This window comes from Streptomyces sp. NPDC002104 (genome assembly GCF_053593795.1).
Genome location: NZ_JBSFDF010000002.1, coordinates 225,004 through 281,498, shown reverse-complemented (window position 1 = coordinate 281,498; position 56,495 = coordinate 225,004). Strand labels below are relative to the sequence as shown.

Here is a 56,495-nt window from a genome sequence, read left to right as displayed (position 1 = left end):
GGGCGCAGGCGACGCCCTTCTCCGGGGCCGTGATGTCGGGGACCGAGGCGGCGTCCCCGGCGGCCCAGGCGTGCTCGACGCCTTCGACCGTGAGGAAGGAGGTGCAGGCGAGGCGGCCCCGGTCGGTCTTGGGCAGGTCGCTGGCGGCGAGGATCGGGTGCGGTTTGACGCCGGCGGTCCACACGACGGTGCGGGTGGGGAAGCGGGCGCCGTCGCTGAGGACGGCGATCCGGTTCTCGCAGGAGTCGAGGCGGGTCTCCAGGCGCAGGTCGATGCCGCGGCGGCGCAGTTCGCGGATCGTGTACGTGCCCATCTCCGGGCCGACCTCGGGGAGGATCCGGTCGCTGGCCTCGACCAGCACCCACTTCATGTCCTCGGGCTTGATGTTGTGGTAGTAGCGGGCGGCGAAGCGGGCCATGTCCTCCAGCTCGCCGAGTGCCTCGACGCCGGCGTAGCCGCCGCCGACGAAGACGAAGGTGAGGGCGGCGTCGCGCAGGGCGGGATCGCGGGTGGAGGAGGCGATGTCCATCTGCTCGATGACGTGATTGCGCAGGCCGATGGCCTCTTCCACGGTCTTGAATCCGATGGCGTATTCGGCGAGTCCCGGAATGGGGAGGGTGCGGGAGACCGAGCCGGGGGCGAGGACCAGTTCGTCGTACTCGATCTCGACGGGGCCCCCGCCCTCCTCGTCGGTGGCGAGGGTGGTGACGGTCGCGGTCCGGTTGGCGTGGTCGATGTGCCGGGCCTCGCCGATGACGATGCGGCATTTCGGCAGCACGCGGCGCAGCGGGACCACGACGTGGCGCGGGGAAATGGAGCCGGCGGCCGCTTCGGGGAGGAAGGGCTGGTACGTCATGTACGGCTCGGGAGAGACCACCGTGACCTCGGCCTCGTCGGCTCTCAGCTTTCGCTGGAGCCGGAGCGCCGTGTACATGCCTACGTAGCCGCCGCCGACGATGAGGATCCGCGTACGGGGCGGGGTACCGGGGGCCGTGCCCCGGGAGTTAGCAGCCTTCACCGTCCCATGACGCATCGTGGCCGGGAGTTTGTCCACAGCCCCGGCAAATTGTGTGACCGGAGGGGACGGCGGGTCGAGGTTGTCAGGGGGTGCGGATGGAAGGGAAGGTGCGCAGGTCAGACGGCACGGAATGTGCGCTTCCGGGGGCTTCGAACGGAAAATTCAGGGTGAATGCTCCGATCGGGCGGTGGTCCGTCCGGGGCTGCCTCTTCTGAATTGACTCTGGCTCAACTATGTTCGTAACTCGTCGAGGAGTAGGACCAGGGCCCTCATGACCGTGGCCCCCCTCGACATGAAGGCGGGGAGTGTCTCCGGGGGGAGACAAATGATTACCGGGGGATATACATGCACATTTCCGATTTCCATGCTTCTGCCACCGCTCTGTCCTCGGCCGCTTCCGCGACCGACAGTCACGGGCGCCTGATGGCCGGCGGCGCCACCACACACGGCGTGGGTCGCTCCACGCCGCTGCGCGTCGACGCACAGCGCAATCTCGAACACGTACTCCGCGCGGCCCGCGAGGTTTTCGGCGAGCTCGGTTACGGGGCTCCGATGGAGGACGTCGCGCGCCGCGCGCGGGTCGGCGTCGGCACCGTGTACCGGCGGTTCCCCAGCAAGGACGTCCTGGTCCGGCGGATAGCCGAGGAGGAGACCTCGCGGCTGACCGAGCAGGCCCGTACGGCTCTCGGCCAGGAGGAGGAGCCGTGGCAGGCGCTGTCGCGCTTCCTGCGCACCTCCGTGGCCTCGGGTGCCGGCCGGCTGCTGCCTCCGCAGGTCCTGCGGGTCGGCGAGGACGGGGCCGATGGGGTCGACGGCGTTGGCGGCGTTGACGGGGGCGACGCTTCCGGCGAGGGCGCGCGGGTTCCGCACCAGCGTCAGGTCGTCACGGCCGGCGCCGCGCCCGATCTGCGGGTCGTCGGCACGGCGCGGGCCGGCCTGGACGACGAGCCCTCCGAGGACGCGGGCGCGGGCGAGCTGCTGGAGGTCGTCGGACGCCTGGTCGACCGGGCCCGGGAGGCCGGTGCGCTGCGCACCGATGTCACGGTGGCCGATGTCCTGCTGGTCATAGCGACGGCCGCGCCCGCGCTGCCGGACGCCGCGCAGCAGGCGGCGGCTTCCGCGCGGCTGCTCGACATCCTGCTCGAAGGGCTGCGGTCCCGGACGGCTTAGGTCGGGACGGTCGAGGTTAGGACGGTCCAGGTCGGGGCCGTCCAGGTCGGGACGGTCGAGGTCGGGACGGTCCAGGTCGGGGCCGTCCAGGTCGGGACGGTCGAGGTCAGGGCGGTCCAGGTCGGGACGGTCAGGTCGGGGCCCCCGGGACGTGTGGTTCGCGGACCGGGTGGCTCGGCGGGCACGTGGCTCGGCCGGCGGGTGGCGGTGGTAGGCGTCAACCGGTTCCCTTCCGGGGTCGCTCGCTCGAACGGGTGAGGCTCCGTACGGCGATTCGTCGGAGCTTGCCCGGACGGGTGGAAGGTGTGGAGACCGGCCTCGGCGCGCACCCGCCGTGTGCCACGCTGGATCGGTGTACCGGTTGAGTGTGTCGTGCGAGGGCCTCCGCGATGAGCGTTGACGGGCGGGAAGAGCCACACGGTGGTGCCGGCGGCGAGGTCGGTGCGGGCAGCCTGCCCGCGCGACAGGTCCCGGCGCAGCGCGAACCGGGCGGCCGGCACGCCGCCGGACCGAGCGGCGAACTCCCGCCTTCCGACGGGGACTTGATCGCCCGGATGCGCGGGGGCGACGACGGGGCCTACGAGGAACTGTTCCGCCGCCACTCCGATGCCGTGCGCCGCTATGCCCGCACCTGCTGCCGCGACGGGCACACCGCCGACGATCTGACGGCCGAGGTGTTCGCGCGGACCCTCCAGGCCGTACGGGGCGGGGCGGGTCCGGACCAGTCGGTGCGCGCCTACCTTCTGACCACCGTGCGCCGGGTCGCCGCCGCCTGGGCGAAGACGGCGAAGCGGGAGCATCTGGTCGAGGACTTCGCGCTGTTCGCGGAGCAGGCGTCCGGGTCCGGCGACGGCCCGGTCGGACTGCCCGTGCGGGCGGGGGACGACACCCTCGAACTCGGCGCCGATGTGCGGGCCATGCACGAGGCCGAGCAGACCCTCGCGATGCAGGCCTTCCGGAGCCTGCCCGAGCGGTGGCAGGCCGTGCTCTGGCACACCACCGTCGAGGAGGCCTCGCCGAGCGCGATCGCCCCGCTCTTCGGGCTGAGCGCGAACGCCACCGCGGTCCTGGCGAGCCGGGCCCGCGAGGGCCTCAAGCAGGCCTACCTCCAGGCCCATGTCAGCACCGCGCTGAGCTCCGGCGGGGACTGCGCCCGGTACGCCGACCGGCTGGGGGCGTACGCCCGCGGGGGCCTGCGGATGCGGGCCGAGCGGGGGCTGCGCAAGCACCTCGAGGAGTGCGCCCAGTGCCGGCTCGCCGCGGGTGAGCTCAAGGACGTCAACGCGGGCATTCCCGCACTGCTGCCGGTCGCCGTCATCGGGTGGTTCGCCGCCGGGTACGCGGCCAAGGTGGCGGGCGTGGTGGCCGGCGGGGCCGTCGCCGCGGGTGGTGCCGGGGCCGCCGCCGCGGCCGTGGGCGGGTCGACGGCCGGGGCCGGGGCCGGGGCGGGAGCAGGTGCGGGAGCCGGGGCCGCTGGGGCCGGCGCCGCCGGTGGGGCTGCCGGTGGAGGTGGGGCCGGGGCCGGTGGGGCCGGGGGAGCCGCGGTTTCGGAGGGGCTGGGGCTGCCCGCCAAGGCGGCCATCGCCGCCGGGGTCGTGGTGGCCGCGGCCGCCGGGGTGGTGTTCGCGCTGGCCGGTGACGACACCGCTCCGGCCGTGCGGGCGAACCCGGCGCCGGGCGTGGCCGTGCCGGTGCCGCGCAGTCCGGCCCCCGCCGCTCCGCAGCCCGGCCCGTCGCGGGCGGAGCCGCCGGTGGCGCGGGGATCCGTACCGCCTCCGGGGAAGCGGACGCCCGCGCCTCCGGTGGCCGCCGCGCCGGCGCCCTCGCGGAGCCCGGAGCGGTCCTCGCCGGCTCCGAGTCCGAGCCGTGCGCCGGCGCCCCGGCCGAAGCCGAGCCCCACGCCCAGTCCCGTACCGCCCCCCAAGCCGTCGCCGCCCAAGCCTCCGCCGCAGGCCCCCCAGGGGTTCCGGCTCTCCTCACTGGGGCAGTCCGCCTACGGGAACCACGAAGGCCCCGAGATCGAGACCTGGCGGAGCAGCTGGGTGTGGCAGCGGTGGGCGCCGGTGATCGGCGGACAGCGCTATGCGCACGGGATCACCGTCAACTCCCGTTCCTCCGTGGAGATCACCCTCAACCGGAGCTGCTCCGCCTTCACCGCACGGGCCGGCGTGGACGGCATGTCCCTGCTCACGGACGGCACGGTCCGCTTCTCCGTGTACGCGGACGGGCGGCGGCTGTGGCAGTCCAGCGCCCTGGGGTACGAGGACCCGGCGGCGAACGTGTCCGTCTCCCTCGCCGGGCACAGGACGCTGCGCCTGGTCGTGGAACGCGCGGAGGGCGGCCGCCTGCCGACGCTGGCGAGCTGGGCCGACTCCGTCATCAGCTGCCGCTGAGGACGCCGGGGGTCAGGACAGGGCCGGGCGGCGGAGGGGGACTCCGGTGGGAACGGCTCTGCGGCGGGGGGTGGAGGTGCCCGTCCAGCAGGTGCCGCGGCGGGCCAGGAGGCGGGTCAGCCACAGTTCCATCGAGACGAGTTCGGCGATGCCGTCGAGCGGGACCGGACGGCCGTCGGCGGCGTCCAGGAGGGCCTGGCGGACGACCCGGGCTTCGATCAGGCCCGCGTCCGCCAGGAGCGGGGACTCGAAGAGGGCCAGCAGGCGCGGGAGGGCCGCGCGCAGTCCCAGGCGGGTCGCCGATTCGTTCGGGGCGTGGGCCGTCGCGCCCCACCCCGCGGGGAGGTCCCGTACCCCGGCCGAGGACAGGACCCCGCGCAGGACCGCCGCCCGGGCGCCGGGCTGCACGCGCAGGGATTCGGGCAGGGCCCGGGCGGCCCGTACGACCTGGTTGTCCAGGAACGGGGCGTGCAGGCGCTGGCTGCGGACCTCCACGGCCTGCTCGAAGACCCGGTGGTCGGCGGCGTGCCGGGCCAGGACGGCGCGGGCCCGGGCCTCCCCGGGGCGCAGGGAGAAGGGAGGGCGGCCCGCGGCGGCGCTGAGCCGGATCGACACCTCGGCCAGTGCCTCGCCCGTCAGCCAGGCCGCCGCCGGGCCCGGCCGGGACCAGGTCAGGGCGGCGAGCGAGGCGTCCACGGGGGAGCAGGGACCCGCGGGCGGGACCCCGTCGCGCAGGCGGGCCGCCGCCGCCTCCATGCCGGCGCGGTAGGGCGTACGGGCCAGGCGGCGGGCGGCCGTGTACACGGTGAGGGGGACGAGGAAGGGGACGAGGGCGGAGTCGCCCTCGGAGGGCGCCGAGCGGGCCAGGGCCAGGGTGGGGCGCAGCAGGTGGCGCCGGCGCCGGTCGAGCAGGAGGTCGGCGAGCCGGGCGGGGTGGGCGTCGAGGACCTGCCGGGCCCCGTGTCCGGTGAGGTGGTCCGCGGAGCCGGACGCGAGGCGGCGCCGCTCGCGGGCGGCGGAGACGAGGGAGGGGCCGGGTTCGTCGGTCAGGGGGCCGTCGAGGTCGGCGTACGGGAGGGCTTCCTCGGCGGCGGCCACGACCACGTGGTGCAGGCGGGGGTCGGAGGCGATCGCGTGGGCGCGTTCCAGTTCGGGCTCGCGGCCCCGGGGGGTGGCCAGGTCGTTGAAGGTGACGGCGAGGAGGCGTTCGCCGGTGCGGCCGCGCAGGGCTCCGGGCGCGCCCGGGAGGCCGGCCGCGAGCAGGGCGAGGGTCGCGGAGGCGCTTCCTCCGGAGAGGTCCGCGCCGACTCCGGGGACGGGCGCGGGGGCGCCGCGCGCGGCCCGGCGGTCCGCCGGGCCCATTCCGGGGACGGGCCCGGGGTCGTAGGGCAGCGTCTCGGGAGCATGCCGCGGAGCCGTGAGCCGGGCGCGCACCGCCTCGACCAACGCTTCCCGTACACCCTCCACCGCGAGCTCGGGGTCGGCCGTCGGGGCGGCCACCGCGAGGGAGGCCACCGGCTCGTACCCGGTGATCTCCCGCGAGCCCTCGCGCAGGATCAGCGCGTGCCCGGGCGGGATCCGGCGGACGCCGACGTACGGTGTGCCGTCGCCCAGCGCCTCCGGGCTGTCGGGGCAGGCCAGCAGGGCGGCGAGATGGCCGATGTCGAGCTGCGCCTCGATCAGGTCGGCGAGCGGGAGAGCGGCGGTGGCGTACGCGGTGCCGCTCGCCCAGGGCGTGTAGAAGACGGGCCGGGCTCCGGCCAGATCGCCGACGACCGTGATGCGGCGGCCGGCCTGGACCACGGCGGTGTAGCTGCCGGGCCACTGGGTGAGGTGGCGCAGCGCGCCGCCGCGGGCGGCGTAGAGGGCGCGGCGCAGTTCCTCGTCGGTGGCGCCGCAGCAGCCGAGGACGGCGAGGCGGGTGAAGGGGTCGGCGGGATCGGCGGTGAGGGTGCGGATCTCGTCCGGGCGCCAGTCGCCGACGGCCCACAGGGGGTCGGGATCGCCCCAGAGGAGCTGGGCTCCGACGGGGACCACGGTGCGGTCGGCGTCGGCGGCGCCCGGTTCGTCGGGGTGGCCGGCGTCGGCGAGGCCGCCGCGGACCGGGCCGTCGGCCCATCCGGTGTCGTGGGCGTTCACGGAGCCGTGGCCGTAGCCGTTCGAGGAGCCGTAGCCGTTCGAGGAGCCATAGGCATTCGCGGAGCCGTAGCCGCTCGCGTTGCCGGATCCGTGGCCCGAGCCGTATGCGCGCTGGTCGGAGCCGTGCGCGGCGCCGTGCCCCGCGACCCGTCCGGCCGTGCCGAAGCTCGCGGCGATACTGCTCCAACCCACCAACCAGCGCACCGCCGCCTCCCCAGCCCGTGGGCACCTGACCGGGATGCGAACCGCGCGGCCGGCGCTCTGGGCGCGGGCCGGAGGGACCCCGGGTGGCTCGGGGTCCATGCTGCCACGAGACAGGCGTGCGGGAGTGGGTAAGGGGGGCGCACGTATAAACGAACACGCCCCGGCCATGCGGTATTTGGCGTTCCGTTCCGACCGCCCCATAGGTCGGTTTCGGCCATTCTTCGGCCGTACTGAGAGCCCTGCGCGCGCCCCGCACGCGCAGGGCGCGAGCACAGCACGGGCCCTGCGCGGAGCCCCGCGCGCGGTCCCGCGGGTCCGCCGCACGGCCCGTACGGCGGAGCGCGGTCCGGGGGGCGGCATCCGCCCCCCGGACCGTTCCGCCACCCGCGGGGATTGAGGCAGCGGCATCCCCCGGCCCGCCCGGTCCGCGCGGCGGGCCGACCCACGCACCGCACATCGAATCGCCGGGCCCCCGCGGCGGCCAGAGCGCACGGCCGGGCGCACGGCCACACGGGTGGAGCACGCGCTGACACGTGCGCCCCGGCCCCGGGCCCCGGCCCGACTGTGCATACGGACAACAATCCCGCCATACGGAACAGGAGGCCTTAACGCTTGGGAGGCGGGGAACTACGCTGGGTTTACGAAATGCCGGGCGCCTATGCCCCGGCTGCGTTGGCGTTGTATGCGTTCCGCGTGTGACGAGGGGTGGCGCATGTCCAGGGAGCTCCGCGAGCCCAATGAGAAGCTCGGCGCCGTCCTCGCCCTCGCGGGCATCAGCAACGCAGGGCTGGCCCGGCGGGTCAACGACCTCGGCGCGCAGCGCGGTCTGACCCTCCGCTACGACAAGACCTCGGTGGCCCGGTGGGTGTCGAAGGGCATGGTGCCGCAGGGCGCCGCCCCGCACCTGATCGCGGCGGCCATCGGCGCGAAGCTCGGCCGGCCCGTGCCGCTGCACGAGATCGGGCTCGCGGACGCGGATCCGGCGCCCGAGGTGGGGCTGGCCTTCCCGCGCGACGTCGGTGCCGCCGTGCGCTCGGCCACGGACCTCTACCGGCTCGACCTCGCCGGCCGTCGCGGGGGTGGCGGGATCTGGCAGTCGCTCGCCGGCTCCTTCTCCGTGTCGGCCTACGCGACACCGGCCTCGCGGTGGCTGATATCTCCCGCCGACAGCTCGGTGGCGCGCGAACCGGTGGCACGCGAAGCGGTCCCGGGCGCGGCCCCGCCGGAGGGCCTTCCGGCGCCGCCCGGCGCCCGTGTCGGGGGTGTGCCCGCCCAGCCTTCGCGCGAAACGCCACCGGCCGCGCGCGAGACGCCGACGCAATCGCCGCCCGCTCCGGCCGCGCCCACACCGGCCGCACCCGCTCCGGCCGCCCCCGACCCCGCGGGCCCGCAGCGCGTGGGCCACAGCGATGTGACCAAGCTGCGCGAGGCCGCCGAGGACGCCCGCCGCTGGGACTCCAAGTACGGCGGCGGCGACTGGCGTTCCTCGATGGTGCCCGAGTGCCTGCGGGTGGACGCCGCGCCGCTGCTGCTGGGCTCCTACACCGACGAAGTGGGCCGCGCGCTGTTCGGCGCCACCGCCGAACTGACCCGGCTGGCCGGCTGGATGGCCTTCGACACCGGGCAGCAGGAAGCCGCCCAGCGGTACTACATCCAGGCGCTGCGCCTGGCCCGCGCCGCGGCCGACGTACCGCTCGGCGGGTACGTGCTGGCGTCGATGTCCCTGCAGGCCACCTACCGGGACTTCCCGGACGAGGGCGTGGACCTCGCGCAGGCCGCCGTCGAACGCAACCGGGGCCTGGCCACCGCACGCACGATGAGCTTCTTCCGCCTCGTCGAGGCCCGGGCGCACGCGAAGGCCGGCGATTCGGCGGCCGCCGGGGCCGCCCTGCGGGCCTCCGAGGGCTGGCTGGAACGGGCCCGGGACGGCGACGCCGACCCGACCTGGCTGGGCTTCTACTCGTACGACCGCTTCGCCGCGGACGCGGCCGAGTGCTACCGCGACCTCAAACTCCCGCGTCAGGTACGGCGTTTCACGGAACAGGCACTGTCCCGGCCGACGGAGGAGTACGTACGATCACACGGGCTGCGGCTCGTCGTGAGCGCGGTGGCCGAGCTGGAGTCCGGGAACCTCGACGCGGCGTGCGCGGCGGGAACCCGGGCAGTCGAGGTCGCGGGGCGGATCTCGTCGGCCCGGACGACCGAGTACGTACGGGACCTCCTGCACCGGCTGGAACCGTACGGGCACGAACCGCGCGTCGCCGAACTGCGCGAGCGGGCCAGGCCTCTGCTGGTAACCCCGGCATAGGCCCCGCGTGGCCCCGCTGTCAGTGGCGGGGTGCACTATGCAGGGGTGGGAGGTGTCAGTGTGGGCGGCGGCGTGGGCGGCATGAGCGGGCTGGGCAGGCTGGACTGCGATGTGCTGGTGATCGGCGGCGGCATCGTCGGCTTGTCGACGGCGCACGCCCTCGCGGGGCTCGCTCCGGGGACCCGGGTGGTCGTCCTGGAGAAGGAGGACGGCCCCGCGCGGCACCAGACGGGCCGCAACAGCGGTGTGATCCACAGCGGGATCTACTACAAGCCGGGCTCCCTCAAGGCGCGCTTCGCGGTGCGCGGTGCGGCCGAGATGGTCAAGTTCTGCGCGGAGCACGGCATCCCGCACGAGGTGACGGGCAAGCTCATCGTCGCCACCGGGCGGGACGAGCTGCCGCGGCTGCACGCGCTCGTCCAGCGGGGCCGGGAGAACGGCATCCCGGTGCGGGAGCTGGGGCCGACGCAGATCGCGGAGTACGAGCCCGAAGTGCGCGGGCTCGCGGCGATCCACGTCGGGACCACGGGGATCGTGGACTACGGGCGGGTCGCGCAGCAGCTCGCGGAGGCCTCCGGGGCGGAGATCGTCTACGGCGGGACCGTCGATCTGATCTCGCGGCGGGCGTCGGGCGTGGCGGTGCGGACCAGCAGTGGCGTGGTCGTGCGCGCCCGGGTGCTGGTGAACTGCGCCGGGCTGCAGTGCGACCGGATCGCGCGGCTGGCCGGCGACGACCCGGGGATGCGGATCCTGCCCTTCCGGGGCGAGTACTACGACCTGGCCCGGCCCGAGCTGGTGCGCGGGCTGGTCTATCCGGTGCCGGACCCGGCGTTCCCCTTCCTCGGCGTCCACCTGACCCGGGGCATCGGCGGCGGCGTCCACGTCGGGCCGAACGCCGTGCCGGCGCTGGCGCGCGAGGGGTACGGCTGGGGCGTGGTCCGTCCCCGGGACCTCGCGGACGAGCTGGCCTGGCCGGGATCCTGGCGGATGGCCGCCCGGCACTGGCGGTACGGAGCCGGTGAGGTGCGGCGGTCGCTGTCGAAGACGGCGTTCGTCGAGGCGGTACGGAGACTGCTGCCGGCGGTGCGCGCGGAGGATCTGGTGCCCGCCGCGGCGGGGGTGCGGGCGCAGGCCGTGCTGCGGGACGGGGCGCTGGTGGACGACTTCCTGATCCGGGAGGGGGAGCGGACGGTGCACGTGCTGAATGCGCCGTCGCCTGCGGCCACCGCTTCGCTGCCCATCGGGCGGGAGATCGCCGGGCGGGCGCTCAAGTCTCTGCGCAGCGCGTAGCCCTGCGGGGCTTTGGCCCTGGCCTTGGCCCTGGCCGGCCGGGGCCTTGAGCACCGCTGCGCGGGGGCGTGGCTGCGGGTGTGCCGCTGCGCGGGGCGGAGTTCCCCTACCCGCCCTTCCACCGTTCCCCGGGCTCTGCCCGGACCCCGGTCCTCAAACGCCGGACGGGCTGAAAGCGGCATACCGGGCTACGCCCCGGACCCCCCTGGGGCTTCGCCCCGGACCCGGGCCTCACACGCCGGCGGGCTGGAGGGGTACCGGGCTGCGCCCCGACCCCCTGGGGCTCCGCCCCGGACCCGCGCCTCACACGCCGGCAGGGCCGGACGGGTGCCGGGCTTCGCCCCGGACCCCCCTGGGGCTCCGCCCCGGACCCCGCGCCTCACACGCCGGCAGGGCCGGGCGGGTGCCGGGCGGCTGGATTCGCGGCGCATCGTCGGGGTGGGCGGGCGCGCGTAGAATCCGGGGATTGTGTCTGAGTCTCTGAGTCCCCAGAATCCCGCCGCCTTGCCCGTGCCGGAGGCGGCCTCCACCTACGTGCCTCCGAAGTGGCGCACCGAGCCCCGGTTCCCCGACGGGCCCGCGCCCGACCCGGCGGGATCGCATCACGAGCGGCGGATCCGGAGCTTCCAGCCCCGCCGCAGCCGGGTGACCACCGGGCAGGGCGAAGCCCTGAAGCGGCTCTGGGGGACCTGGGGGCTCGACATCGACGGGCATCACGTGCTCGATCTGAAGGAGATGTTCGACGGGCTCCCCGTCGTGCTCGAGATCGGCTTCGGCATGGGCGAGGCCACCGCGCAGATGGCCGCCGCCGACCCCGGCACCGGGATCCTGGCCGCCGACGTGCACACGCCCGGGCAGGGCAACCTGCTCGCCCTCGCCGAGCGGGGCGGGATGACCAACGTCCGCGTCGCGAACGGCGACGCCATCATCCTGCTCCGCGAGATGCTGCCGCCGGACTCCCTCGCCGGGCTCCGCGTGTACTTCCCGGACCCCTGGCCCAAGGCCCGCCACCACAAGCGGCGCCTGATCCAGCCCGAGTTCCTCGCGCTGGCCGCCACCCGCATGGCGCCCGGGGCGATCCTGCACTGCGCGACCGACTGGGAGCCGTACGCCGAGCAGATGCTCGAAGTGCTGACGGCCCAGCCGGAGTTCGAGAACACGCAGGCCGACGGCGGTTACGCGCCCCGGCCCGACTTCCGGCCGCTCACCCGCTTCGAGGGGCAGGGCCTGGACAAGGGGCACGTCGTACACGATCTGCTGTTCCGGCGTACCGGTTACGCGCAGAACTGAGGACATCACTCCGCGTGTCGGGTCCGCTCGGTAGAGTCATCGTGTGCCCCGAGCGACCCGGCCTCCCCGGCTGCTGCACCGCGTGCCGCGGACTGCCGGCGCCGTGCGCACGTACGTGCTCGTCGTGCTGCTCGGTGCCTGCGGCATCGCGATCCTGGAGCTCGTACGCGAACAGACCGGTACGCCCGGCTTCTTCGTCGGTCTGGGTCTGGCCCTGCTGCCGGTCGCTCCGCTCGTCGCCGCGTTCCGCTGGGTGGGGCGGGCCGCGCCGCATCCGTGGGCGCAGTTGGCGTTCTGCTTCGGCTGGGGGGCGTGCGCGGCGGCGCTGATCGCCATACTGGCCAACAGTTTCGCGACCCAGTGGATAGCCGCGGCCACCGCCGATCCCTCGGACGCCGACCAGCTCGGCTCGGTGGCGATCGCCCCGGTGGTCGAGGAGAGCGCCAAGGCGGCCGCCCTGCTGCTGGTGTTCCTGTTCAGGAGACGGCAGTTCACCGGCCCCGCCGACGGTTTCGTGATGGCCGGTTTCACCGCCACCGGCTTCGCCTTCACCGAGAACATCCTCTACCTCGGCAACGCCTTCGACGAGGACGCCGAGAACGGCACCGGGGTGCTGAACTCCGTCACGGCGGCGACGTTCTTCGTCCGGGGTGTCATGTCCCCCTTCGCCCATCCGCTGTTCACCGTGGCCACCGGACTCGGCTTCGGGGCCGCCGCGCTCGCCGTGCGCCGTACGCGCCGGATCGGCCTGCCGCTGCTCGGCCTGGCCTGCGCCATGGGGTTGCACGCGCTGTGGAACAGCTCCTCGGACCTGGGCGAGTCCGGGTTCTACGTGGTCTACGGCTGCGTGATGGTCCCGGTGTTCGGGCTGCTGGCCTGGCTGGCCGTGTGGATACGGCGCCGCCGGCTGCGGGCCGTCGCCGGCGAGCTCGCCCTGTACGCGGCCGCCGGCTGGCTGAACCCGGCCGAGGTCCCCGCACTGGTGTCGATGCCCGCACGCTCCCTGGCCCGAGCCCTGGCCCGGAGCACCGGGGGCCGGCCCGCGGGACGGGCGGTCGCCCTGTACGAGGCCGATGCCGCGGCCCTGGCCCTGCTACGTCACCGGGCGCGCAGCGGCGGACCGGCCCGGGAGCCGGACTTCGCTTGGCGGGAGCGGGAGTTGCTGCGCCGGCTCTGGCTGCGCCGCGCGACGGCGGGCCCGGCGCTGTCCCGGGCCGCGGTGCTGGAGGACCTGCTGCCGCCCTGGTTCGACCCCCTTGGCCCGCCGGACGGGCCGGGCCGGCCGGGCGGGCCGGTGGTGGGGCGCGTACCGGCGGCTAGACGTTCAGGCCCCGTGCCCTCAGCCATGTCAGCGGGTCCACCGTGACGCCGCCCTGGCGGACTTCGAGGTGGAGGTGGGGGCCGGTGACGTTGCCGGTCGCACCGACCCGGCCGATGGTGTCGCCCCCGGCGACGGAGCCGCCGGTCACCGACATCGAGGACAGGTGGCAGTACCAGATCTCGGTGCCGTCGGGGAGTTCCAGCACGATCCGGTAGCCGTACGCACCCGACCAGCCGGCCGAGACGATCTTGCCGGCGCCGACCGCCTTGACTGGGGTGCCGGTCGGAGCGGCGAAGTCGAGGCCGGTGTGGTGGCCGGAGGACCACATCGAGCCGGAGTCGCCGTAGTGCGAGGTGAGGGTGTAGGCAGAGGTGGGCAGGAAGAAGGAGCCGGCCGACCGGGCGGCGGCCTCCGCCTTGGCCTTGGCCTCGGCGGCCGCCTTGGCCTCCTTCGCCCGGCGCGCCTCCTCGGCCGCCGCCTTCTCGGCGGCTTCCTGGGCCGCCTTCTGCGCCGCTTCCTCGGCCGTCCGGGCATCGCGCGCCTGCCGGGCCGCCGCTTCCTGCGCCGCCCGTTCGGCTTCGGCCCGCTCCTGGGCCGCCGCGGCCTCGTGCTGGGAATCGGCCTGCTGGAGGATCCGGCTGCGCAGCAGCTCGCCCGCGTCGGAGCGGCGGTCGGCCTGCTGCGGGATGATCCCCGACCGCGCCGGCTCAGCGGCGGCGGTGGCGGAGTCCGCGGCGGTCTGATCCACACCGCCCAGGGCCTCCGGAAGGTCGGGCAGGGCCGGCAGCGACGGCAGGGATATGGCGACCTGGGGGCGGTCCTGCGCGGTGGCGATGCCTCCCGCTCCGACCGCGGCGATCACGCCGACGCCGAGGACGGTGGAGGAGCGGGCCAGTCCCCCGCGCTGCTTGAGCACGCGGTGCTTGCCGCGCGGCGGCCGTGCCGAGTCCTCGGTGGGGTTCCACTCGCCCCAGGCTCCGGCGGTGGGCTGCTCCTGGACGTCGGTGCCTTCAGGGGCAGGCGAGTTGGAGGCCACCGGGGCACACTCCTCATGGGCGAGCACGCGCACGGTGCCGTCTCTTGCGACGGCTGGGACGACCGCTCTGCGTTATCGAACGGTAATAGAGAAGGGGGAGTGATTCCAAGCAGTTGCGATTGATCGTTCACGACAATCAGCCACCGCCCGCACGGCTTTGGCCAGGACTTATCGCCATATTCATGGATTAACCCGGGCAAAAATCAAACCTCTCCCTAGTCTCTCCCGCCACATCTTCACATTGATGGTCCGTCAGACTGCTTGCCGAGTGCGTCGATCCGGTCACGCTCCGTCCCCTTTCGGGACCACCGGCACCGTCCGCCGCCGGCTCGGCTGCCCCGCATCCGGTCTGGCCACCGCCAGCAGGGCCATGTCGTCCGTCGCCGCGCCACCCGTGTGGCGGCGGACATCGGTGGCGAGTGCGCTCAGCAATTCCTCGGGCCCGGGGAAGACCCGCCCGCGCAGCCGGGCCGCGGGATCGTAGAACTCCCCGCTCCCGTCCCGGGCCTCGGTCAGCCCGTCCGTGTACAGGAGCAGCGTCGCCCCCTCCGGGAAGGGCCATTCCTGCACCCGGTCCGGCCAGCCGCCCAGCTCCCCCATGCCCAGCGGCAGCGCCGGCTCGGCGGGGGCCAGCTCCGCGAGGCCGCCGTTCGCGTACAGCAGCAGCGGTTCGGGGTGGCCGCGGTTGACGAGCCGCAGCAGGCCCGCACCCGCCGGGATCTCGCCGAGCACGCACGTGGTGAACCCCTCCACCGCGTCCAGGCTGTCGCGCCGGTTCCCCTCCCGCGCCAGCGCCCGCTCCAGCCGCCGCGCCACGCCCTCCAGGGTGGGCTCGCTCTCGGCCGCCTCCCGGAACGCCCCGAGGACCACGGCCACGGCCTCGACCGCACCGAGCCCCTTCCCCCGTACGTCGCCCACCGCGAGGCGCACCCCGTACGGGGTGTCCTGGACGGCGTAGAGGTCGCCGCCGATGAACGCGTCGGCCTGCGCGGCCTCGTAGGAGGCGCAGACCCGCAGACCCGCGATCCGCTCGGCGGGCGTCGGCAGGACGGCGCGCTGGGCCGCCTCGGCGATCCCGCGCGCGGAGGCGAGCTGCTCCGTACCGCGCCGCACGACGATGTTGATGAGCGTGGCCAGCCCGGAGACGGTCAGGACGGTGGCCAGCTCGGTCATGGCCTCCACCTTGAAGGTGGTGCCGTTGTAGAGGTGCAGCACGACCACGGCGAGGGTGGCCAGGATCCCGGTGAGGACGGTGGCCCGGAGGCTGAAGAGCGGGGCCGCGATGAGCGGGGCGGCGGAGAAGAAGGGCGAGCCCGTGAAGCTGGGCGGGGTCAGCACGTCGAAGAGGAACCCGAGGACGATCAGGGTGACCGGAAGCATGGTGACGATCCGCCGGACCACCGCGCTGCCGGCGACCGCGCCGAAGACGCGCTCGCCCCTGCCCTGCCGGCCCAGCCCCACCACGCCGTTCTCCCGCCGCCGGTCCGCCTCGCACCCCAAGGCTGGCGGCTGGAGGGCCCGTACGGCGACCCGGGCGCGACCGTTCGGGTGACGGGGAGGTGCCGGGGAGGCGCACCGCGGAAACGACGAAGACCCGGCCCCCCAAAGGGGACCGGGTCTTCGTACTGAGTAGCGGGGGCAGGATTTGAACCTACGACCTCTGGGTTATGAGCCCAGCGAGCTACCGAGCTGCTCCACCCCGCGTCGGTAAACCCAACTCTACGCCATCCGGGGGGAGGCCCCCGCCAATTACCGCCCACGGCACCCCGGAACAGGGCATCGCCGCAGGTCAGAGCCGTGGAACCGGACTTCCGGGCGGCTCGGCGGCTCGGGCAGCGCGATCAGCGGCGCAGGGCCTCGGCGGGCTCGATGCGGGCGGCGCGCCAGGCCGGGTAGAGGCCGGCCAGGACTCCGGTCACCAGTCCGAGGAGGGGCGCGGTCGCGACGGTGGCCGGGTGGACGACGGGGGTCCAGTCGCGGAGTACGGCGACACCCACCACGGTGAGCGTGCCCAGGGAGGTGCCGACGAGCCCGCCGAGCGCCCCCAAGGCGCCCGACTCGGCGAGGAACTGGGCGGTGATGTGGCGTCCGCGGGCTCCCAGCGCACGGCGCAGACCGATCTCGCCGGTGCGTTCCAGAACGGCGACCAGGGTGGTGTTGGCGATGCCGACGGCGCCGATGACCAGGCAGATCCCGGCAAGGATCAGGAAGAGCTGCTGAAGGTCGGAGGTGACCCCGCTGCGCAGGCTGCGGGGGTCGGGCGGCGGTACGGCCTTGAGGTACTCGGGGTGGTCGGGGCGCAGGGCGGTGGGGGCCAGGTGGGCGACCTGCTGGGCGGCGCCGATGTCGGTCGCGATCAGCATGGTGGTGCCGCTGCTCTCGGGCGGACCCCAGATGTCCTCGGCGGTGGTGCGGGGGATCACGACCGACAGGAGCAGCTCGGACTTGCGCTCGACGTCCTCGATGATCCCGACCACCGCGAAGGGCTCGGAGCCGATGAACACGGCCGGCCGGGTGTCGAGGGTGGTGATGCCGAGCCGGGCGGCGACGGCCGAGCCGAGGACGGCCACGCGCTGCTTGGCACCGGAGTGGTACCCGTCGTAGAGGCGGCCCTGGGCCATCGTGGGGACAGCGGCCTGGAGGGCTCCGGGGGAGGCGGCGACCACGTCGGTGGTGCCCCCGCCCGTGGCGCCACCGACCGGGGCGGAGCGGACGCCGCCGTCGGCGGCGTCGAGGCGGACCTTGTAGAACACGCCCGCGTGCTGCACCCCGCCGAGGCGCTCCACGCGTTCGTCGGCGTCCGCGGGGAATCCGGGTCCGGCGAAGTTGTTCTTCTCCCGGGCGATGTCCTCGACGGTCACCTCGGTGGCGGTGAGCAGGTTGAAGCGGCTGTCGATCTGGGACGAGGTGGTGGCGGTCAGACCGAGCACGGCCACGAAGGTCCCGACACCGAGGACCGTTCCGAGCGCCGTCAGCGCCGAGCGGGCCGGGCGCTGCAGGACGCCCGCGAAGGCCTCGGAGACGGTGTCGCGGGCGGCGAAGCGGGAGGGCTCGATCCGGGCGGCCGTGCGGGAGCGTCCCCGTACGAGCCGGCGGAGCTGGGGCAGTTTCATGCGGGGGCCTGTTCGCGCAGTATGCCGTCGCGGATGGCGACGGTCCGGCCGCCGTGCGCGGCGACCTCCTGGTCGTGGGTGATGACGAGCACGGTCATCCCGTCGGCGTGCAGCTCGTCGAGGAGGGCCAGCACGGTGTCGGCGTTCACGGAGTCGAGGTTTCCCGTGGGTTCGTCGCACAGCAGCAGCGACGGCCGGGCGACCAGGGCCCGGGCAATGGCCACCCGCTGGCGTTCGCCGCCGGACAGCCGGGAGGGCAGAGCGGTGAGGCGGTGGGCGAGCCCTACCCGGCTGAGGGCCTCCCGGGCACGGGCGGGGCGCTCCTTGCGGGGTACGCCGTTGTAGAGCATGGCGAGGGCGACGTTCTCCAGGGCCGAGCGGTGCGGCAGCAGGTGGAAGGACTGGAAGACGAATCCGATGCGGCGGCCGCGCAGCGCCGTCCGGTCGTTGTCGCCGAGTTCCCCGGTGTCGATGCCGTCGATGAGGTAGTGGCCCTCGGTCGGTGCGTCGAGCAGGCCCGCGATGTTGAGGAAGGTGGACTTGCCGGAGCCCGAGGGGCCGACGACCGTGACGAACTCCCCGCGCTGGATGGTGAGATCGCACGGCTTGAAGGCCGCCACCGGTGGCGGGCCGGGGTACGTGAGGCCCACCTGCCGGAACTCGATGACGGGCGGCGCGGCCCCGGCCACGGCCTCGCCCCCGGCCACGGCCTCGGCCTCGGCCTCGGTCATGAGCCGCCGCCGGTCTTGCCGCTGCCGCTCTTGCCGCCGGTCTGCTTGTTGGCGACGCCCGGGTTGACTCCGGTGACCACCGAGTCCCCGTCCGCGAGGGTGCCGTCCGGGGTGGGCCGGACCTCCACGTAGCCGTCGCCGGTGGTGCCGGGCCGGACCTCGACGCGACGCTGGGCCCCCGTACCGTTCACCACGGTGACCGTGGTGCGGCCGTCGGTTCCAGCGGAGACTGCGGACACCGGGACGACCAGCGCGTTGCCGTCGGTCGCGGCGGCCTCCACGGTCAGCCGTACGTCCTGTCCCGCGAGTTTGGCGTCCAGCGCGGCGAGGGGGCGCACGACCATCTCGTAGCCGCTCGGCCCTCCGGGGGCGGGAGCCTGCTGCCCCTGGTCCTGGCCACCGTTCGGCCCGCCGTTCGGTGCGGCGGGCGCCGCGGACCGGGTGTCCGCGACCGTCAGCACCTCGGCGGCCGTCGTGATCCCACTGGTCTCGGACAGGATCTCGACCTTCTGGCCGGCGCGGACCAGGCCCTTCTGATGTTCCTGGAGCTGACCGCGTACGACGAGCGCGCCCGCGGAGAGCGACATCGCGGAGCCGCTGATCTGGGAGCCCGGGCGGACGGCGACGGAGTCGGCTCGGGCGGGGAAGGACTCCAGGAAGACGACCTCGCCGGCCGGGAGCATGGGTCCGGCCGCCGCGCGGGCCTCGGCGAGGCGCTCGCGGGCCTTGGTCAGGTCCTCCTGGGCGCGGGCCACGGCACGGGCGGAGTCCTGGCCCGAGCCCTTGCCGCCGGTGCTCCCGGAACCCGAGGGGCCCTTGGCGCCCCCGGCTCCCTTGGCGCCCCCGGCGCCCTTGGCTCCCTCGGCTCCCTCTGCTCCCTCGGCTCCCGAGGAACCCTTGTTCGCGGCCTTCGCTGCGGCCTTGGCGTCCTCCAGGGAGCGCTCGGCCGAAGTGACCGCGTCATCGGCGGCCTTCACGGCCTCACCGCCGTCGGCGACCGCGGGCAGCGGGTCGTAGCCGATGGACTTGTAGAAGGAGGCCAGCCCGGCCTTCGTACCGGCGCCGAAGGTGCCCGAGCGGTCGGAGCCCGTGCCGTGCCCCAGACCGGCGAGGGCCTTCTGGAGTTGCTTGACGTCTTCGCCGGTGGCCCCCGGCTTCAGGTCCCGGTAAACCGGAAGAGCGCCCGGAAACGCGAAGACCGGGCGGCCGGACACTTCCAGGAGCACCTTTCCCGCCTGGACCGGGTCACCCTGGCGTACGGCGACCTTGGTGACCACCGGGGTCCCCGCGCCCTCCCCGCCCGCGACCACGGGGGTGACCTGGACGGCCTGGGCGGAGGTGACGGTGCCGCGCACGATCACGGTGTCGCGCAGCACGCGCTTCTCGACGCGCGCGACGAGTACGTCCAGCGGCGGCGGGCCGGCTTCGGCGGCGGTCTGTGCCGGGGACTTGATCACCAGCGAGGCGGCGACACCCGCGGCGGAGAGCAGCACCGCTCCCACGGCCACGGCCGCCACCCACTTGCGACGCCCGGCCAGCCCGGCGGACGCCTCGGCACCTTCGGACTCCCCGACGGGCTCTGCGGGGCGCGCCGGCGCCATGGAGCCCGCGTCCCCCGCGTCCCCCGTGTGCCCCGTGTCCCCCGTGTCCCCCGTCACCCCGCACTCTGCCCGCTGGTCACCGACTGGGGCCGGCCACCGCACTTCTTCAAGGCGGCGGCCCCCTGCGGTGAATCCTTCAGGCCGAGCTCTTCCATGCGGTGCTCGGCAGTCCTCGGATCGGGATCGGGGAAGTCCGCCACCCCGCTCGCCCGCATGCAGGCGGTGAACGCCTTCGCCTGGGCGAGCTCCTCGGCGGTCGCCGCCGGAACCGACCGGCGGCTCTCACAGGCGACTTCGGCTTCCTTGACCTTGGCCGGATCCGCCTTGCTCGAATCCACGACCGGAATATTGGAATCCGTTTCCTTCATCGGCAGCCCCTTTTCCTTGAGGCATTGGAAGAAGTCGGCCTGCTTCGGATCGACCGCCCCCTTGGCCGGACCGGATTGCGCCGCAGAACTGGAAGAGGAAGCGGAAGGGGAAGCGGAGGGCGAACCCGAGCAGCCGGACAGCAGTAGAACGGTCGAAAGCAGAGCGGGGGTGGCCACGAATCGGGCTCGTCCGAATAGCACAGCAGACCTCCTGAGGCATCGCGTATCAATGACACCCTAGGCGAGAAATAAGGTCACGTACCTGTCCTCAAGAACAGGTACGGATCAGGCCATGACGTGATCCCCACCTGTGCTTTGGGACAGTTGTGAAGGCCCGCCATGGCGTGATCCACTCGTTGACGTTCAGGACCCGGCCCGTATTGACCCGGAGCCTGACCAACCGGAATTCCAACGACTTGAACGAAAGGGAAAACTGATGAAGCTTCGTAATTCCCTGCGCGCCGTCGCGGCCGCCGGTCTGATTCTCGGCGCCATCGGCGTCAGCGCCGGTTCGGCCTCGGCCGCCGGCAAGGACGGCTGGCTCACGTCCGGCGAGTTCGGCCTGTTCTGCCTCCAGAACCAGAGCAACTCGGTCTTCGACCTCTACGTCTCCGACTCGAACTTCGCGGACGACTACTTCAAGGGTTCGCAGAGCTGCGCCGGCTCCACCACGAACGACAACACCGAGTCCTACTCGAACCAGGACTCCTACCAGTGGAGCGTGCACACCGACTGGAACGGCGGGGGCACCGACGGGTTCCTCCCGGCCGGTTACAAGGGCAACGCCAGCTCGACCTTCAAGAACACGATCTCCTCGGCCTACCTCGCCTGAGTCGATCCGCCGAGATCTCGCACCCCGAGACCTCGTAAGCGACACGGCAGCTCCGCGCGTATGCGCCGCGCGGAGCTGCCGTGCTCCGCATCTTAGCCTTCCCCGCATCGGAGTCCCTATGTTTGCGCCGCGTCCCTTGCCCACCGCCCTGACGGTGTCCGCAGCCGTGCTCACCCTCCTCCTGACCGGGTGCTCGCAGTCCGGCGGCGGCGACTCCGGCGAGGAACCCGCGATCGGCACGGTGCCGGTACTGCTCGAAAGCAAGACCCTCGCCTTCCCGCTGGCCTCCTACGAGCCGAACGCCCAGCAGAGCGGGCTGCTCGCCGAGGCGCAGGACGTACTCATCGACCAGTGCATGCAGCGCTACGGGTTCCGCTACGAGCTGCGGCGGGCGACCGGTTCGACCGCCCCCGGCGACGAAAGCCGGCGCTACGGACTCTCCGACGCCGCCGAAGCGGCCCGGTACGGCTACACGAACCCTGAGGTCGACCGCGTCCAGAAGCCGCCGCAGAAGCCCATGGGCCCCAACGAGAAGCTGGTGCTGGGCGGCCTGGAGGTGGACCCCTCCCTGCCGGTCCCGATGAACCAGGAGGAAGCGGAGAAGTCCGATGTGGCGGCGACGACCGTCGGCGGGCAGAAGGTCCCGGCCGGCGGCTGCCGGCGCGAAAGCTTCCTCAAGCTGTACGCGCCGTCCAAGGACTCGGTGGACATCATGGTCTCGCAGAACTTCCGCTTCGACGGCTACGCCCGCTCCCAGGAGGACAGCCGGGTCCGCAAGGTCATCACGTCGTGGAGCGCGTGCATGGGCAAGGCCGGATACACCGTGGACAGCCCGATGGGCCCGCCGCCCGGGATCGACGACTCCAACTTCGGCAGCCCGCAGGCGATCGCCATCGCCAAGCAGGACGTGCAGTGCAAGAAGGAGACCAACCTGGTGGGCGTCTGGTACACGGTGGAGACCGCCTACCAGAAGCGGCTGGTCGAGCAGAACGCCGAGACCCTGGACCGGGCGAAGAAGCAGCTCGACGAGCGCATCAAGCTCGCCGCGTCGCTGATCGCGGCGTCCTGATCCGTGGGGAAGCGATCAGCGCGGCCGAGCGGTGGCCAGGCGAGGCGCCGTTGGAGGAAGCGCGCCTTGGCGGCCGGCGTCGTGGTGGCCGCGGCCTGCGCCGGGGCGGGCGCGGCCATCGTGCTCCGGCCGGCAGCGTCCGAGCCGCCGGCCCGGCACGCAATGACGGAGCCCAGCGGGAGCCCGGCGCCGGTACCCACACCCTCACCGTCCCCTTCCACCTCACCGCCACCGGCGCCGTCACCTTCTCCATCGCCGTCCCCCAGCACCGCCGTGCCGGCGACCGGCCCGGGCACCTTCAAGGTCGCGCAGGCCCAGGGCAAGGCCCAGGGGCAGGGGCAGATCCGGCGCTACCGGGTGGAGATCGAGGACGGGATCCAGTTGAACGGGCCGCAGACCGCGCGCGCGGTGGCCGACATCCTCGGGCATCCGCGCGGCTGGACGAGGAACAAGGCGTACGGATTCCAGCTGGTCTCCTCGGGGCCGGTGGACTTCACGGTCAAGGTGGCCACGCCCGCGACCACCGACCGGCTGTGCAACGTGACCACGCCGGAGAGCCGCGGCAATGTGAACTGCCGGACCGGACACACGGTCGTGGTCAACCTGAAGCGCTGGGTGCAGGGGTCCCCGGAGTTCGACGGGCCGGTTCAGGAGTACCGGGCGCTCATCATCAACCATGAAGTGGGCCACGAGATCGGCCGCGGGCACGAGAGCTGCGCCGGCCCCGGCGCGCTCGCCCCCGCGATGATGCAGCAGATCAAGGGCCTGCGCGGCTGCCGGTCGAACGCGTGGCCGTACGGCACGAACGGCCGCTACATACAAGGGCCGCCCGTGCCGTGAGCATCTCCGTATCAGTGTCCGGTGGGGCAGGTGGCGATCCGGTGATGCGCGGCGAGTAAACACGTCTGGACGCGGGTTATGCCGCCCAGCTTTCCGCGGATGTTCTCCAGGTGGAATTTCACCGTACGCACGGTCATCTCCAGTCCCTCCGCGAGCTCATCGTTCGTGGGACCGCATGCCATCGCATGGAACACCTGGAGTTCCCTGTCGGAGAGCGCGGATACTCTGGGCAGTTCCCGGCGCACCCAATCCATTCCCTTGTCCCACGGCTCCCGGCCGTCGACTTGGCACAAAGGGCAGTACGGACTCAACTGACTCTCACCCCATCCCCCGTAGCGGTGATCGGACTCGGTGAAATCGAACCACCGCACTCGACCACTCATCCACAACCCTTGGCCTGCCGGTTCCCGGAAGGCCACGCAGCGGGTTCCGGCCCCATAACAAGGAACCCGAGGGCTTCATCTTCAGTTTAACTTCCGACTCAGCCCGACGCATTGGTTCCTTTCAACATTGCTGACGGACTGCCAGCAACGGTTTCTCCGTAGAAAAACCCACCCCGTACTGCGGCCTGCGGCCTCGCTCCCGTCGGTGCCCGGGGCATGGCCGACGCCCTCGCCGGTGCCGGCGAGGCGATCGGGGCCCACGGCACGGCGCGGCGCGAACCGATCCCCCGCCGCGAGCCGGGCCGGGCCGGCGGGCCGGCCGCGCCGGGCGGGTGCTCCTGGCCGTCGAGCGGGCCGAACCCACCCCGTCCGCCCGCGGATCGTTCCCGCACGGGCCCGGAAACGACTGAGCGCCCCACCCGGCCGAAGCCGGGTGGGGCGCTCAGGAGCAGGTCAGGGAACGTGTCCCCCGCCTGCGAGCAGTAGGCCATGTCGGACTCGAACCGACAACCAACGGATTAAAAGTCCGCTGCTCTGCCAATTGAGCTAATGGCCCTCGACGTGCTCACCCCAGAGCATAGCCGCAGAGCGCCGGACAACCGATCGGGAATCGGCTCCCGGGCCAACAGGTCGCCGTGGAGCCGTCCTCGGGCCGCACCCGCGAGGTCGTCCCGGCCGCAGCCGAAAGGGCCCCTGCGACGGCTGTCGCAGGGGCCCTGTCAGGTGTTCAGTTCAGCGGCCGGTTTCAGCCGTTGCGCTTCCAGCGGGGCTTGTCGTCGCGGCGGTCGGTGCCACCGGAGCGGAAGCCACCGGTCGAGCCGGAGCCGGAGGGGCGGTGGTCGTCACGACGGCCGTACGGGCGGTCGCCGCCGGCGGCCGGACGGTCGCCGCCGGAGCGGAAGCCGCCCGAGGGACGGTCGTCGCGGCGGAAGCCGCCACCGGTGGGACGGTCGCCGCCGGAGCGGAAGCCGCCGCCGGCCGGACGGTCGCCACCGGAGCGGAAGCCACCACGGTCGCCACCACGGTCGTCACGGTTGAAGCCACCCGAGGGACGGTCGTCACGACGGAAGCCACCACCGGTCGGACGGTCGCCACCGGAGCGGAAGCCACCACGGTCGCCACCGCGGTCGTCACGGTTGAAGCCGCCCGAGGGACGGTCGTCACGACGGAAGCCACCACCGGTCGGACGGTCGCCACCCGAGCGGAAGCCGCCACGGTCGCCACCGCGGTCGTCACGGTTGAAGCCACCCGAGGGACGGTCGTCACGACGGAAGCCACCACCGGTCGGACGGTCGCCACCGGAGCGGAAGCCACCGCCGGCCGGACGGTCGCCACCGGAGCGGAAGCCACCGGACGGGCGGTCGTCGCGGCGGAAGCCGCCACGGTCGCCACCGCGGTCACCGCGGTCGTCGCGGCGGAAACCGCCACGGTCGCCGCCCCGGTCACCACGGTCGTCGCGACGGTTGTCGCGGCGCTCGTAGTTGCCGCGGTCGTCACGGCTCTGGAACGCGGGGCGCTCCTCGACCACGGGCTCGGCCAGGACGGCCGCGACCTCGGCCTCGGCGGCCTCGACCACCTCGGCGACAGCGGCCTCCGGGTCCTCGCCGCGCTCGCGCGCCGAGCGGGCGACCAGGCGGTCGGCCTCCTCGCGCAGCTCGACGGCACGGCGGGAGAGGCGCTCCAGCTGCTTGGTGAGGTCGGCGACCTCGCGCTCGGCCTGCTTCGCGGCGTTGTTCGCGGAGTCGGCCTGGACCTGCGTCAGCGAACGGGCGCCGGTGATCTCGGCGACCTCGGGGTCGAAGGCGCCGACGCCCTGGACGATGTGGCGCGAGGCGTCGACGCCCGCGTCCTCCATCAGGCGGAAGATCTGGCGGCGCTGGTGCGGAAGCGCCAGCGACACGACGACACCGGACTTGCCGGCGCGGGCGGTACGGCCCGAGCGGTGCAGGTAGTCCTTGTGGTCGCCGGCCGGGTCCACGTTCAGGACCAGGTCGATGCCGTCGACGTGGATGCCGCGGGCGGCGACGTCGGTGGCGACGAGCGCGTTGACGTAGCCGTCCTTGAAGTCGGCGAGGACGCGGGTACGAGCGCCCTGCGTCATGCCGCCGTGCAGCGCGTCGGCCTTCACACCGGACTCGATGAGCTGCTCGGCGATGCGGTCGGCGCCCAGCTGGGTGCGGACGAAGATGATCGTGCGGCCCTTGCGGGCGGCGATGGCGGCCGTGACCGGCGCCTTGTCCTTCGGCTTCACGACGAGGACGTGGTGCGTCATGGTCGTGACGTTGCCCTGCGCGCTGTCGACCTCGTGCGTGACGGGGTTGGTCAGGTAGCGCTTGACCAGGGTGCCGATCTCGTTCTCCATGGTGGCGGAGAAGAGCATGCGCTGGCCGCCGCCGGGGATCTGGTCGAGCAGCTCGGTGACCTCGGGCAGGAAGCCCAGGTCGGCCATCTGGTCGGCCTCGTCGAGGACCGCGACCTGGACGTTCGCCAGGGAGCAGGCGCCGCGGTTGATGATGTCGCGCAGGCGGCCCGGGGTGGCGACGAGGACGTCGACACCGCGCTCCAGAGCGAAGATCTGGTTGCTCATGGAGGTACCGCCGCAGACGACCTTCATCTTGAGGCCGAGGACGTCGCCGTAGGGCTGGAGAGCGTCGGCGACCTGCATCGCGAGCTCACGCGTCGGCGTCAGGATGATCGCGCGGGGCTTCTTCTTCTCGGTGTGCCCGCCGGCCAGCGAGGCCAGGGTCGGCAGACCGAAGGAGAGGGTCTTGCCGGAGCCGGTGCGGCCACGGCCGAGGATGTCCTTGCCGGCCAGGGCGTCCGGGATGGTCGCGGCCTGGATCGGGAAGGGCGCGGTGACGCCGTTCTGGGCGAGCTTGCGCACGATGCCGTCCGGCAGACCGAGGTCGCCGAAGGTCAGGGTGGGCTCGGCGTCGGCGTCGTCGGCCGCGTCGGTGTCGTCGAACTCGTCGGTGGATCCGGTGGAGTCCTCGAAGGAGTCGCTGGACTCGTCGGACTCGTGGTTCGTCACGTCGGCCTCGAGGGCTTCGATGATCTCGTCGGTGACGACGGCCTCAAGGGCCTCGGTGACCGCGAGGGTCTCGGCGTCGACGATCTCGTTGGAGTCGTTCTCGGGCATGACGGAACGGTCAGAACTGGAAATGGACATGCGAAATGCGAAACCTTCCGGAGTCTCGGCACGCGCCCAAACTCCGTGAATCGCAAATCGACCGCCTCAATGCGGTCAGCCACGGTTGGGGAGAGTACGCGCCACGCGGCGCTCTTCGGAGTCGGCGCCGGGCAATGGGATCAAACGATCTATAACCATACGCACCCTCCCCGGGGTCTGGCAAGTCGCTCCCCCGAAGAAGGCTCTGACCTGCGGAAACACCATCCGCCCAGCAGAGCCTGGCGGGCGGATGGCGCTACGGCCGAACCGGTGACGGGCCTACTGCTGCCCGCCCGTCCCCTCCGACGGGTCCGGCTTCGGGGGCTCCGGACTCGGTGTGGGTTCCGTCACGACCGGAGGCGGGGAGACCGGCGGGGCGGGGGACTGCGGCTCCGGGCTCGGGGAGGCGGGCTGGCCGCCCCCGGAGGCGCCGCCGCCGCCGGAGCCCGACCCGGAAACGGAGCCGGAGCCGCCCGGCGGGGGCTGCTGGGGCCCCTGGCCGCCCGCTCCGCCGCCCGGGCCGGCCGACGGCGAGGGAGCCCCGGGCGGGCCGGCCGGCGCGCCCGGGCTGGGGGAGGCCCCGGCCGCGCCGGAGGTGGTCCCGGGGCCGCCGGACTTGCCGTCCTGGTTCCCCGTACCGCCCTTCGAGCCGTGGCCCGCGCCCTGGGATCCGGCGCCCTTGCCGGACGAGGAGCCGCCGCCGGACTTGCCGCCCTGCAGGCCCGTCGACGCGGAGGGCCCGGGCTTGGCGGCGTCCTCGCCGACACTCATGCAGCCCGCGGTCGCCGCCAGCGCGAGGGCGGCGACGCCGAGGCGGAGCGAGCGGGAGGGACGCAGGGAGCGGAGGGAAGCGGACAACTGGCGCACGGGGCACCTCCGGAACGCTGGCAAGGGTCCGCGGTGAGCGGGTCAATGTGCCCAACTCCCCGTACCCCGTATGGGACACGCCCCAGCCCGCCCCGGCACGCCCCGGGTGGAGACCGGCTGGGCGCGGGTGGCGCTCCGTCAGGCGAACAGCTGTCCCGCCACCTGGTGGCCGAGCGTGACCCCGCCCAGCCCGACCAGCACCGAGGCCGCCACGTTCACCGCGGCCAGGAACGTCCGGCCCCGCTCCGCGAGGCGCAGCGTCTCGTAGGAGAAGGTCGAGTAGGTGCTCAGCGCCCCGCACAGGCCCGTACCGAGCAGCAGGTTCAGCCGCGAGGAGGCCGCCCCGTCCAGCACCGCGCCGGTCAGCGCCCCCAGCATCAGGGAGGCGGCCGCGTTCACCACGAAGGTTCCCCAGGGGAAGACCGAGTCGTGGCGCGCCTGCACCGCGCGGTCGGTCAGGTACCGCAGGGGCGCCCCGACGGCCGCGCCCACCATGACGAGCAGCCAGTTCATCCCCGCCCCGCCTCCCGCCGGGCCCGTCGCCCGGGACGCCGACCCGGGCCGCCGTCGCCGGCCGCGCGCCGGGTGATCACGGCCGCCGCCCACACCGCGCCCAGCGCCCCGGCCACCGTGAGCCCGGCGTACGCCAGCGCGGTACCGGCCTCGCCGGCGTCGAGCAGCCGTGCGAAGTCCACGGCGTAGGTGGAGAAGGTGGTGAACCCGCCGAGGACCCCGACCCCGAGGAAGGGCCGTACGAGGGAAGGCCCCGAGCGGCCGCCTTCGCTGATCAGCACCATGAGGACGCCGATGAGCGCGCAGCCCGAGACGTTGATCCAGAAGGTGCCCCACGGGAAGGCCCCGGGCGCGGCCGGCCACAGCAGTCCGACCCCGTACCGCGCCGCGGCGCCCACCGCTCCGCCGGCCGCCACGGCAGCGAGCACCCGGCCCCGCGGTTCGGCGCGCTGCGCCGGCACGTGCAGGTCGACGTCCGGGTCGATGGCCTCGGGCCCGTCGGCCGGCCGGGTCATCCGCACTCCGCTTCGCATGTCACCGCTGTCGCCACCGCGCCATTCTCGCGCGGCGGATCCCGGCCCGCCGGTCACGAGCCGTCGCAATCGGACCGCGGCACGGGAGAATGGCCCCGTGCTGGAGATGACGCGTGACGCGTTCGAAGAGTTGGTGGCCGAGGCGCTGGACACGATCCCCGAGGAGCTGACCCGGGTCATGGACAACGTGGCCGTCTTCGTCGAGGACGAGCCGGCCTCCGACGACCCGGACCTGCTCGGCCTCTACGAGGGGACCCCGCTCACGGAGCGCGGCGAGTGGTACGCCGGGGTCCTGCCCGACCGGATCTCGATCTACATGGGTCCGACCCTGCGGATGTGCGCGAGCACGGACGAGGTGGTCCACGAGGTCGCCGTGACGGTGGTCCACGAGATCGCCCACCACTTCGGCATCGACGACGAACGGCTCCACGCACTCGGCTGGGGCTGACCTGCCGGAGCAGCTCCCGGGGCACGCCAGGAAACCGTTTTGGCGATCGCCGCCGGGATCCCATATGCTTCTCACGTCCCCGACGCGCTGGAAAGTGCCCGGCGGGCCTTTAGCCCTCATCGTCTAGTGGCCCAGGACGCCGCCCTTTCAAGGCGGTAGCACGGGTTCGAATCCCGTTGGGGGTACGCAAAACCGTGTGCGAGACTTGTTCTCGCACATTGCAAGGACCTGTGGAGCAGTTGGTTAGCTCGCCACCCTGTCAAGGTGGAGGTCGCGGGTTCAAGTCCCGTCAGGTTCGCTGAAGCCGGAAACGGTTTCGTGGCTGGGTAGCTCAGTTGGTACGAGCGATCGCCTGAAAAGCGATAGGTCGCCGGTTCGACCCCGGCCCCAGCCACCAGAGAACGAAGAAGGCCCCGTCCATCGGACGGGGCCTTCTTCGTCATTCCCCGCCGGTCTTCGCCGCCCGCGCCCGCCGGCGCCACTGCGCCAGACCCACGCCCGCGGCCGCCAGGGCCACCAGCCCGAGCAGCGCCCAGTCCGGAACCGCGTCCGCCACGGCCTGCACCCGCTGTTCCACCGCGAAGGAATCGTCCACGTCCAGCAGCCCCGGCAGGGCGCTCGCCCCGTCGTAGGCCAGGAACAGCACGCCCAGCAGGACGAAGAACAGGCCCGAGGCGAGCGAGGTCGTGTGCAGTTCGAAGCGGCCGACCGAGAGGGCCCGGCCGCGCAGCCAGCGGCGGCGTCCCAGGTCGAAGCGCTCCCAGAGCAGGGCCAGGACGAACAGCGGCACGGCCATGCCCAGGGCGTACACCGCCAGCAGCAGGCCTCCGTAGACCGGGCTGCCGCTGACCGCCGCCACCGTCAGGACGCTGCCGAGGATGGGCCCGGCGCAGAAGCCGGCCAGCCCGTAGACCGCGCCCAGCGCGTACACCGACAGGGCGGTGGTCGGCCGGATCCTTCCCGAGAGCTCCGAGAGCCGCTTCGGGGCGAAGCCCAGGCCCAGGATCTGGGCGAGGCCGAGACCGATGATCAGCCAGCCGCCGCACAGCACGAGGGCCTCGCGGTTGCCGTGGAAGAACCGTCCGGCGTACGAACCGGCCGCCCCCAGCGGTACGAGGGTGGTCGCGAGGCCCGCGTAGAAGATCCCGGTGCGCGCCAGCAGCCGGGACGCGGAGTCGATGGAGTAGGCGAAGAAGGCGGGCAGGAGCAGCGCGCTGCACGGGCTGAGCAGCGCGAGGAGGCCGCCGAGCAGGGCGGCCAGGTATCCGGCGTCGGTCACTTGGCGGCCGCCTGCGCCTTGGCCCTGGCGATGGCGGCCTCGAAGGCCGCCGGGGGCTGGGCTCCGGCGATGGGCTGCCCGTTGACCAGGAAGGACGGGGTGGAGGTGACACCGATGCGGTACCCCTCCTCCTGGTCCTTCGCGAGTGCGGCGGCGGCCTGCTCGCCGGCCATGTCCTTCGTGAACCGCTCCAGGTCCGGGACCCCGGCCTCGCGCGCCAGCTCGGTCAGCCGCTCGTCGCCGAAGCCCTTTTCCTTGGCGCCCTCGGCGTACGCGGCCGCGTGGAACTGCGCGAAGCGGTCCTGCCGGCCCGCCGCCCAGGCGGCCTTGGCGGCGGCTTCGGAGTCCGCGCCGAAGATCGGGAAGTTGCGCCACTCGATGCGCAGGGTGCCGTCCGCCACGTACTTCTTCACGAGCGCGGGTTCGGTGTCGCGGGCGAACTCTCCGCAGTAGCCGCACTTGAAGTCGGAGTACTCGATCAGGACGACGGGGGCGTCGGCCCGCCCGGCGGCGAGCTTGTCGCCGGGCTCGCGGCGGGCCAGGGCCTTGAGCTGCGCGGCGGGGTCCGTGGCGGATCCGGTCCCCGGGGTTTGCGGGGCCTGCGGGGAGGAAGCCGCGGAGGCCCGGTGACCGCCGTCCTCGGGCTTGGTGGCCTGCCAGGAGACGAGGCCGAGGGTGACCGCCGCGAGGGCGACCCCGGCGGAGATCAGCAGGGGCTTGCGCGAGGAAGAAGAGGAGGAAGAAGAAGACATACGGGTGCTCCAGAGCTGTGCGGGACGGGACGGGACGGACCAGGCGGCCGATACGGCCGATGCGGCCGATGCGGCCGGTCGGCCCTCCTAGACCCGCATCACGGACAGCTCCAGCGGGGACGGCGCCGACTGACCGGGCCCGCGTACGAGGACCCGTACGGGTATCACCCGCGCCGTGCCCGCCACCTCGGGCCCGGCCCCCGCGGCCGGCACCTGCGCGTGATCGGCTCCGCCCCGCACCGGCAGAGCGGGCACACCGTCCCGCCCCGGGTCCCCCGGGACACAACCGGGCCCGGCGGGCCCCCCGAAACCAACCCCGGCCGAGGCCGAGGCCGGTGCCGGTGCCGGGGCCGGGGCCGGGGCCGGGCCTGGGACCTCCGGGGAAGCCAGCCCCGTGGCTGCGGGAGTCTCCGCGCCCCGGACCGCCACGGGAGGCTGGGGTGCCGGGACCGGCGCCGTCGCCGGGACCCCGGCGGGCATCGGGGCCGCGGTCGCCGCCTGGGCGGCCGTCGCCTGCGCGGGCATCACCAGCAGGGCCCAGCCCAGGAGTACCGCGAGCACGCACCGGAGGCGGTGGCTGCGGGACATCGGGGGTGGCCTCTCGCTGGGGACACATCGGGGTAACGCTCGGGGGACTCGTCCCGAAATGGTACGGGTCGGCCCCACAAATGCGTTCGCCACCCGGCACCTACGGGTGAGATCCTCGACCAGGTATGTCTACTTCCTTCGCCGCCCTGCAGACGCTTCTCGGTGAGATCTCCCTCCGTGACGCGCACCGCCTCGGCCGCCGCCTCGAAGGCGCCCGCCGCATCCGCAAGCCCGAGGCCAAGCAGGCCGTACTCGACGAGATCCGCGCGGAGGCCGAAAAGGCCGCCGTGCGACTGGCCGGGCGCGCCTCGCGGAAGCCCGAGGTCACGTATCCCGAGAACCTTCCCGTCAGCCAGAAGAAGGACGAGATCGCCGAGGCGATACGCGACCACCAGGTCGTGATCGTCGCGGGCGAGACCGGCTCCGGCAAGACCACGCAGATCCCCAAGATCTGCATGGAGCTGGGGCGCGGGGTCCGCGGCATGATCGGGCACACCCAGCCCCGCCGGATCGCGGCCCGCACGGTCGCGGAGCGCATCGCGGAGGAGCTGAAGTCCGAGATCGGCCAGACCGTCGGCTGGAAGGTCCGCTTCACCGACCAGGTGGACCAGGACGCGACCTTCGTGAAGCTGATGACGGACGGCATCCTGCTCGCGGAGATCCAGACGGACCGCGAGCTGCGCGCGTACGACACGATCATCATCGACGAGGCCCACGAGCGGTCGCTCAACATCGACTTCCTGCTCGGCTACCTCGCCACGCTCCTGCCCAAGCGCCCCGACCTCAAGGTGATCATCACCTCGGCGACCATCGACCCGGAGCGGTTCTCCCGGCACTTCGGCGAGGCCCCGATCGTCGAGGTCAGCGGCCGGACGTATCCGGTGGAGGTGCGGTATCGCCCGCTCCTGGAGGACGATTCCGAGGACTCCGACCGCGACCAGATCACCGCGATCTGCGAGGCCGTGGACGAGCTCCAGGCGGAGGGGCCGGGCGACATCCTGGTCTTCCTCTCCGGCGAGCGCGAGATCCGTGACACGGCGGACGCGCTGGAGAAGCGCAAGCTCCGCCTGACCGAGGTCCTCCCCCTCTACGCGCGCCTCTCGCACGCCGAGCAGCACCGCGTCTTCCAGCAGCACACCGGCCGGCGGATCGTCCTCGCGACCAACGTCGCCGAGACCTCGCTGACCGTCCCCGGCATCAAGTACGTGATCGACCCGGGCACCGCCCGCATCTCCCGCTACAGCCACCGCACCAAGGTCCAGCGGCTGCCGATCGAGCGGATCTCGCAGGCCAGCGCCAACCAGCGCAAGGGCCGCTGCGGGCGCACGAGCGACGGCATCTGCATCCGGCTGTACTCCGAGGACGACTTCCTGACCCGTCCGGAGTTCACGGACGCGGAGATCCTGCGCACCAACCTCGCCTCCGTCATCCTCCAGATGACCGCGGCCGGCCTCGGCGAGATCGAGAAGTTCCCCTTCATCGACCCGCCGGACCACCGCAACATCCGCGACGGCGTGCAGCTCCTCCAGGAGCTCGGGGCGCTCGACCCGGACGAGAAGGACCACAAGAAGCGGCTCACGCCCATGGGCCGCCAGCTCTCCCAGCTGCCCGTGGACCCGCGGCTGGCCCGCATGGTGGTGGAGGCGGACAAGAACAACTGCGTCCGCGAGGTCATGGTCATCGCGGCGGCCCTGTCCATCCAGGACCCGCGCGAGCGGCCCTCGGACAAGCAGACGCAGGCGGACCAGAACCACGCCCGGTTCAAGGACGAGACGAGCGACTTCCTCTCGTTCCTGAACATGTGGCGCTACGTCCGGGAGCAGCAGAAGGAGCGCGGCTCGTCCTCCTTCCGCCGGATGTGCAAGCAGGAGTACCTGAACTTCCTGCGGATCCGCGAGTGGCAGGACATCTATTCGCAGCTGCGTACGGTCGCCAAGTCCATGGGCATCCACGTCAACGAGGCGGACGCCCCCGAGACGAGCGTGCACATCTCGCTGCTGGCCGGCCTGCTGTCGCACATCGGGCTGAAGGACACGGACAAGAACGAGTACCTGGGGGCGCGGTCCGCCAAGTTCGCGATCTTCCCGGGCTCCTCGCTGTTCAAGAAGCAGCCCAAGTTCCTGATGTCCGCCGAGCTGGTGGAGACCTCGCGGCTGTGGGCGCGGGTGAACGCCAAGGTCGAGCCGGAGTGGGTGGAGCCGCTCGCCCAGCACCTGATCAAGCGCACGTACAGCGAGCCGCACTGGGAGAAGGACCAGGCGGCCGTGATGGCGTACGAGAAGGTCACCCTGTACGGGGTGCCGATCGTCGCCCAGCGGAAGATCAACTACGGCCGGATCGACGCCGAGGTCTCGCGCGACCTGTTCATTCGCAACGCCCTGGTCGAGGGCGACTGGCGGACCCACCACAAGTTCTACGCCGACAACCGCAAGCTCCTCACCGAGGTGGAGGAGCTGGAGAACCGGGCCCGGCGCCGCGACATCGTGGTCGACGACGAGACCCTCTTCGACTTCTACGACCAGCGGATCCCCGAACACGTGGTCTCGGGGGCGCACTTCGACTCCTGGTGGAAGCACAAGAAGCGCGACGAGCCCGAACTGCTCGACTTCGAGCGCGAGATGCTCCTGACGGAGAAGGCGGCCGGGGTCACCAAGGCCGACTATCCGGACTCCTGGATGCAGGGCCGGCTGAAGTTCCGGGTGACCTACCAGTTCGAACCGGGCGCGGACGCGGACGGCGTGACCGTCCACATCCCGCTCCAGGTGCTGAACCAGGTCACCGACGAGGGCTTCGACTGGCAGATCCCGGGCCTGCGCGAGGAAGTGGTCACCGAGCTGATCCGGTCCCTCCCGAAGCCGATCCGCCGGCACTACGTGCCCGCGCCGAACTTCGCGACCCGCTTCCTGGCCACCGCGCACCCGCTGCAGGAGCCCCTGCACGTGACGCTGGCCCGGGAGCTCCAGCGGATGGTCGGGGTCCCGGTCAGCGCCGAGGACTTCGACCTGAGCCGGATTCCCGACCACCTGAAGATCACCTTCCGGATCGTCGACGAGCGCCGCAAGAACCTCGCCGAGGCCAAGGACCTGGAGGCCCTGCGGCTCCAGCTCAAGCCGAAGGCCCGCCAGGCCCTCTCGCAGGCCGCCGCGGCCAGCGCCGAGCGCGAGGGCGGGGAGTCGGTGGAGAAGACCGGGCTGACCGACTGGACGATCGGGACGCTGACCAAGGTCTTCGAGACCCGCCGGGCCGGCCAGCCGGTGAAGGCGTACCCGGCGCTCGTGGACGCCGGTACGAGCGTCTCCGTACACCTCTTCGACACCGAGGCCGAGCAGCAGCAGGCGATGCGGCTCGGCACCCGGCGCCTCATCCTGCTCAACATCACGGTGAACCCGGCGAAGTTCGCCTCGGACCACCTGAGCAACCAGCAGAAGCTGGCGCTGTCGCGCAATCCGCACGGCTCCATCCAGGCGCTGTTCGACGACTGCGCGACCGCGGCCGCCGACCACCTGATCGCGCGGCACGGCGGCCCGGCATGGGACGAGGCGGGCTTCCGCACGCTCTACGAGGCCGTGCGGACCGACCTGGTGGACACGACCGTACGGACGATCACGCAGGTGCAGCAGGTGCTGGCCGCCTGGCAGGCCTGCGAACGCCGCCTGAAGACCACGGCCAGCCTCGCCCTGGTGGCCAACGTCCAGGACGCCAGGACGCAGCTCGCGGCCCTCGTGCCGGCCGGCTTCGTCACGCTGACCGGACTGCGCCGGCTGCCGGACCTGATGCGCTACCTGGTGGCCGTCGACCGGCGGCTCCAGCAGATGCCCACGGGGGTCCAGCGCGACACCACGCGCATGGAGAAGGTCCACGAGATGCGGGACGAGTACCTGTGGCTGCTGGAGCAGTTGCCCCAGGGCAGGCCGGTCCCGGCGGAGGTCACCGAGATCCGCTGGATGATCGAGGAACTGCGGGTCAGCTACTTCGCGCACGCCCTCGGGACGGCCTATCCGATCTCCGACAAGCGCATCGTGAAGGCGGTGGATGCGGCCGCTCCGGGACCCGCTCGGTGATCGAGTTCGACTACACCCCCTGAGCTGCGGTACAGTCTGATTCGCAGCCGCCCAGCGGCCGCAAATCAAGGACCTGTGGAGCAGTTGGTTAGCTCGCCACCCTGTCAAGGTGGAGGTCGCGGGTTCAAGTCCCGTCAGGTTCGCAAGATCGTCAGGGCCCGCATCCTCAGGATGCGGGCCCTGATGCGTTTCCGGCGCCCTCGCGCACCCGCGCCCCCGCACCCTCGCGCCCTCGCGCCGGATCCGCCCACCAGTCCGCCTCACGACCCCGATTGGGCCCCCGGGGGACCTCTTGGGGCACCCAGGACCCCACCCGGCCCTCCAGGGCCCTCCGAAGCCCCCTGGAGGCCCCCGGAGGGCCTGACGCGGCCCCTCCGGGCGAACTCGCCCCTCAACCCCGCCCCGGGGCCGTCCTGAAGCCCGTGCGCGGCGCCTCGCGGCCGACCGGCCCGGCGCCCGGAAAACCGCCCGTCCGGATGATGCGCTCTGCGCGGCACGTCCCTTTACGGGGTGCATTGCCTGATCCACAAGAGTGATCATCTGTGACGGGAGTCACCCCATGTGTTTTTGAGACGCACGCTTTTATGGCGCTCATACGCCCACTCGATTTTATATGTGCCATTGCACCCACCCCGGCCGGCTCCGCACACCAGCTCGATAATCCCCTGACCAGGGCATAAAAAAGATCGCGCTGGACCCGGCGGAGTCCAGCGCGACCGAACGACTGATGAACCTGTTGGGGCAGGTCCGGCCGTTTGAAGCTATGTGGGGCTCATCGGATTGGGGGACCCGATATAGACCCGGCAATAAGTGGTGCTGCGGAACCTCAGGCCTCGCTGCGCTGCTGCGGAATTCCCGCAAGCAGTGCGCGGACCTCAGCCTCGCGGTAGCGGCGGTGTCCACCCAGGGTGCGGATGGACGTGAGCTTGCCAGCCTTGGCCCAACGGGTGACCGTCTTCGGGTCCACGCGGAACATCGTGGCAACCTCAGCCGGGGTCAGCAGCGGCTCGGCATCAGGGGTGCGAGCGGTCATGAGCGGCCTCCTCGGGAGAACCGAACCATCTCGGTTCTTTCCTCTAAATTCTGCACCTTGGCCCACGGTGCCCGAAATGGACATACGCGGGCCGAGTCGGTTATAGGACGAACGGCTTGTCCTCGGCACTACAACTACACCATCCGTCCAGCCTCGACGGCCAAACCGATGGAATTGCCCTCCGAGGTGTTCATCAGCGGCGGAAGCCGATGGACCGTCCCATAACGGACAGTCACCCCACTGTGACGATCAGTCACAGAGCGATCAGGAGTCGTCAGACCCCCCGTAGAGTGCAATACCGAGCATTCCGCCCTTAGTTGGACGGAAGGAACCCTCCCCGGACTCCTTGTCCTATTTTGGCACGAGGGTAGGGGAAGGGCGCAAGGGTGTAGAAAGTGCGGTCCGTCACGCTTGGGCCAATGGCCCGTATCGGGACGAAGGTCCCGGAACAAAGACCCAAAAGAGGGCATCACGGCCTTGAGCTGGCCGTTCTCCTCCGGGCTCGGCCGATCGGCGGATGGACAACCGGGCCCGGAGTCGCTACCCGGGTCGCACAGGTCACTCCGGCACCCCGGGACCCGGTTGCGGAACCCGGCGTCTCAATTGGCGAAGAGTCTCTCCCGGACCGCCCGCCACCGCTCCGCCAGGGCGCCGTACGTCCGCGCCGCCCCCTCCCGGTCCCCGGCCCGCAGGGCGGTGAGGCCGGACGCCAGGTCCGCGGCCGAGTGGTCGGCGTCGAGCCGGTCCGCCGGGAGGGCGTGCAGCAGCCCCCCGTAGTCCAGCTCCACCATCGAGCGGGGGTGGAACTCCTCCAGCCAGCTCCCGACCTCCACCAGCCCCTCGGCGAGCATCTCGTACCCCTCCGCCTCCCGCAGGGTCCGCAGCCCCCGCGCGAGCCGGCGCCGGGCCTGCACCATCGGCGTCCGGTAGCGCAGCCCCTCGCCCGGCACGTACTCCCGCTCCTCGTCGGACACCAGCACGAACCAGCGCAGGGGCACCTGCCAGACCCCCGTACGGATCCACGGCCGCGCGTCGGGATTGCGTCCGCGCCAGGCCTCGTACTCCGCGGCCGCGCGGCGGCGGGCGGCCGCGGGCAGGGCGGCGTCGAGCACCGGCAGCGGGAACTCCGCCACCAGCTCCTCCAGCGCGAGCCAGCCGCGCAGCCGCGTACGCCAGGGGCAGACGAGCAGGACCCCGCCGACCTCGGCGGTGAAGGCGTCCGCGCTCTCGTGCGCCGGGACGCCCACCACGGGCACCCGCACCAAGTCCACCAGCGACCGGCGCAGTTCGTCCTGGGCGGTCGGGGTGGCCCCGCGCCGGGCGTAGTCGGCCCAGTGGGTGCGCTCGGGCTCCGGGAAGGCCGTCAGCGGCTCGTAGACCCGCAGGTAGGAGGCGTACGGGACGACGGGGGCCGAGCGGGCGGACGGCAGCCGGGGATCGGGGGATTCGCTCACGCTCTCGTACTCCCCCGCCCCGCCCGGCGCTACTCCGGCGGACCGCTCCCCGCCCCGCTCCGACCCTTGAGTGTCCCGATCTCCGGACCGGGAGGGGCACGGGGCCCCGGAGGTCTTACGCTGCTCCCAGCGCGCCCTCCCCCACCCGCAGGGCGGGCGTCTTTCCCGCCGCATCTCTTCCATGGGAGTCACCACCGTGACCGAAATGACCGACGGCGTCCTGCACACCCTGTTCCGCAGCGAACAGGGCGGCCACGAGCAAGTCGTGCTGTGCCAGGACCGAGCCTCCGGCCTGAAGGCCGTCATCGCGATCCACTCCACCGCCCTGGGCCCGGCCCTCGGCGGCACGCGGTTCCACGCGTACGCCTCGGACGAGGAGGCCGTCCTCGACGCGCTGAACCTCTCGCGCGGCATGTCGTACAAGAACGCGCTCGCCGGGCTCGACCTCGGCGGCGGCAAGGCCGTGATCATCGGCGACCCGGACGTCCTGAAGTCCGAGGAACTGCTGCTGGCCTACGGCCGCTTCGTGGAGTCCCTCGGCGGCCGTTACGTCACCGCCTGCGACGTCGGCACGTACGTGGCCGACATGGACGTCGTGGCCCGCGAAACCCGCTGGGCGACCGGCCGCTCCCCCGAGAACGGCGGCGCCGGCGACTCCTCGGTCCTCACCGCCTTCGGCGTCTTCCAGGGCATGCGCGCCAGCGCCCAGCACCTGTGGGGCGACCCGACCCTGCGCGGCCGCAAGGTCGCCGTCGCGGGCGTCGGCAAGGTCGGCCACCACCTGGTGGAGCACCTGCTGGAGGACGGCGCCGAGGTCGTCATCACGGACGTCCGCACCGAGTCCGTGCAGCGGATCCTCGACAAGCACCCCGGCAAGGTGACCGCCGTCGCCGACACCGAGGCGCTGATCCGCGTGGAGGGCCTGGACATCTACGCCCCCTGCGCGCTCGGCGGGGCCCTGAACGACGCCTCCGTACCGGTCCTGACCGCGAAGGTGGTGTGCGGCGCGGCGAACAACCAGCTCGCGCACCCGGGTGTGGAGAAGGACCTCGCGGACCGCGGAATCCTCTACGCGCCGGACTACGTGGTCAACGCGGGCGGGGTCATCCAGGTAGCCGACGAGCTGCGCGGCTTCGACTTCGACCGCTGCAAGGCCAAGGCCACGAAGATCTTCGACACCACGCTGGAAATCTTCGCACGTGCGAAGGCGGATGGGATTCCGCCGGCCGCGGCGGCCGACCGCATCGCCGAGCAGCGGATGGCGGACGCCCGCAGCGCGGCACGCACCGTCTGACCCTCCCGGCCCCCTCCCGACCCTCACGAGGGCCTTGCGGGGCTTCTGGGCGGCCCGTCGGGGCGCAGCGAGACGGAACTCACTGCGCTTCGGCGGGTCGCTCGTCAGGAAACGGCTAAAATCGCAGCTGACCAGCGAGGACGGGGCGCCTTGCTGGTACTGCACCGGGGCGCGTCATGCGGGCGGCGTACCGTATGGCCGCGGAAGCAGGTACCGTTAAACCCCTACGGACGGTCTCTCCACGGAGAGCCCGCTCCGAACCATGAACGCGTGTCAGACTCTGGGGCCGTCGAGCCCCGTCACCGAGGGGGTCGAGCCATGGGGCGCGGCCGGGCAAAGGCCAAGCAGACGAAGGTCGCCCGCCAGCTGAAGTACAGCAGCGGCGGGACTGACTTGTCGCGTCTGGCCAATGAGCTGGGCGCATCGCACACGGAACCGCTGCCTGTCAGCGAGCCGGTCGTCGATGACGAGCTTGATGATGATGACGAGGACGACCCGTACGCCAAGTACGCGGAGCGCTACAACAGCGATGACGAGGACGAGGACGAAGAGTCCGGTCCGTCCGTCTACCGTCGCGGTGCTTGACGCGCCCATCGGCGTCGAACTCGCGGTGCGCTGATCCTCAAGCGCGGCACACAGCTTCACATGCACGGAAACCCGGTCCAGGGCATCGCCCCGGGCCGGGTTTCCGTGCTGTTCGCGCAGGTGGGAGCCTCACGGGGCCCCCGTGGGAGCCGGTCGTGGCCGGCTCCCCGGGCGGGTCAGACCGCGTAGTCGCCGGTCAGCGTCGCGCCCTCGGCGTGGTCGCCGCGGTCCAGGATCTCGCCCGCGACCCAGGCCTCGACGCCCCGGTCGGACAGGGCGGTCAGGGCCACGTCCACCGATTCCTGCGGGACCACGGCCATCATGCCGACGCCCATGTTCAGCGTCTTCTCCAGCTCCAGGCGCTCCACCTGACCGGCCTTGCCGACCAGGTCGAAGATCGCGCCCGGGGCCCAGGTCGAGCGGTCGACCGTGGCGTGCAGGTGGTCCGGGATCACCCGGGCGAGGTTGGCCGCGAGGCCGCCGCCCGTGATGTGGGAGTACGCGTGCACCTCGGCCGCGCTGGTGAGGGCCATGCAGTCCAGCGAGTAGATCTTGGTGGGCTCCAGGAGCTCCTCGCCGAGGGTCCGGCCGAGCTCCTCGACATGGCCCTCCAGGGACATTCCGGCCCGGTCGAAGAGGACGTGGCGGACCAGTGAGTACCCGTTCGAGTGAAGACCGGAGGACGCCATCGCGATGACGGCGTCGCCCGTACGGATGCGGTCGGCGCCCAGCAGCCGGTCGTACTCGACGACTCCGGTGCCGGCGCCCGCCACGTCGAAGTCCTCGGGGCCCAGCAGGCCGGGGTGCTCGGCGGTCTCGCCGCCGACCAGGGCGCAGCCGGCCAGGACGCAGCCCTCGGCGATGCCCTTGACGATGGCCGCGACACGCTCGGGGTGCACCTTGCCGACGCAGATGTAGTCGGTCATGAAGAGGGGCTCGGCGCCGCAGACGACGATGTCGTCCATGACCATCGCCACGAGGTCGTGGCCGATGGTGTCGTACACGCCCATGCGGCGGGCGATGTCCACCTTGGTGCCGACCCCGTCGGTGGCCGAGGCGAGCAGGGGGCGCTCGTAGCGCTTGAGGGCGGAGGCGTCGAAGAGGCCGGCGAAACCGCCGAGGCCGCCCAGGACCTCGGGGCGCTGCGTCTTCTTCACCCACTCCTTCATCAGCTCGACGGCGCGGTCTCCCGCGTCGATGTCCACGCCCGCGGCTGCGTAGCTGGCACCGGTGGTCTTCTCTGTCATGACAGGAGAGAGCTTTCGTGTCGTTGCTGCGGTGGTGCGAGGCCCTGGAAAAGCCTGAAAGGAAGGCCCCGCGCAGGTTGAGCAGGAGGTGGGGGGAAGGAGAAGCCCCGGTCCGCGGGCTCGGGCGAGCCCGCGGACCGTCGGCCTCGGGCCCTACGGGCGCCGGAGGGCGTCGGCGGCGTCGGTGCCGCCGGCCAGCTCCGATTCCAGGAGCTGCTTGCCCAGGAGCTGCGGGTCGGGCAGCGCCATGGGGTACTCGCCGTCGAAGCAGGCCCGGCAGAGGTTGGGCTTCTGGATGGTGGTCGCCTCGATCATCGAGTCGAGCGAGATGTACGAGAGCGAGTCCGCGCCCATGGACGTGGCGATCTCGTCGACCGTCATGCCGTTGGCGATCAGCTCGGCCCGGGTGGCGAAGTCGATGCCGAAGAAGCACGGCCACTTCACCGGCGGCGAGGAGATCCGGATGTGGACCTCCGCCGCGCCGGCCTCGCGGAGCATCTTGACCAGGGCGCGCTGGGTGTTGCCGCGGACGATCGAGTCGTCGACGACCACCAGGCGCTTGCCCCGGATGACTTCCTTGAGGGGGTTGAGCTTGAGACGGATGCCGAGCTGGCGGATCGTCTGCGAGGGCTGGATGAAGGTCCGGCCCACGTAGGCGTTCTTGACCAGGCCGACGCCGTACGGGATCCCGCTGGCCTCGGCGTAGCCGACGGCGGCGGGCGTGCCCGATTCCGGTGTCGATATCACCAGGTCGGCCTCGGCCGGGGCTTCCTTGGCCAGGCGCCGGCCCATCTCGACGCGCGAGAGGTAGACGTTCCGGCCGGCGATGTCGGTGTCCGGTCGCGCCAGGTAGACGTACTCGAAGACACAGCCCTTGGGCTTTGCTTCCGCGAAGCGAGAGGTCCGCAGACCGTTCTCGTCGATCGCGATGAGCTCGCCCGGCTCGACCTCGCGGACGAAGCTGGCGCCGCAGATGTCGAGGGCGGCGGTCTCGCTCGCCACCACCCAGCCGCGCTCCAGGCGGCCGAGGACCAGCGGGCGGATGCCCTGCGGGTCGCGGGCGGTGTAGAGCGTTCCCTCGTCCATGAAGACGAGGGAGAAGGCGCCCTTCACCTTCGGGAGGACCTTGGTGGCCGACTCCTCGATGGTCAGGGGCTTGCCGTCGTCGTCCGTCTGGCCGGCCAGCAGGGCGGTGACCAGGTCGGTGTCGTTGGTGGCCGCCACCTGGGTGGCGCGGCCGTCCTGACGGGGGAGGTCGGCGACCATCTCGGCCAACTCGGCGGTGTTCACCAGGTTGCCGTTGTGACCCAGGGCAATGGAGCCGTGGGCGGTCGCGCGGAAGGTCGGCTGAGCGTTCTCCCAGACGGAGGCACCAGTGGTCGAGTAGCGGGCGTGACCGACCGCGATATGACCCTGGAGCGAGCCGAGAGAGGTTTCGTCGAAGACCTGGGAAACGAGTCCCATGTCTTTGAAGACGAGGATCTGGGAACCGTTGCTCACAGCGATACCCGCGGACTCTTGTCCACGGTGCTGCAGTGCATACAGTCCGAAGTAGGTGAGCTTGGCGACCTCTTCACCCGGAGCCCAGACACCGAAGACGCCGCAAGCGTCCTGGGGGCCCTTTTCGCCGGGGAGCAGGTCGTGGTTGAGTCGTCCATCACCACGAGGCACGCCCCCGAGTGTAGGCGAGATCGACCACTGGTCCGAATTGGGGATGCCCGGGAAATGTCACAGCACGCAGGGTGACGGGACCTGTTCGGAGCCCGGCCGTCTCAATATCCGGATTGCCCTGGTTGACAGTCGCCTGTCGTTTCGTACAAGCTCCGGCCCATGCAGCCTCTCGGTGACCGCACCGTCACCCTCGTCGCGCGCCGACACGTGGACCTCGTCCGTGTCGCCAGCGCCATCTGTTGCTGTTCTGCGTAGTCACTCCGCTTTTCCTTTTCTTTTTCTCCTTTCCCCGCCGCTTTCCGTCCGTGCCTGCTCCGCCGTGCCCTGCGCCGTCCCGCGCTGCCCGGAGCCCGCCCGTGCCGGCAGGCCGGCGGGCCCTGCTCTGGAGCACCCGTGACCTCGAACGAATCCAACCTGTCCCGGCGCGCCTTCGGCGGCGCGGTCGGCGCGACCGCGGCCGCCGCAGCGGTGGGCCTGGGCGCCGCCCCGGCCCAGGCGGCGTCCTCGGCGCCCGTGGCCGAAGCGCAGCACGCGGGCCCGCAGGAACGGGAGTTCCGGGCCGAGCGGGGTCGCCGCTCCCGCCGCCCGAACATCCTGTTCATCCTCGGGGACGACCTCGGCTGGGCCGACCTGTCCTCCTACGGCTCCCCGAACATCAAGACCCCGAACCTGGACCGGCTCGCCCGCCAGGGCGTGCGCTTCACCGACGCCTACTCGGGCTCCGCGACCTGCTCCCCGACGCGCTTCAGCCTGTACACCGGCCGCTACCCGGGCCGCGCCAAGGGCGGCCTCGCCGAGCCCATCGCCGACAAGACGGCCGGCCTGGAGCCGACCCACCCGACGCTGGCCTCGCTGCTGCGCGGCGCCGGGTACTCGACGGCGCTGATAGGCAAGTGGCACTGCGGCTACCTGCCCGACTACAGCCCGACCAAGTCCGGTTGGGACGAGTTCTTCGGCAACTTCGGCGGGGCCCTGGAGTACTACTCCAAGCTCGGCCTGGGCGGGGAGTACGACCTCTACGAGGGCGACGCCGAGTACAAGGACCTGCGCTACTACACCCGGATCCTGACCGAACGGGCCGGCGAGTACGTCTCCCGCGACCACGGCGACAAGCCCTGGCTGCTGAACCTCAACTTCACCACCCCGCACTGGCCGTGGATCGCCGACGGGGACACCGAGGAGAGCGCCGAGGTCACCCGCCGGATCAAGGCCGGCGACGGACGGGCCCTGTGGCACCAGGACGGCGGGTCCGTCGAGAAGTACAAGCAGATGGTGGAGGACCTCGACCGCTCGGTCGGCGAGGTGCTGAAGGCGCTCAAGCGCTCCGGGCAGGAGGAGAACACCCTGGTCTTCTTCTCCAGCGACAACGGCGGCGAGCGGTTCTCCTACAACTGGCCGCTCTCCGGCAACAAGGCCTCCCTCCAGGAGGGCGGCATCCGCGTCCCGAACATCGTGCGCTGGCCCGCCCGGCTCGACGGCGGCCAGGTCAGCCACGTGCCGGTCTTCACCCCGGACTGGACGGCCACCCTGCTGGAACTGGCCGGCGCCCGCGCGAACCCGGCGTACCCGCTGGACGGGGTCAGCCTGGCCGGGTACCTGCTGCGCGGCGAGAAGGTGGCCGAGCGGAACCTCTTCTGGCGGGTGCGCGGGGAGCGGGCGCTGCGCCGCGGCGACTGGAAGTACTACCGCGGCAAGGCGGGCCGCGACCAGCTCTTCAACCTCGCCGGGGACATCCGCGAGCAGGCCGACAAGGCGGCCCTGGAGCCGGCCCGGCTGGCCGAACTGCGGGCGGCCTGGGAGAAGACGGACGCGGGGCTGCTGCCGTACCCGGGCTGATCACCCTTCCCGGGCCGGTGACGTGATCCACAGCCTGTGGAAAGCTGCGGATCATGAGCGATGCGATACCCGGACCCAGTGCGTACGTACGTGGTTTGCCGATCGGCGAGCGGATCCCCTTCCCCGCCGACGGCATCCCGTTCTGGGAGATCTTCCCGTACGAGGGCGACCTGCGGATCAAGGTGCTGGAGGAGCCGGTCCTGCCCGAACCGCCCCGCGACGGCGAGGCCGGGCCCGACGCCTGCCGCTCCTGCGCCCGGCCGGACTCGAGCTACCTCTGGACGGACGAGAACTGGCGGCTGCACGGCGAGCACGGCGCGCTGCCGGCGGCGGTGATGCTGGTGCCGCGCGGCCACCACGACCTGCTGGACCTGCCGGCCGAGCGGGCGGCCGAGCTCGGCGCGATGCTCCAGCGGGTGGAGCGGGCGGTCCGCACGCTGGACGGGATCGCCCGCGTCCACGTCAACAAGTGGGGGGACGGCGGCGCCCACCTGCACCTCTTCCTGACGGCCCGACCCGAGGGAATGCTGCAGCTGCGCGGCTCCTGTCTGCCGCTGTGGGACGACGTGCTGCCCAAGCTCCCGGACGAGGTGTGGGCCGAGTCCGCGCGCCTGATCGCCGGGGCGATGGCGAAGGACGGCGGGACCGCGCACGTCTGAGCCCGGCGGTCACTCGACGGCCGAGGCCGCCTTCGCGGTGAGGGCGGTGCCCGGGCCGGCCGGGGTCAGGGTGAGGGTGTCGCCCTGGACCTTCCAGGTGAGGGGGCCGCTGCCGAACAGCTCGGTGAGGGTCCGCTCCAGCTCGCCCGGTGCGCCCTCGCAGGCCATCCGGGTGGTGGTGAGGGGGCCGACGGTGAGCCGGTTGCCCTCGACGGCGGCCGGGGCGTTGAAGCGGTTGCAGCCGAGGCTGCCGCTCACGTTCCCGTCCGCGGCCACGGTGAAGCGGGCCCGGCCCTCGGCGCCGGCCGGGACGGAGGAGGCCGTCGCCCCCTTGATCAGGGAGTCGACCGTCCACTGCGTGGCGACGAGCGGGGCGTCGGGGGCCGGGGGCTTGGAGTTCAGGGCGATCGTGTTCCCGTCCGGGCCCTTCAGCGTGATCTTCTCCTGGCTCTGTTCCACGGTCAGCCTGCCCTGGAACAGCTTGGCGAAGGCCGTCTCGAACGGCAGGTCGGGGCAGGCCATTTCGGTGTGGACACCGGGCGACACGGTCATGGTGGACGCCGAGTCGAAGACCACCGCGGCGGTGAAGCCGTTGCAGCCGTAGTTGCCGGAGGCCTCGGCCTCGTGGCCCTTGCCCGGCTCCACGGCCAGCCGGGCGGAGGCGGGAGCCTTCAGCACCGTGCCGTCGACGGTCAGGCTCTCGACCGACCAGGATCCGGAGAACCCGCGGCCGGGGTGCGTCCCCGGTGTCCCGCCACCGTCGCCGTCACCACAGGCGGTGGCGGTGGCGGACAGGACGAGTACGGCGACCAGGGCGGCGGGGAGGAGCGGCAGCGTACGCATGCCGGTGGGACGCGGCCGGCCGCGAACCGGTTCCCGGATCAGCCCATCAGGGGGAGCAGCCCCGAGAGGTCGGCGCGCTCGCCGCTGGCCCTGACCTGCGCCCCGTCCAGCGCCTCGGCCCAGCCCGTACGGCCGGTGGCGAGCCGGATCCAGGTCAGCGGGTCGGTCTCCACCACGTTCGGCGGGGTGCCGCGGGTGTGCCGGGGCCCCTCGACGCACTGCACCACCGCGAACGGCGGGACGCGGAACTCCACCGCCCCGCCGGGGGCCTTCAGCGCGAGGGCGTCGGCGAGCAGCCGGGTGCAGGCGGCCAGGGCCTGGCGGTCCAGGGGGACGTCCCGTCCGGTGGCGCGGCGCAGGTCGTCGGTGTGCACGACGAGCTCCACGGTGCGGGTGACCAGGAAGTCGGCCAGGGTCATGGCCCCGATCCACAGGTCCAGGACCCGGCTGCCCGGGTTCGCGTCGAGCGCCTCGGCCAGCCGGGCGCCCGCCCGGTCGTAGAGCTCGGCGAGCGGGGCGCCCTCCAGGGTCTCCTTGGCGGCTTCGGCGATCTTCCCGGCGAGCGAGGCCGTCGCGAAGGGCCATTCGGCGGCGGAGAGTTCCGCGACGGCGGCGGGCGGCCGGGCGAGTCCGCCGGCCAGCGAGTCGGCGATCCACGCGATGTGCGCGGCCAGCTCGGCGACGGACCAGTGCCCGACCCCGCTGGACCGGGCGAGCTGCTCGGCGTCCAACTCCCGTACGGCGTCCCGTACATGCCCGAACTGCGCGAGGACGGCCGCGCGGGTCCTGGCGTGGTCGTAGGTGCGCGGCTTCTTCTTCGCGGGAGGCATGGGGCCGACCTTACTGGCCCTGCCGCGCGCGGGACCGCCTCGCGGGCCGTCGGCACGAACCGCGCGGCCCCCGCCCGGAGCGATACCGGACGGGGGCCGCGGTTCGTGCGGAACGGCCGCTCAGGCGAGCAGCGCCGGGATGGTCGCCTCGTGGGCGGTCCGGAGCTCCGCCAGGGGGAGGGTGAACTCGCCCTGGACCTCGATCTCCTCGCCGTCCACGACACCGATCCGGGTCGCCGGCAGGCCCCGCGCACCGCACATGTCGGTGAAGCGGAGCTCCTCGCTGCGCGGGACGGCCACGATGGCGCGGCCCGCGGACTCGGAGAACAGGAAGGTGAAGGCGTCCAGTGCCTCGGGCACCACGATCCGCGCACCGTTGCCGCCCTTGAGGCAGGACTCGGTGAGCGCCTGGACCAGGCCGCCGTCGGACAGGTCGTGCGCGGCGTCGATCATGCCGTCGCGCGAGGCCGAGATGAGGATCTCCGCGAGGAGCTTCTCGCGGCCCAGGTCCACCTTGGGCGGCATGCCGCCGAGGTGCTGGTGGACGACCTCGGACCAGGCCGAGCCGCCGAACTCCTCGGTGGTGTCGCCGAGCAGGTAGAGCAGCTGGCCGGGCTCCGCGAACGCCATCGGCGTACGGCGGTTGACGTCGTCGATCACACCGAGGACCGCCACGACCGGGGTCGGGTGGATCGCGATGTCACCGGTCTGGTTGTAGAGCGAGACGTTGCCGCCGGTCACCGGGGTGCCCAGCTCCAGGCAGCCGTCCGCGAGACCGCGGGTGGCCTCGGCGAACTGCCACATGACGTCCGGGTCCTCGGGGGAGCCGAAGTTCAGGCAGTCGGAGATCGCGAGCGGCTTGGCGCCGGTCGCGGCCACGTTGCGGTAGGACTCGGCCAGTGCGAGCTGCGCGCCCGTGTACGGGTCGAGCTTCGCGTAGCGGCCGTTGCCGTCCGTGGACATGGCCACGCCGAGGTTGGTCTCCTCGTCGATGCGGACCATGCCGGCGTCCTCGGGCTGCGAGAGCACCGTGTTGCCCTGGACGAAGCGGTCGTACTGGTCGGTGATCCAGGACTTCGAGGCCTGGTTCGGCGACGAGACCAGGGCCAGGACCTGCGCGCGGAGCTCCTCGGAGGTCTGCGGGCGGGGCAGCTTGCCCGCGTCGTCGGCCTGCAGCGCGTCCTGCCAGGAGGGGCGCGCGTACGGGCGGTGGTAGGTCGGGCCCTCGTGGGCGACGGTGCCCGGGGGCACGTCCACGATGAGCTCGCCGTGCCAGAAGATCTCCAGGTGGTCGCCCTCGGTCACCTCACCGATGACGGTGGCGATGACGTCCCACTTCTCGCAGATCTCCATGAAGCGGTCCACGTACTGCGGTTCGACGATCGCGCACATGCGCTCCTGCGACTCGCTCATGAGGATTTCCTCGGGCGAGAGCGTCGCGTCGCGCAGCGGGACGGTGTCGAGGTCGACGCGCATGCCGCCGGTGCCGGCGGAGGCCAGCTCGCTCGTGGCGCAGGAGAGCCCGGCGCCGCCGAGGTCCTGGATGCCCGCGACCAGCTTCTCCTTGAAGATCTCCAGGGTGCACTCGATGAGGAGCTTCTCCTGGAAGGGGTCGCCGACCTGCACCGCGGGGCGCTTGGTGGGCTTGGTGTCGTCGAAGGTCTCCGAGGCCAGCACGGAGACGCCGCCGATGCCGTCGCCGCCGGTGCGGGCGCCGTAGAGGATGACCTTGTTGCCCGGGCCGGAGGCCTTGGCGAGGTGGATGTCCTCGTGCTTCATGACGCCGATGCAGCCGGCGTTGACGAGGGGGTTGCCCTGGTAGCAGGCGTCGAAGACGACCTCGCCGCCGATGTTCGGCAGGCCGAGGCAGTTCCCGTAGCCGCCGATGCCCGCGACGACGCCCGGCAGGACGCGCTTGGTGTCGGGGTGGTCGGCCGCGCCGAAGCGCAGCGGGTCGACGACCGCGATCGGGCGGGCGCCCATGGCGAGGATGTCGCGGACGATGCCGCCGATGCCGGTGGCCGCGCCCTGGTAGGGCTCGATGTACGACGGGTGGTTGTGCGACTCGACCTTGAAGGTGACCGCGTACCCCTGGCCGACGTCGACGACTCCGGCGTTCTCACCGATGCCGACGAGCATGGCGTCGTTCTGCGGGACCTTCTCGCCGAACTGCTTCAGGTGGACCTTGCTGCTCTTGTACGAGCAGTGCTCGGACCACATGACGGAGTACATGGCGAGCTCGGCGCCGGTGGGACGGCGCTCCAGGATCTCGCGGATCCGGGCGTACTCGTCCTCCTTGAGGCCGAGTTCCTTCCAGGGCTGGGAGGCGTCCGGGGTCTCGGTGGCGTTCTTGACGGTGTCGAGGCTCATGCGCTGACCAGCTTCTTCAGGACCGAGGTGAAGAACGGGAGGCCGTCGGTGCGGCCCGTCCCGATCAGCGGCTCGACCGCGTGCTCGGGGTGCGGCATGAGGCCGACGACGTTGCCCGCGGCGTTGGTGATGCCGGCGATGTCGCGCAGCGAGCCGTTGGGGTTGACGTCGAGGTACCGGAAGGCCACGCGGCCTTCGGCCTCCAGTTCGTCCAGCACCCGCTCGTCGGCCACGTAGCGGCCGTCCATGTTCTTGAGCGGTACGGAGATCTCCTCTCCGGCGGTGTAGTCGCCGGTCCAGGCGGTCTCCGCGTTCTCCACCCGCAGCTTCTGGTCGCGGCAGATGAAGTGCAGGTGGTTGTTGCGGAGCATCGCCCCCGGCAGCAGGTGGGCCTCGGTGAGGATCTGGAAGCCGTTGCAGATGCCGAGGACGGGCATGCCGCCCTTGGCCTGCTCGATGATGCTCTCCATCACCGGCGAGAAGCGGGAGATGGCTCCGGCGCGCAGGTAGTCCCCGTAGGAGAAGCCGCCCGCGAGGACGACCGCGTCGACCTGGTGGAGGTCCTTGTCGCGGTGCCAGAGCGATACGGGCTCGGCTCCCGCGAGGCGCACGGCGCGCAGCGAGTCACGGTCGTCGAGCGTTCCGGGGAACGTGACGACTCCGATGCGAGTGGTCACCGTCAGGCCTCGACCTTCACGGTGAAGTCTTCGATGACGGTGTTGGCGAGGAAGGTTTCGGCCATCGTGTGGATGCGGTCGAGGGCGGCCTGGTCGACCGGTCCCTCCACCTCCAGTTCGAAGCGCTTCCCCTGGCGGACGTCGGCGATTCCTTCGAATCCCAGGCGCGGCAGTGCACGCTGCACCGCCTGGCCCTGGGGGTCGAGGATCTCCGGCTTGAGCATGACGTCGACTACGACGCGTGCCACTGGCACTCCCGATGAGGTGGTTGGTGCGAAGGCGGTTCCCTCAGCGTACCTGGAGGAAATTTCTACGCGGGTAGATTTCTCTCTTGTATGATCCTCCACGCCGTTTCGGCTTCACCAACGCTTCGCAAAATCCGCCGGAAAACCACGTGCCCGGGATTGCGGCGGGACACGCGGAGATAATTAACTGGGCTTCGCAATGCAATGAGAATCGGGGTACAAAGGAATCCTCCGTCGCGCCGGAATTTTCCGGCGCGCGGCGACGCCAGAAAGATGCATTCTTCCGATACATCCACACAGGCGACATCACCGCTCCGTCCGCGCACGTCAGCGGGGAGCGGCGTCGCGCGAAGGGACCGATATCCGTGGCGCAGCGCGTAGTAGTCACGATCTCCGACGACATCGATGGCGGAGATGCATCGGAAACGGTCGTCTTCGGGCTGGACGGTAAGTCGTACGAGATCGACCTCAATGTGGCCAACGCAAAGAAACTGCGGAAGAGCCTCGCCCCCTTCGTGGCCGCCGGCCGCCGGCAGGCACGCTCCGGCAAGACCTTCAAGCACACCTCCATCGCCCCCGACCCCGCGGTCGTCCGGGCCTGGGCCCGCTCCAACCAGCTCGACGTCCCGCCGCGCGGGCGGATCCCCAAGAAGGTCTACGAGGAGTACAACGCGGCTCACTGAGAGCCGATTTGCCATCCACCCCCAACGATCCGCTAGTGTGTGGATCACGCCAAGGGGCGAGGCCGCAGGTCAGACCCCGAAGTCGTGCGGGTGTAGTTCAGTAGCAGAACACCCCCCTTCCAGGGGGGAGGCGCAGTGTGCGATCCCTGTCACCCGCTCTGCTCGCTTTACCGACCACGGTTGTGGATCAGGTAGAGTGATGCACGCATCGCACGACAGCTTTGTCGTGAGAAGCATGCGGACGTAGCTCAGTTGGTAGAGCACCACCTTGCCAAGGTGGATGTCGCGCGTTCGAGTCGCGTCGTCCGCTCAGCGAATGAAGGCCCCGGTCATTGACCGGGGCCTTTGTCGTATGCCCGGCCGGTCCCGGATTATCGGGGATCCATGACAGGTGTCATGGCCCGACCGGTCCGGGGGCCGCGAGACTGGGGCCATGAAACTCAGCGGCTGGTGGAAGAACCGCAGCAGCGCGGGGAAGGTCGAGCTGTACACGCGCTGGTCGTTCCACTTCTTCGTGGTCCTGGAGATCGTGTCGGTCGGGCTGGCCGCACTGGGATCGATGACCGGGAAGACCGCCCCGGCGCTCGCGCTCGCCCTCTTCCTGACGGTGTGCGCGCAGTCCGTGCTCGTCGGCTTCCTCTCCTCCCGCTCGATCGACTGGATCGTGGGCCGGCGCGAGCAACCGGTGCGGCTCGCCGTCCTCACCGTCGCCCTGACCGCCGCCGCCGCCCTGGGCGTCCTCGCCGTACGCGCGGCGGGCCTCGTCCACAGCCCTTCCGCGGCCCCGGGCCTGGTCGTCGGCATGGCCTCCTTCGCCGGCGGCACGCTCGTCCTGTGCCTGCGCGAGGTCCGGCAGATGCGCTACGTGGCTCCGGCGACGGCCGCCTTCGTCGGCCTGGCCTCCCTCGCCTTCGGCATCTCGGCGGGCGAGTCCGCCGGCCTGGCCGTCGCGGTGCTGCTGACCAGCGGTTTCCTCTGCTTCGCCTGCGGATTCTCCGGCTGGCTGCTGGACACGGTGTACGAGCTGGACCGGGCCCGCGAGGTCCAGGCGCAGCTCGCGGTGGCCGAGGAGCGGCTGCGGTTCGGCCGGGACCTGCACGACGTGATGGGCCGCAACCTCGCGGTGATCGCGCTCAAGAGCGAGCTGGCCGTGCAGCTCGCGCGGCGCGAACGCCCCGAGGCCGTCGACCAGATGATCGAGGTGCAGCGGATCGCCCGGGAGTCCCAGAAGGAGGTCCGCGACGTGGTCCGCGGCTACCGCGAGGCGAACCTCGCGGTGGAGCTGGAGGGCGCGCGCGGGGTCCTGCACGCGGCCGGGATGGACTGCCGGGTCGAGTACGAACAGGGCCACGAGCTGCTGCCCGCCGAGGCCCAGTCGGCGCTCGCCTGGGTGGTGCGCGAGGCGACGACGAACGTCCTGCGGCACGGCGACGCCCGCAGCTGCGTGATCCGGCTCACGGCGGGCCCCTCGGGCGCGCTCACGCTGGTGGTGGAGAACGACGGGGCCCCCAAGGCCCCGGCCGGGCCGCCGGGCTCGGGGCTCGCGGGCCTGCGGGAACGGCTCGCGGTGCTGGACGGCACGCTGGAGGCCGGCCCGGTGGACGGCGGCCGGTTCCGGCTGCGGGCGCAGATCCCCGGCCCGGCGGCCGGTCCGATCCGAGAACTGGAGGCGCGGGCATGACCCCCGTACGCGTACTGCTGGCCGACGACGAGCACCTGATCCGGGGCGCGCTCGCCGCGCTGCTGGGACTGGAGGACGACCTGCTGGTCGTCGCGGAGGCCGCCTCGGGGCCGGAGGCCCTGGCGATGGCGCGGGCCCACCGGCCGGACGTGGCGGTGCTGGACCTGCAGATGCCGGGGGCCGACGGTGTGAGCGTGGCCACATCCCTGCGGGCCGAACTCCCCGACTGCAAGACCATGATCGTGACCAGCCACGGCCGGCCCGGGCACCTGAAGCGGGCCCTGGCCGCGGGCGTACGGGCCTTCGCGCCGAAGACCGTCTCGGCGCAGCGGCTGGCCGAGCTGATCCGGACCGTGCACGCCGGAGGCCGCTACGTGGACCCGGAGTTGGCGGCCGACGCGATCAGTGCGGGGGACTCCCCGCTGACCGCCCGCGAGGCCGAGGTGCTGGAACTGGCCGGGGACGGGGCGCCGATCGCGGAGATCGCGGAGCGGGCCTCGCTGTCCCCGGGGACGGTGCGCAACTACCTGTCCTCGGCGGCCACGAAGCTGGGGGCCGAGAACCGGCACACGGCAGTGCGTCTCGCACGGTCCCGGGGTTGGGTATAGTAGTTCTCGCGCTACGGCGCACCTGCGGACATAGCTCAGTTGGTAGAGCACCACCTTGCCAAGGTGGATGTCGCGCGTTCGAGTCGCGTTGTCCGCTCAGCAGTGAAGAAACCCCGGTCCTCGGACCGGGGCTTCTTTCGTTCCGGCCCGGGGGATGCCCCCGGGCCGGAGCGGGCCTCAGGCCCAGGTCTGGCCGGTGAGGCGCTCGTAGGCCTCGACGTAGCGGGAGCGGGTCTGCTCCACGACCTCCTGCGGGAGGGCGGGCGGCGGGAGTTCGCCCTTGGAGTCCCAGCCGGAGGCGGGGGAGGACAGCCAGTCGCGGACGTACTGCTTGTCGAAGGACGGCTGGGCGTGGCCCGGCTCCCACAGGTCGGCCGGCCAGAAGCGGGAGGAGTCCGGGGTCAGCACCTCGTCGGCGGCGACCAGGGTGCCGTCCTTGTCGAAGCCGAACTCGAACTTGGTGTCCGCCAGGATGATCCCGCGCTCCCGGGCGATGTCCCGGGCCCGGCCGTAGACGGCGAGGGTGGTCTGGCGCAGCAGGGCGGCCGTCTCGGCGCCCTGGGTGCGGGCGACCTCCTCGTAGGAGACGTTCTCGTCGTGCTCGCCGACCTCGGCCTTGGCGGCCGGGGTGAAGATCGGGCCGGGCAGCTCGGAGCCGTCGACCAGGCCCTCGGGCAGGCCGAGTCCGCAGACCGTACGGGTCTTCTCGTACTCGGCGAGGCCCGAGCCGGTCAGGTAGCCGCGGGCCACGCACTCGACGGGGACCATGTCGAGGTTCCGGCAGACCAGGGCGCGGCCGGCCCAGTCGGCGGGGGCGCCGGCGGGCAGCTCGGTGCTGATGACGTGGTTCGGGACGAGGTCCGCGAGCTGGTCGAACCACCACAGGGAGAGCTGGGTCAGGATCCGGCCCTTGTCCGGGATCTCGGTGGGCAGCACCCAGTCGGCGGCGGAGATCCGGTCGCTGGCGACCATGACGAGGTTTCCGTCCCCGTCGCGGTAGAGGTCGCGGACCTTGCCGGTGTGGAGGTGGACGAGGCCGGGCACCTGCACCGGCTCGGGCTTTTCGACGAATCCGGGCACGGAGTCTCCCTGTGGTTCTGTACGAGCGCGCGGCCCATTCTCCCGTACCGCTCCGGATACGCGGACAACGGGTCCGGTCGGTCCCCCGTCAGTACCTCGTCAGTCCCTCGTCAGTCCCTCTTGCAGATCCGGTCGAGGAGATTGGCGGTGGCCCGCTGGACCCGCTCGTCCACGTGCCCGGGGCGGTCGAGGGCCGGGGACCAGGCGAAGGTTCCGGACGCGAAGACGAGGGCGCCGCTGGGGGCCCGGTAGAGGGAGGTCTCCTGGTGGCGGCGGTGGCCGTCGCCGTCCTCGTACGGGGAGTGCGCGAGCAGGATGCGGCTCTGGTGCTCGGGGAGCTGCGTGCGCGGGAAGTACCGGTCGGCCTCGCCCGCGACCAGACCGGGGAGTTCGTCGTTCTCGGCGGCCCCGGTGGAGTCCCAGAGCCAGTGCGTGGAATTGCGCACGATGAGCGGCGCGGGCTCGGGGACCCGGCCCGCGTACTGGATGCCCAGCAGTTGCTGCTCCGGGCGGTCCACCTCGCGCCAGAGGCTGGGACGGCCCGGGCCGCGGCGTTTTCGGCAGGTCAGGAGCCGGTCGTCGACGCCGGAGGGCGAGGGGGAGAGCTCGACCTGCCAGTACATGGTGTTGGCCGAGAGGAAGACGAGCGAGGTGCCGTGGTCGCGGGCGCGCTCGACGGTGCGGCGCATGGGGCCGGACCAGTACTCGTCGTGGCCGGGGAAGACCAGGCCGCGGTAGCGGGTGGGGTCGACGCGGCCGGCGTGCAGGTCGCGGGCGTCGGCGTAGGCGAGGTCGTAGCCGTAGCGCTCGGCCCAGCGGATGAAGTCGTAGGCGTGGCCCACGTGCAGGGGCAGGCCGGCGCCGGCGTAGGGGCGGTCGAAGGAGACGGTGATGGCGGCGTCGCGCTCGCCGAGCAGCCGGCCCTCCTCGTCCCAGGCGTGGTAGAGGCTCGCACCCGTTCTGCCGTCCTCCGGGTAGAGGTTGTAGGCCTGCCAGGTGATGTCGGGCAGCAGGAGCAGCAGATCGGCCGGATGGTCGTCGCGCACCGTGAAGGGGATGTGCGAGCGGTACCCGTCGGCGGTCGTCAGGACCGCGACGTAGGCGCCGACGCTCCAGTACGAGGGGACCTGGAGCCGCCAGGACAGCCACCAGTGGTGGCAGGAGACGGTGCGGTCGGCGGTCAGGGGTGCGGGCTGGACGATGCCGGAGAGCCGGGGGCTGGTGGTGATCTTGGAGGCGCCGTCGCCGCCGTAGTGCCCGATGCGGTAGACGTCCACGGAGAACTGCTGGGGCGGGTCCACGGTGATGTGGAAGTCGATGGCCTCACCGGGCGCGACGGCTCCGGTGGAGGTGAACCCCTTGATCTGCCGGTGCACGTCGTCGGCGGTACGGGGGCCGCCCGCGCCGCGGGCGCGGGGGACCTGCTGGCCCGGCCCGGCGGCCACGGCCGGGTCCACGTACCAGGGGACCACCTGGCCGTTGTCGTCGTAGTAGAGCTCGCTCCCCCGGAACCACGGCAGGGGGCCCTGGCCGAAGGGATCGGACACCGCGTGCGCGAGCGCACCCGACTCCCAACGCCTGATCTGCTCCGCACCCATACCGCTGCTCCCCTCCCTCGCTCACCCGAACGCCGCGACCGGTCCCCAGCACATCACATAACGCACGCACTCCGTCACCGTTCGTCGCGAAAACTTCAACGGGGATCGATCCCGGCCGGGCCCGGCCCCGGGACCGGAGGGGCCAGGGGGCCTGGGGGGCCGAGGGCCGAGGGCCGAGCGCCGGGGCCGGACCGGCTAGACCAGGCGGACCGGCTTCTCGGGGCGTACGCCGACCTCCGCGAGCCAGTCCCGGAGCGGGCCGGGGTCCCGGTCCTCCACGAGCGACAGCACCGGTCCGGCGAGATCGGCCCGCCGCACCCCGGCGACCAGCAGGACCGGCCCGTCCAGCCAGTCCAGACCGGGCTCGCCTCCCGCGGAGTCGACCGCGGCGCAGCACACCAGCGCCACGACGTGGTCCGCCAGCAGGTCCCGGCCGCTGCGCGGAGCCTCCAGCGGGAACAGCGGCAGTGCGTCGGCCCCGCGTCCCGCGGCGGCGGTCAGGGCGGGCACGGCCTCCCGCGCCAGGTCACCGCTCAGCCGGCCCGCCAGGGCGTCGGCGTCGGCTTCGGCGAGGTGGGTCAGCACCCGCTCGACCGTGGAGGCGGCGGGTCCGGGAGACGCCGACAGGGCGTCCAGGGCGGCCAGCAGGCGGGCCGCCTCCGTGCGCCACTTGCGGTCGACGACCTCCTCCGGATAGGCCGCCCAGTCCACCGGCGACCAGTCCGGTCCCGCCTCGGCGGGGCCGCCGTGGAACAGCCGCGCGGCCAGCAGCGAGGCGGCCTCGT

48 protein-coding genes and 9 tRNA genes (2 of these 57 only partly in view) are annotated in these 56,495 nt (G+C 72.3%); 26 read left to right on the top strand and 31 right to left on the bottom strand.

What is annotated here, in order from left to right; translation table 11 throughout:
* On the bottom strand, positions 1 to 1,033 hold the 5' portion of the coding sequence (locus tag ACWCP2_RS03620) for an NAD(P)/FAD-dependent oxidoreductase (RefSeq protein WP_450906919.1). Its footprint begins 374 nt before the window's first position; only the first 1,033 of its 1,407 coding nucleotides appear in the window; the start codon lies at positions 1,031 to 1,033; its stop codon lies beyond the left edge, outside the window.
* A gap of 330 nt (positions 1,034 to 1,363) precedes the next feature.
* On the opposite strand from ACWCP2_RS03620, the gene ACWCP2_RS03615 reads away from it, so the two are divergent.
* On the top strand, positions 1,364 to 2,188 hold the full coding sequence (locus ACWCP2_RS03615) for a TetR/AcrR family transcriptional regulator (protein WP_450906918.1): 825 nt from the start codon (positions 1,364 to 1,366) through the stop codon (positions 2,186 to 2,188).
* On the opposite strand, the gene ACWCP2_RS03610 is transcribed toward ACWCP2_RS03615, so the two are convergent.
* On the bottom strand, positions 2,185 to 2,409 hold the full coding sequence (locus ACWCP2_RS03610) for a hypothetical protein (protein WP_450906917.1): 225 nt from the start codon (positions 2,407 to 2,409) through the stop codon (positions 2,185 to 2,187). The two genes, ACWCP2_RS03615 and ACWCP2_RS03610, sit on opposite strands and share 4 nt — an antisense overlap.
* 168 nt (positions 2,410 to 2,577) lie before the next feature.
* Here ACWCP2_RS03610 and ACWCP2_RS03605 point away from each other — a divergent pair, with 168 nt between their 5' ends.
* Positions 2,578 to 4,581, top strand: coding sequence for a sigma-70 family RNA polymerase sigma factor (locus ACWCP2_RS03605; RefSeq protein WP_450906916.1), 2,004 nt, complete (start codon positions 2,578 to 2,580; stop codon positions 4,579 to 4,581).
* A 12-nt stretch (positions 4,582 to 4,593) separates the two neighbouring features.
* On the opposite strand, the gene ACWCP2_RS03600 is transcribed toward ACWCP2_RS03605, so the two are convergent.
* On the bottom strand, positions 4,594 to 6,924 hold the full coding sequence (locus ACWCP2_RS03600; protein WP_450906915.1) for an asparagine synthase-related protein: 2,331 nt from the start codon (positions 6,922 to 6,924) through the stop codon (positions 4,594 to 4,596).
* Between the two features lie 712 nt (positions 6,925 to 7,636).
* Here ACWCP2_RS03600 and ACWCP2_RS03595 point away from each other — a divergent pair.
* From ACWCP2_RS03595 to ACWCP2_RS03580, 4 genes are all read left to right on the top strand, one after another.
* A complete protein-coding gene (locus tag ACWCP2_RS03595; protein ID WP_450906914.1) occupies positions 7,637 to 9,232 on the top strand; it encodes a sporulation protein in 1,596 nt (531 codons plus the stop codon).
* Positions 9,233 to 9,313: 81 nt separating this feature from the next.
* On the top strand, positions 9,314 to 10,522 hold the full coding sequence (gene lhgO, locus ACWCP2_RS03590; protein WP_450906938.1) for an L-2-hydroxyglutarate oxidase: 1,209 nt from the start codon (positions 9,314 to 9,316) through the stop codon (positions 10,520 to 10,522).
* Positions 10,523 to 10,990: 468 nt separating this feature from the next.
* Entirely contained in the window at positions 10,991 to 11,812 is an 822-nt protein-coding gene (trmB, locus tag ACWCP2_RS03585; RefSeq protein ID WP_450906913.1) for a tRNA (guanosine(46)-N7)-methyltransferase TrmB, read from the top strand.
* A gap of 43 nt (positions 11,813 to 11,855) precedes the next feature.
* Complete coding sequence (locus tag ACWCP2_RS03580) at positions 11,856 to 13,178, top strand: PrsW family intramembrane metalloprotease (RefSeq protein ID WP_450906912.1); 1,323 nt, start codon at positions 11,856 to 11,858, stop codon at positions 13,176 to 13,178.
* On the opposite strand, the gene ACWCP2_RS03575 is transcribed toward ACWCP2_RS03580, so the two are convergent.
* The 7 genes from ACWCP2_RS03575 to ACWCP2_RS03545 all read right to left on the bottom strand — a co-directional run bounded on the left by ACWCP2_RS03575 (position 13,129) and on the right by ACWCP2_RS03545 (position 20,159).
* Positions 13,129 to 14,169, bottom strand: a complete 1,041-nt coding sequence (locus ACWCP2_RS03575; protein ID WP_450906911.1) for a M23 family metallopeptidase — start codon at positions 14,167 to 14,169, stop codon at positions 13,129 to 13,131. The genes ACWCP2_RS03580 and ACWCP2_RS03575 overlap by 50 nt on opposite strands.
* A gap of 282 nt (positions 14,170 to 14,451) precedes the next feature.
* Positions 14,452 to 15,633, bottom strand: coding sequence for a PP2C family protein-serine/threonine phosphatase (locus ACWCP2_RS03570; RefSeq protein WP_450906910.1), 1,182 nt, complete (start codon positions 15,631 to 15,633; stop codon positions 14,452 to 14,454).
* Positions 15,634 to 15,799: 166 nt separating this feature from the next.
* A tRNA-Met gene (locus tag ACWCP2_RS03565) sits at positions 15,800 to 15,873 on the bottom strand.
* Between the two features lie 137 nt (positions 15,874 to 16,010).
* Positions 16,011 to 17,282, bottom strand: coding sequence for an ABC transporter permease (locus tag ACWCP2_RS03560; RefSeq protein ID WP_450906909.1), 1,272 nt, complete (start codon positions 17,280 to 17,282; stop codon positions 16,011 to 16,013).
* Positions 17,279 to 18,013 (bottom strand): ABC transporter ATP-binding protein, encoded by a 735-nt coding sequence (locus ACWCP2_RS03555; protein ID WP_450906908.1) that lies wholly within the window; start codon positions 18,011 to 18,013, stop codon positions 17,279 to 17,281. Before ACWCP2_RS03555 ends, ACWCP2_RS03560 begins: the two co-directional genes overlap by 4 nt.
* Positions 18,010 to 19,614 (bottom strand): peptidoglycan-binding protein, encoded by a 1,605-nt coding sequence (locus ACWCP2_RS03550; protein ID WP_450906907.1) that lies wholly within the window; start codon positions 19,612 to 19,614, stop codon positions 18,010 to 18,012. Before ACWCP2_RS03550 ends, ACWCP2_RS03555 begins: the two co-directional genes overlap by 4 nt.
* A gap of 53 nt (positions 19,615 to 19,667) precedes the next feature.
* Complete coding sequence (locus tag ACWCP2_RS03545) at positions 19,668 to 20,159, bottom strand: hypothetical protein (protein WP_450906906.1); 492 nt, start codon at positions 20,157 to 20,159, stop codon at positions 19,668 to 19,670.
* 259 nt (positions 20,160 to 20,418) lie between these two features.
* Here ACWCP2_RS03545 and ACWCP2_RS03540 point away from each other — a divergent pair, with 259 nt between their 5' ends.
* The 3 genes from ACWCP2_RS03540 to ACWCP2_RS03530 all read left to right on the top strand — a co-directional run bounded on the left by ACWCP2_RS03540 (position 20,419) and on the right by ACWCP2_RS03530 (position 22,723).
* Positions 20,419 to 20,814: a hypothetical protein gene (locus ACWCP2_RS03540; RefSeq protein WP_450906905.1), complete on the top strand. Its 396-nt coding sequence runs from the start codon at positions 20,419 to 20,421 to the stop codon at positions 20,812 to 20,814.
* A gap of 136 nt (positions 20,815 to 20,950) precedes the next feature.
* The gene (locus ACWCP2_RS03535; protein ID WP_450906904.1) at positions 20,951 to 21,883 is read left to right on the top strand and encodes a hypothetical protein; all 933 of its coding nucleotides are present in this window, start codon (positions 20,951 to 20,953) and stop codon (positions 21,881 to 21,883) included.
* A 273-nt stretch (positions 21,884 to 22,156) separates the two neighbouring features.
* Positions 22,157 to 22,723, top strand: a complete 567-nt coding sequence (locus ACWCP2_RS03530; protein WP_450906903.1) for a DUF3152 domain-containing protein — start codon at positions 22,157 to 22,159, stop codon at positions 22,721 to 22,723.
* Between the two features lie 11 nt (positions 22,724 to 22,734).
* On the opposite strand, the gene ACWCP2_RS03525 is transcribed toward ACWCP2_RS03530, so the two are convergent.
* The 6 genes from ACWCP2_RS03525 to ACWCP2_RS03500 form a co-directional block, all read right to left on the bottom strand.
* Positions 22,735 to 23,106: a response regulator transcription factor gene (locus ACWCP2_RS03525; protein WP_450906902.1), complete on the bottom strand. Its 372-nt coding sequence runs from the start codon at positions 23,104 to 23,106 to the stop codon at positions 22,735 to 22,737.
* A gap of 483 nt (positions 23,107 to 23,589) precedes the next feature.
* Positions 23,590 to 23,662: transfer RNA gene (locus ACWCP2_RS03520), tRNA-Lys, on the bottom strand.
* Positions 23,663 to 23,851: 189 nt separating this feature from the next.
* Positions 23,852 to 26,275, bottom strand: a complete 2,424-nt coding sequence (locus ACWCP2_RS03515) for a DEAD/DEAH box helicase (protein ID WP_450906901.1) — start codon at positions 26,273 to 26,275, stop codon at positions 23,852 to 23,854.
* A gap of 279 nt (positions 26,276 to 26,554) precedes the next feature.
* On the bottom strand, positions 26,555 to 27,142 hold the full coding sequence (locus ACWCP2_RS03510) for a hypothetical protein (protein ID WP_450906900.1): 588 nt from the start codon (positions 27,140 to 27,142) through the stop codon (positions 26,555 to 26,557).
* 138 nt (positions 27,143 to 27,280) lie between these two features.
* A complete protein-coding gene (gene crcB, locus ACWCP2_RS03505) occupies positions 27,281 to 27,655 on the bottom strand; it encodes a fluoride efflux transporter CrcB (protein WP_450906899.1) in 375 nt (124 codons plus the stop codon).
* Positions 27,652 to 28,188, bottom strand: coding sequence for a FluC/FEX family fluoride channel (locus tag ACWCP2_RS03500; RefSeq protein WP_450906898.1), 537 nt, complete (start codon positions 28,186 to 28,188; stop codon positions 27,652 to 27,654). The genes crcB and ACWCP2_RS03500 overlap by 4 nt, the downstream gene beginning before the upstream one ends.
* A gap of 97 nt (positions 28,189 to 28,285) precedes the next feature.
* On the opposite strand from ACWCP2_RS03500, the gene ACWCP2_RS03495 reads away from it, so the two are divergent.
* The 4 genes from ACWCP2_RS03495 (at position 28,286) to ACWCP2_RS03480 (ending at position 29,033) form a co-directional block, all read left to right on the top strand.
* Positions 28,286 to 28,636, top strand: a complete 351-nt coding sequence (locus ACWCP2_RS03495; RefSeq protein WP_450906897.1) for a metallopeptidase family protein — start codon at positions 28,286 to 28,288, stop codon at positions 28,634 to 28,636.
* 112 nt (positions 28,637 to 28,748) lie between these two features.
* Positions 28,749 to 28,821 (top strand) — tRNA-Glu (locus ACWCP2_RS03490).
* A gap of 39 nt (positions 28,822 to 28,860) precedes the next feature.
* Positions 28,861 to 28,934, top strand: a tRNA-Asp gene (locus ACWCP2_RS03485).
* A 22-nt stretch (positions 28,935 to 28,956) separates the two neighbouring features.
* Positions 28,957 to 29,033: transfer RNA gene (locus ACWCP2_RS03480), tRNA-Phe, on the top strand.
* A gap of 42 nt (positions 29,034 to 29,075) precedes the next feature.
* Here the strand turns inward: ACWCP2_RS03480 and ACWCP2_RS03475 are convergent.
* The 3 genes from ACWCP2_RS03475 to ACWCP2_RS03465 all read right to left on the bottom strand — a co-directional run bounded on the left by ACWCP2_RS03475 (position 29,076) and on the right by ACWCP2_RS03465 (position 30,922).
* Complete coding sequence (locus tag ACWCP2_RS03475) at positions 29,076 to 29,915, bottom strand: cytochrome c biogenesis CcdA family protein (protein WP_450906896.1); 840 nt, start codon at positions 29,913 to 29,915, stop codon at positions 29,076 to 29,078.
* Complete coding sequence (locus tag ACWCP2_RS03470) at positions 29,912 to 30,667, bottom strand: DsbA family protein (RefSeq protein WP_450906895.1); 756 nt, start codon at positions 30,665 to 30,667, stop codon at positions 29,912 to 29,914. The genes ACWCP2_RS03475 and ACWCP2_RS03470 overlap by 4 nt, the downstream gene beginning before the upstream one ends.
* An 87-nt stretch (positions 30,668 to 30,754) precedes the next feature.
* Entirely contained in the window at positions 30,755 to 30,922 is a 168-nt protein-coding gene (locus ACWCP2_RS03465; protein WP_450906894.1) for a hypothetical protein, read from the bottom strand.
* Between the two features lie 458 nt (positions 30,923 to 31,380).
* On the opposite strand from ACWCP2_RS03465, the gene hrpA reads away from it, so the two are divergent.
* Positions 31,381 to 35,316 (top strand): ATP-dependent RNA helicase HrpA, encoded by a 3,936-nt coding sequence (hrpA, locus tag ACWCP2_RS03460; RefSeq protein ID WP_450906893.1) that lies wholly within the window; start codon positions 31,381 to 31,383, stop codon positions 35,314 to 35,316.
* A 69-nt stretch (positions 35,317 to 35,385) separates the two neighbouring features.
* Positions 35,386 to 35,459 (top strand) — tRNA-Asp (locus tag ACWCP2_RS03455).
* Between the two features lie 683 nt (positions 35,460 to 36,142).
* Here the strand turns inward: ACWCP2_RS03455 and bldC are convergent.
* Both bldC and ACWCP2_RS03445 read right to left on the bottom strand, forming a co-directional pair.
* Entirely contained in the window at positions 36,143 to 36,349 is a 207-nt protein-coding gene (gene bldC, locus ACWCP2_RS03450) for a developmental transcriptional regulator BldC (protein ID WP_003949541.1), read from the bottom strand.
* A gap of 599 nt (positions 36,350 to 36,948) precedes the next feature.
* Complete coding sequence (locus ACWCP2_RS03445; RefSeq protein WP_450906892.1) at positions 36,949 to 37,803, bottom strand: hypothetical protein; 855 nt, start codon at positions 37,801 to 37,803, stop codon at positions 36,949 to 36,951.
* 196 nt (positions 37,804 to 37,999) lie between these two features.
* Here ACWCP2_RS03445 and ACWCP2_RS03440 point away from each other — a divergent pair, with 196 nt between their 5' ends.
* Both ACWCP2_RS03440 and ACWCP2_RS03435 read left to right on the top strand, forming a co-directional pair.
* Entirely contained in the window at positions 38,000 to 39,097 is a 1,098-nt protein-coding gene (locus ACWCP2_RS03440; protein WP_450906891.1) for a Leu/Phe/Val dehydrogenase, read from the top strand.
* A gap of 318 nt (positions 39,098 to 39,415) precedes the next feature.
* Positions 39,416 to 39,682 (top strand): DUF3073 domain-containing protein, encoded by a 267-nt coding sequence (locus ACWCP2_RS03435; protein ID WP_243341155.1) that lies wholly within the window; start codon positions 39,416 to 39,418, stop codon positions 39,680 to 39,682.
* A gap of 176 nt (positions 39,683 to 39,858) precedes the next feature.
* Here ACWCP2_RS03435 and purM read toward each other — a convergent pair whose 3' ends face one another.
* The gene (purM, locus tag ACWCP2_RS03430) at positions 39,859 to 40,929 is read right to left on the bottom strand and encodes a phosphoribosylformylglycinamidine cyclo-ligase (protein WP_450906890.1); all 1,071 of its coding nucleotides are present in this window, start codon (positions 40,927 to 40,929) and stop codon (positions 39,859 to 39,861) included.
* A 153-nt stretch (positions 40,930 to 41,082) separates the two neighbouring features.
* Positions 41,083 to 42,600, bottom strand: coding sequence for an amidophosphoribosyltransferase (gene purF / locus ACWCP2_RS03425; RefSeq protein ID WP_266878986.1), 1,518 nt, complete (start codon positions 42,598 to 42,600; stop codon positions 41,083 to 41,085).
* A 159-nt stretch (positions 42,601 to 42,759) separates the two neighbouring features.
* Between purF and ACWCP2_RS03420 the strand changes: the two genes are divergently transcribed.
* The 3 genes from ACWCP2_RS03420 (at position 42,760) to ACWCP2_RS03410 (ending at position 45,095) form a co-directional block, all read left to right on the top strand.
* Positions 42,760 to 42,855, top strand: coding sequence for a putative leader peptide (locus tag ACWCP2_RS03420; RefSeq protein WP_450906889.1), 96 nt, complete (start codon positions 42,760 to 42,762; stop codon positions 42,853 to 42,855).
* Between the two features lie 138 nt (positions 42,856 to 42,993).
* Positions 42,994 to 44,436 (top strand): sulfatase-like hydrolase/transferase, encoded by a 1,443-nt coding sequence (locus ACWCP2_RS03415; protein WP_450906888.1) that lies wholly within the window; start codon positions 42,994 to 42,996, stop codon positions 44,434 to 44,436.
* A gap of 53 nt (positions 44,437 to 44,489) precedes the next feature.
* Positions 44,490 to 45,095 (top strand): HIT family protein, encoded by a 606-nt coding sequence (locus ACWCP2_RS03410; protein WP_450906887.1) that lies wholly within the window; start codon positions 44,490 to 44,492, stop codon positions 45,093 to 45,095.
* Positions 45,096 to 45,104: 9 nt separating this feature from the next.
* On the opposite strand, the gene ACWCP2_RS03405 is transcribed toward ACWCP2_RS03410, so the two are convergent.
* The 5 genes from ACWCP2_RS03405 to purS all read right to left on the bottom strand — a co-directional run bounded on the left by ACWCP2_RS03405 (position 45,105) and on the right by purS (position 50,063).
* On the bottom strand, positions 45,105 to 45,938 hold the full coding sequence (locus ACWCP2_RS03405; protein ID WP_450906886.1) for an META domain-containing protein: 834 nt from the start codon (positions 45,936 to 45,938) through the stop codon (positions 45,105 to 45,107).
* A 38-nt stretch (positions 45,939 to 45,976) separates the two neighbouring features.
* Complete coding sequence (locus ACWCP2_RS03400; protein WP_450906885.1) at positions 45,977 to 46,768, bottom strand: sterol carrier family protein; 792 nt, start codon at positions 46,766 to 46,768, stop codon at positions 45,977 to 45,979.
* A gap of 120 nt (positions 46,769 to 46,888) precedes the next feature.
* Positions 46,889 to 49,138 (bottom strand): phosphoribosylformylglycinamidine synthase subunit PurL, encoded by a 2,250-nt coding sequence (gene purL / locus ACWCP2_RS03395; protein WP_450906884.1) that lies wholly within the window; start codon positions 49,136 to 49,138, stop codon positions 46,889 to 46,891.
* A complete protein-coding gene (gene purQ, locus ACWCP2_RS03390; protein WP_266907118.1) occupies positions 49,135 to 49,815 on the bottom strand; it encodes a phosphoribosylformylglycinamidine synthase subunit PurQ in 681 nt (226 codons plus the stop codon). Before purQ ends, purL begins: the two co-directional genes overlap by 4 nt.
* Positions 49,816 to 49,817: 2 nt before the next feature.
* Positions 49,818 to 50,063: a phosphoribosylformylglycinamidine synthase subunit PurS gene (purS, locus tag ACWCP2_RS03385; RefSeq protein WP_037920107.1), complete on the bottom strand. Its 246-nt coding sequence runs from the start codon at positions 50,061 to 50,063 to the stop codon at positions 49,818 to 49,820.
* A 362-nt stretch (positions 50,064 to 50,425) separates the two neighbouring features.
* On the opposite strand from purS, the gene ACWCP2_RS03380 reads away from it, so the two are divergent.
* The 6 genes from ACWCP2_RS03380 (at position 50,426) to ACWCP2_RS03355 (ending at position 53,129) form a co-directional block, all read left to right on the top strand.
* Positions 50,426 to 50,743, top strand: coding sequence for a histone-like nucleoid-structuring protein Lsr2 (locus tag ACWCP2_RS03380; RefSeq protein WP_266879001.1), 318 nt, complete (start codon positions 50,426 to 50,428; stop codon positions 50,741 to 50,743).
* Between the two features lie 86 nt (positions 50,744 to 50,829).
* Positions 50,830 to 50,901, top strand: a tRNA-Gly gene (locus ACWCP2_RS03375).
* 79 nt (positions 50,902 to 50,980) lie between these two features.
* Positions 50,981 to 51,053, top strand: a tRNA-Gly gene (locus ACWCP2_RS03370).
* A gap of 123 nt (positions 51,054 to 51,176) precedes the next feature.
* A complete protein-coding gene (locus tag ACWCP2_RS03365; RefSeq protein ID WP_450906883.1) occupies positions 51,177 to 52,424 on the top strand; it encodes a sensor histidine kinase in 1,248 nt (415 codons plus the stop codon).
* Positions 52,421 to 53,032, top strand: coding sequence for a response regulator transcription factor (locus ACWCP2_RS03360; protein WP_254381928.1), 612 nt, complete (start codon positions 52,421 to 52,423; stop codon positions 53,030 to 53,032). Before ACWCP2_RS03365 ends, ACWCP2_RS03360 begins: the two co-directional genes overlap by 4 nt.
* A 24-nt stretch (positions 53,033 to 53,056) precedes the next feature.
* Positions 53,057 to 53,129, top strand: a tRNA-Gly gene (locus tag ACWCP2_RS03355).
* Between the two features lie 80 nt (positions 53,130 to 53,209).
* On the opposite strand, the gene ACWCP2_RS03350 is transcribed toward ACWCP2_RS03355, so the two are convergent.
* From ACWCP2_RS03350 to ACWCP2_RS03340, 3 genes are all read right to left on the bottom strand, one after another.
* Entirely contained in the window at positions 53,210 to 54,112 is a 903-nt protein-coding gene (locus ACWCP2_RS03350; protein ID WP_450906882.1) for a phosphoribosylaminoimidazolesuccinocarboxamide synthase, read from the bottom strand.
* A gap of 110 nt (positions 54,113 to 54,222) precedes the next feature.
* Entirely contained in the window at positions 54,223 to 55,710 is a 1,488-nt protein-coding gene (locus tag ACWCP2_RS03345) for a N,N-dimethylformamidase beta subunit family domain-containing protein (protein WP_450906881.1), read from the bottom strand.
* 195 nt (positions 55,711 to 55,905) lie between these two features.
* On the bottom strand, positions 55,906 to 56,495 hold the 3' portion of the coding sequence (locus ACWCP2_RS03340; RefSeq protein ID WP_450906880.1) for a hypothetical protein. The gene runs 1,015 nt beyond the window's last position; the window shows 590 of its 1,605 coding nt (coding positions 1,016-1,605); its start codon lies beyond the right edge, outside the window; its stop codon occupies positions 55,906 to 55,908.

Excerpts from the sequence above, each read along its gene's own strand:
- ACWCP2_RS03615 (WP_450906918.1), top strand. The coding sequence starts at position 1,364 with ATGCACATTTCCGATTTCCATGCTTCTGCCACCGCTCTGTCCTCGGCC.
- ACWCP2_RS03605 (WP_450906916.1), top strand. The coding sequence starts at position 2,578 with ATGAGCGTTGACGGGCGGGAAGAGCCACACGGTGGTGCCGGCGGCGAG.
- ACWCP2_RS03595 (WP_450906914.1), top strand. The coding sequence starts at position 7,637 with ATGTCCAGGGAGCTCCGCGAGCCCAATGAGAAGCTCGGCGCCGTCCTC.
- lhgO (WP_450906938.1), top strand. The coding sequence starts at position 9,314 with ATGAGCGGGCTGGGCAGGCTGGACTGCGATGTGCTGGTGATCGGCGGC.
- ACWCP2_RS03560 (WP_450906909.1), bottom strand. The coding sequence starts at position 17,282 with ATGAAACTGCCCCAGCTCCGCCGGCTCGTACGGGGACGCTCCCGCACG.
- ACWCP2_RS03555 (WP_450906908.1), bottom strand. The coding sequence starts at position 18,013 with ATGACCGAGGCCGAGGCCGAGGCCGTGGCCGGGGGCGAGGCCGTGGCC.
- ACWCP2_RS03550 (WP_450906907.1), bottom strand. The coding sequence starts at position 19,614 with ATGGCGCCGGCGCGCCCCGCAGAGCCCGTCGGGGAGTCCGAAGGTGCC.
- ACWCP2_RS03540 (WP_450906905.1), top strand. The coding sequence starts at position 20,419 with ATGAAGCTTCGTAATTCCCTGCGCGCCGTCGCGGCCGCCGGTCTGATT.
- ACWCP2_RS03525 (WP_450906902.1), bottom strand. The coding sequence starts at position 23,106 with ATGAGTGGTCGAGTGCGGTGGTTCGATTTCACCGAGTCCGATCACCGC.
- ACWCP2_RS03515 (WP_450906901.1), bottom strand. The coding sequence starts at position 26,275 with ATGTCCATTTCCAGTTCTGACCGTTCCGTCATGCCCGAGAACGACTCC.
- crcB (WP_450906899.1), bottom strand. The coding sequence starts at position 27,655 with ATGAACTGGCTGCTCGTCATGGTGGGCGCGGCCGTCGGGGCGCCCCTG.
- ACWCP2_RS03500 (WP_450906898.1), bottom strand. The coding sequence starts at position 28,188 with ATGCGAAGCGGAGTGCGGATGACCCGGCCGGCCGACGGGCCCGAGGCC.
- ACWCP2_RS03470 (WP_450906895.1), bottom strand. The coding sequence starts at position 30,667 with ATGTCTTCTTCTTCCTCCTCTTCTTCCTCGCGCAAGCCCCTGCTGATC.
- hrpA (WP_450906893.1), top strand. The coding sequence starts at position 31,381 with ATGTCTACTTCCTTCGCCGCCCTGCAGACGCTTCTCGGTGAGATCTCC.
- bldC (WP_003949541.1), bottom strand. The coding sequence starts at position 36,349 with ATGACCGCTCGCACCCCTGATGCCGAGCCGCTGCTGACCCCGGCTGAG.
- ACWCP2_RS03435 (WP_243341155.1), top strand. The coding sequence starts at position 39,416 with ATGGGGCGCGGCCGGGCAAAGGCCAAGCAGACGAAGGTCGCCCGCCAG.
- purM (WP_450906890.1), bottom strand. The coding sequence starts at position 40,929 with ATGACAGAGAAGACCACCGGTGCCAGCTACGCAGCCGCGGGCGTGGAC.
- ACWCP2_RS03420 (WP_450906889.1), top strand. The coding sequence starts at position 42,760 with ATGCAGCCTCTCGGTGACCGCACCGTCACCCTCGTCGCGCGCCGACAC.
- ACWCP2_RS03410 (WP_450906887.1), top strand. The coding sequence starts at position 44,490 with ATGAGCGATGCGATACCCGGACCCAGTGCGTACGTACGTGGTTTGCCG.
- ACWCP2_RS03405 (WP_450906886.1), bottom strand. The coding sequence starts at position 45,938 with ATGCGTACGCTGCCGCTCCTCCCCGCCGCCCTGGTCGCCGTACTCGTC.
- ACWCP2_RS03400 (WP_450906885.1), bottom strand. The coding sequence starts at position 46,768 with ATGCCTCCCGCGAAGAAGAAGCCGCGCACCTACGACCACGCCAGGACC.
- purL (WP_450906884.1), bottom strand. The coding sequence starts at position 49,138 with ATGAGCCTCGACACCGTCAAGAACGCCACCGAGACCCCGGACGCCTCC.
- ACWCP2_RS03365 (WP_450906883.1), top strand. The coding sequence starts at position 51,177 with ATGAAACTCAGCGGCTGGTGGAAGAACCGCAGCAGCGCGGGGAAGGTC.
- ACWCP2_RS03360 (WP_254381928.1), top strand. The coding sequence starts at position 52,421 with ATGACCCCCGTACGCGTACTGCTGGCCGACGACGAGCACCTGATCCGG.
- ACWCP2_RS03345 (WP_450906881.1), bottom strand. The coding sequence starts at position 55,710 with ATGGGTGCGGAGCAGATCAGGCGTTGGGAGTCGGGTGCGCTCGCGCAC.